This is a genomic window from Candidatus Melainabacteria bacterium (assembly GCA_003963305.1).
Classification (GTDB): Bacteria; Cyanobacteriota; Vampirovibrionia; order Obscuribacterales; family Obscuribacteraceae; genus PALSA-1081.
This window is the reverse complement of record RXJR01000004.1, coordinates 1-57671: the sequence shown is the minus strand read 5'-3', so window position 1 is coordinate 57671 and position 57671 is coordinate 1. Positions and strand designations below refer to the sequence as shown.

Genomic DNA, 57671 nt, shown 5'->3' with positions numbered 1-57671 from the left:
CAGTTCGACTCCAGATCAATGTCTTCAGTATATAAATAATTCTCGCGATGATGCGGACCGGATTCCATTAATCAGCTTGACGCATGGAACTCGGTGCAATATACTTAACCAAGCTGTTAATTAACCGATTGGTAAAATTGTGCAGGATTCGCTCAGTTTGACATTCTCAGCGCTGGCTGATCCGACGCGGCGGGCGATGTTGGCTCAGCTGAAGAACGGCGAAGCGAGCGTAACTGACCTGGCTAAGCCTTATGGGATGAGCTTGCCCGCAATTACCAAGCACATTAAAGTACTCGAGAAAGCCGGATTGATCACTAAGTCCAGGGAGGCTCAATGGCGTCCCTGCAGGCTCAAAGAAGATGGTCTGCGCGAGGCCGCTGACTGGATGGAAGAGTATCGAGCCTATTGGGAAGCTAGTTTAGATCGTCTAGAGGCTTATTTAAAAACTGTGACAACTGAGCAGAAGCCTGTGGTCCGAAAGAGTAAAAGAAACAGCTCAGCAGAGAAGAACACTATTACGGCTAAGGCGAAGGCGCCCGCTGGTAGAAGAAAGAAAGGAGAGAGAGATGCCCGCAAAGAAGAAATCTAACGAGTTGCGACTTACCCGAGTATACGATGCACCAGTGAAGGCTGTTTGGGATGCCTGGACTGATCCGTCCCAAGCTGCGCAATGGTGGGGACCTCGTGGATTCACAATCACAACTCACAGCAAAGATCTGTGTGTGGGCGGGCACTGGCACTACACGATGCATGGTCCTGATGGAGTTGATTATCCGAACAAAACAAAATATTTTGAGGTAGAGGAGTGTAAGAAGCTCGTTTACGATCACGGTGGTAACGACGAGCAGGAGCCGCTGTTTCGAGTGACAGTGCTGTTCTCAGAGAAGCACGGTAAGACCACAATGGATTTGACCATGTCTATGGCAACACCTGAGAAGGCAGCCGAGATTCGCGAGTTCATTAAGAAGGCTGGAGGTAACTCGACCTGGGATCGCCTGGCTGAATATGTCGCGAAACAGTCAGATAGTAAGGAGATTTTTGTTATCAATCGAACTTTCGACGCGCCTCTGGATGTGATGTTCGACTTGTGGACTGACCCGAACCATCTGTCGAAGTGGTCGCCGCCTACTGGTTTCGAAATGCAATTTATCAGATGTGATATCGCACCTGGTGGCAGAAGTTTCTATTGCATGGGTAATAATTCTGGTGTGAAGATGTATGGACGTGCTCACTATTTGGAAATTACAAGACCTCATCGCATCGTTTATACGCAGCAGTTTTGTGATGAGCAGGAGAATCTTGCTCGGCATCCTATGGCTCCGACATGGCCTGCAACGATGCTGACCACTGTCGAATTTGCAGCCGAAGACGAGAACCAGACCCGTGTCACTATAACCTGGGAATGCTATGGCGATACGACCGACGAAGAACTCGCGACATTCATTCAAGCTCGCGGCGGCATGACCATCGGCTGGACCGGCTCGTTCGACAAGCTCGATGATTATCTCGAAAAGGATTTACGCTCACTGTCTTCTAAATAATCCTATTCTATACAAGCCGGACTCTGAGACCTGATGTTAGTAATTAGTGCTCAGATGGTAAGAAATAAGGGGGAATCTGTACCAATCTACAGTTACAGGTCTTTATGCAGCAATTCGAAATCGAATTGAACCGTTGCGCCGCAATGATCAAGGCTGCTGACGAAGCATTTTCAAAGCACGATTATGTTGCGAGTGAGAGTCTGTATCACGCTTGTCTTGCCAGTCTTGACGAGATTTATGCCGGCGACAGTGTAACGATAGCCGATTGTTTAACGGGTCTGGGTGACAGTTATTACTTCCAGGATAAGTTCGGTTCCGCGTTGCCCATGTACCAACGCTTGTTGGTTATGCGTGAACGATTGACGGAAAGCACCCCGGCTTCGCTGATCAAGTCTCACTTTAAGCTCGCCAAAACGCACGAGAAGCTGAAAAATGATGCGGAAGCCGCCGATCACTACAAAAGAGCAAGGGAGATTTCCCAGCAGAAACTCGTGACCGGACATCCTCTTGGAACAACGCTACTTGAATCTTATGCGAAATATCTTCACAGGGTAGAACCTGACAGCCTTGCATACAAAGAGGTAGAGGAGAAAGCTCGAAAGAACCGCGAAGTCTATTTAGATCCCGTGCGCTTGAATATCAAGATTCTGGAGGGGCTTGCAGAGGTTCGCGACGGACAACTCGTCCTGGCAGAAGAAATCGCAAAGTTGGAAAAAGCCAGGCAAAAGGAAATGAGCGGAAAGATGGGGCTGGTTCTATCAGCACTTGGATGGCTCAAGTCTCGTCCGCGAATTGCATTAGCCCTACTAACATTACCATTAACGCTTTCTTTAATTACGTTGATTGGAGTCGCTAGCTACTACATCTTAGGCGGTGAAAAGGTTCAACCGCAGCTTGTGCAGCCAGGTCAAACTTTTCATACCGATGATGGTCATCTGGACGTATTTGTATTGCCAGAGCATCAACTTAAGGTGAGACGTGAGCAGAACTTCGCATCTAAATCATTCAACACAGTCAGTAATGCCTGGCGCGCACTGTATATGGTGTACATGCATCCGCAGTACGGCATGTTTTGGTTAGAAAAACACGGCAACACACTGGTAGATCAAAACGGAATGTCAGCAAGTCTCGGTGAAGCAGGGCCTGATCCTCTCTATGCGACGATGCTGGATGTTGCGGCTGAACTCCACTCGGAGCCGCTTAGAAAGCAAGCCGACTTGGAACTACCCCTCGATATTCAATTCAAGAATCCCTACACAGAGCAGATTGATCATGTTGAAATGCACAATGTGGCTTGCCGTAATGACTTGAAGAATGCTTCCAGCGTTTTTGGTGAGGAGCTGAATCAGTGCGAACGTAAGTCGGATCTTTCCACGCTTAGATCGATCACGGGAATTCGAGGACCATTTACAGATTCTCCTGTCGTTTGCTTGCGAATCAACGACGTCCGAAAGGCTTATTCTTACTGCCTGATTGGCTTTAATCGAAATGGCGCTCCTCTGCGTACGTGCGTTGGAAACACCGTGCTTAGATTGGAGAGCACAAACGGCGTTCCGTTCAAATCGAATTGCAAATTTTCCGAGGTGTCACCTTCGTCGGCAGCAACCTTTGCCAATCCAAATGGCACAGTAGTTGTTTCATCGACTACGCCCCAACGTGTCAGGGCACTTTGTTTTGCAGTTGTGGTCGATTTCGGCTTGATGCCATTCGTGATTTTGTTGGGTGTGCTGTTGCGGGAACAGATAAGTAAATGGTTCGACCAAAAGCATCTCAGTCGATCGGAACAAGGTGCTCATATGTTGGCGCTGGTTTATATCTGGTTCACACCGTTTTATTTGCTTTATACGTTTGCCGTATTTTGTTGGATGATCGTCGGATTCATTTAACCTCTATCCGACAAAAGTCACTTTTACCAGCCACCAGCGGTCATTGGATCTCCACCGGCTGCTTTGCCGCTGAATACTTGCCCTCTTATGCTGGCTGGATAGGACGACCATAACAGTCGGTGCGGATTTTTATTGACGGCGGTGAGCCAGTGCGTCAGAAACGCTTCCGAATGCGGAATAAGCTTACGTTTGAGCTCCGGCGAAGGCTCCGTTGTTAGGATTGGTTCATCGGTGACAAAAATATCCATATCTCCAGGCTTTGCCTTCGGATCGATTTTTGTTTGGAAGTTTCCGGTAGTGTCGATGATTCCCAGCGTACCAAGGTTAGTTGCGTATGCGCTCGCAACCCACATAAGTGGTATCAAAAGGAACACCACGCCGTATACGATTTGAAGTGATGTTCGGAGCTTATTCATTTTCCCTCCAGGCTTTTGGCTCGCCAGACTATCCGGTCGGCGAAATAGTGCAAGTAGAAGATAATCATTGAAAAAAAGACAGACAGTGTGTTGCTGCCAAGCCCGAACTGAAGCGGGGAAATTGGGGAAGATAAGCGCCTCATGATGATTGGCAGAAACAGTACGCACAATGTGACCGAGAGAATAGGTAAAGCGAATTTGTAAACCGACAACCATGTGCCTTGCGTTGTTGTTGTTGTTGTTGTTGTTGTTGTTGTTGGTTCCGCTTTTGTTTCTTTGACATGAATGTGCCATGCCAATGCCCAGTGCTGAGTGGCATGGAATAGCAAGGGTACAAGCAGGAATACGTAAGCCATGCCCGGTAGTATCAGTGGCAATAGTGTAAACAACGTTAGATTAGTCATAAGCAGCGTGGCAGTAATTGGTGGCCATTCTGCAGTTGTGACGCCCCTTCTCACAACGTTTCTTAGCAGTATGCATACACTGACTAGCGCTGCAGTCGCGAAAAAGTAAGGTATAAAGTGACGCATTAGATGCCCTGACGGAAAGAACATTTCAGGAATGCGTTCCCAGCCAAAAGGAATTGCAATGCTACAGGTTCCAGCTAGTGTCAAGCACCACGATACTATTGATAGTGCTTCTTTCTCTTGCGGAGAGATGGCATAGCCGGCATTTCGGCAGTAGATTTGTGAGATCGATATTGCCTGAGCGCACACGTGTTGGAGTAATACAGCAGGAAATGCTATCACGGCGGGTATGAACAGGAGCTCAATAAAAGGCACTGCCCAGCTCAAGAAACTTGATGACTGGTTGAAGGCTGTGAGGGTGAAGGCTATTGCAAGAGATGCGTAAATTGTCCAGATTGGAATTCGTTCTTTGACAAAGCGCCTGTCACGCTTGCTGAATGTTGTGTAATAGCGAATTATCGAAGTAAATTGATGCGATTCGCCGATCAAGAGAGATGCGACTATGAAGACAGTTGCAAGGCTTTGTTGCGGCAAAAATGGTGAACCGATTTGCCTGTCGGCTGCTGAGATGAAGAAGAAAATCGCGCCGATCAGCCATGGCGCGAAGCCACAAACGAAGAGCAAATCGAGCGCTGGCGACATTAAATATGGTGTAGCGAGCAGCTTCTTGGGTTCAAGTTTAAATGGATTTGTTGGGGATGAGACTTTGCGCGAGAACTTGAATGACAAACCATCGGACCGGTGTTCTATCTCATACTGCCTGGCGAGCAGTGATTTTTGTAGAAATGATGTTGTCATCTAGAGTCCCCTCAAGCCAAGCCCGGCAAATGGTTCCATTGTTAGGTGTCACCAGGCGTATTAACTGTTACCCGAGGGGTGCTGGCACTCGGTCACAGCAGGAATTAGTAAGTGGAGTGATTATGGGCGTCCTCAGATTGCTCCGCCATGGGGAAATGCCTAGAGTGCTACTCGTGAATATTCGTAGATATCATCGCTTGACGGGCTTGGCAACTTTCGTCAGGAAATTCAGATTGTGAACGCCATTTGTGGAGGTGGTTCGGCTATATTGTGTGTCGGCGAGAGAGCTCGTCAAGACCACGTCGCACTTACCACTCAATTGGGATCGTATGGGTTCAAACTTCGTTTATTTGGTTGCGGCAATCGCTGCGCTATCTGGTCTACTGTTTGGTTACGACACGGGCGTTATATCTGGCGCTCTACCATTTATCAAAAACCAGTTCACGCTCTCTGCAGAGGGCGAGGGAATGGTCGTCAGTGGTGTTCTATTTGGTGCCACGTTCAGCTCTATGGTCAGTGGCAGTTTGACCGACAAATTTGGTCGCAAAAAGGTTTTATTGACTACTGCATTGCTCTTCGCCGCTGGTTCCATTCTTGCTGCCTATGCTCCGGCGGTGAATATGCTCGTGCTCGGACGAGTAATCTTGGGATTGGCCATTGGCGTCGCCAGCTTCGCTGCGCCACTCTACATCGCTGAAATGTCACCGCCTAAAGTGCGGGGAACGCTCGTTGCGATGAATCAACTGGCGATCGTAACTGGAATCTTATTGTCTTATTTGATTGACTACGTTTTCTCGGCCAACGGTGACTGGCATTCGATGATCGTACTGGGCACGGTTCCTGCCGTTTTGCTTGCCCTGGGCATGTTGACCTTGCCCGAAAGTCCACGCTGGTTGCTTGTTAATCAACAGGAAGATAAAGCCAGCGAGGTTCTAAAAAAGGTTCGCGGTACCGATGATGTTTCAGAAGAGTTTGATGAAATACGCACTTCGCTTGAGCAAGAGAAAGGCGACTGGAGAGAATTTTTCGCACCGCATTTGCGCGCGGCCCTGATTGTTGGAGTTGGATTGGGCGCTTTTCAGCAGTTTACCGGCATCAATACAGTTATTTACTATGCTCCGAAAATTTATAAGGCGGCAGGTTTGACGTCTGACTCTGTAGGAATCATGGCTACAGCCGGAGTCGGACTGGTCAATTTGATCATGACTATTGTCAGTCTTGTCCTCATCGATAGGGTTGGACGTCGACCTCTCTTGATTGTCGGCAACATTGGCATGTTGCTCAGTCTTGGCGCCCTGTCTCTCACATTCTTGTTCAATGCGTCGGCAGAAACATTGAAGTTCGTTGGAATAGGTTCGACTTTCGTCTACGTTGGTTTTTTTGCAATCAGCCTTGGTCCAGTTTTCTGGGTCATGATTAGCGAGATTTATCCGCTGCGAATCCGTGGATTTGCCATGGCGATGGCTACAGCTCTTAGCTGGTTGAGCAACATGATAGTCAGTTATTCATTTCCAGTCGTGCTGGATAAATTCGGCATAGGTGCGACATTTGGCGGCTATGCGCTGATCACGCTTGCGTCTTTGATTTTCTGCATGAAGCTGGTTCCAGAGACTAAAGGACTATCGCTCGAATCAATTGAGAATCAAGAGAGAAAGGGCGCTTTCCACACGTGATCAGGGCGTTGATTGTTTGATTGAGGTGCGGATAGAGTGCGCCGTCTAAAAGAGATAAATTGCAGATTGGTCACGCTGACGTAACGATCCGAAATTACGCTTTTTGAGGTTGGATCCAATCAGTAACCAGTGTTCGAACAGTCTTTGAACTGTAGCGCTTAGTGCTTCACTGTAGTGCTTCAATGAATTCAATCTTCGCCGGATGGCACCAGATAATACGCGGGAGCAGACCGTGACTCGTGGACGCGAAATTGATGATAACTGGCGCACCACGACCAGTAGCACTGAGCGTCTCGCCGCCGATCGTTTTGTCAGTGAGTCATATCAAAGATTCGACTTTTCTGATAGGCGGTCAGGTGAGGTCATGCGGCAAAATTCCAGAGACATTGAGCAATCCAAGACTTTCGATACTTTTGCCATCAATCTTCAGGGTCCACCTGATCTCAACAAGCTGATTCGCGGCAAGCAACCAGACTGGTATGAAATTGACCTGGATGAAACGAGTCGGTCGAACCGTTCGGATGCTCGGACTGGCGGCGTTTATAACCCTGTGGTGGAAGCTTTGCGCCAGCGAGGCATAAAACCGATTGCCTACATGAATGGTGGTGCGTGGCAGCCCGGGCAGAGTGATTCAGGTGAGCTTCCGCACGCCATGAAAGGTCAAGCACTGCCTGGTTGGCCCGGCGAGCGCTGGGTCGACGTGAGGCACATAGATGCACCGGGAAACAAGTTGGCCGAAATATTGAAGAATCGAATGGATAAGGCTAAAGCGATGGGGTTCGCTGGAATAGATGTAGACAACACAGACGGGTGGGATAATGCCACCGGCAAAAGCATAACCTATTCCGATGGAATTAAGTTCAATAAGTGGCTGGCAGAACAAGCTCACAGTCGCGGCTTAGCTATATTCTTGAAAAACAATGGTAAGCAAGCGTCGGAGTTGGAGCCATTTTTCGATGGTGCCGTTGTCGAGCATGCACTGAAACCTGGGAGTGGTGACCCACCTTCTCACGCATATCAGGTTTTTACTCGGCGTGGCAAAGCAGTATTCGACATCGAGTACAGCGAGCCAGGAGCGCAATCAAGAAAAATTGCCGGAGAGTACGGTTACACAGTAGTGCGTGAGAACTTGAAGTTGGATGGTTCGTCCACAGCTTGAGCGTGCGTTATAGGTTTAAACAACCTTTACTCCAAACTTCTCTTCGACTTCTGCTATTTTTTCTTCTTCGCCTCGCTCTCGCAGCACTTGAACCAGCCAACGCACTGCTCTGACAATGCTCGGATGCTTACTACCTTTGCGGTATTCCATTTTTTGAATGCTGTCTTCGAGCGCTCCCAAAAATTCTTTCTCATTTTCCACGTGGCATAAGTTGTAGAGAAGACTGGCCCGCTCATACTCGGTCGTCTCAGATTGATGTGTGGTCGTCAACAATTCCATTGCCGACAGCACCAATTCGCCTGCGTCATGTGAGTCGCCTTGTTTCAAATACACGGTAGCGAGATCACTCATTGCGTAGGCGAGCTGAACTGCGCCTGCAACGCCGACTGTCTCGAGCAGACGGCATGCTTCTTGTAAGTATTGTTCGGCTGCGTCGTAATCTTGCTTCTGAGAAGCGATCTCTGCCAGAAATCGCAGTGCCACCGCATGTAGTTCCTTGAGCGCCGGTTCGCTTCTGGATGATAACGTGCGGACTACTTCATTCAACTTGTTACGGGCTTTTTCCATATCGCCCAGAGCAAGCGCATTTGCAGCCTGACCAACCAGGCACGTGTTAACAGCAAAGTCTTTTTCCGGTAAGTGTTTTCCCTGTTCGAGCGCTTGTGCCAGAAGGTCTTCACCTTGTTTGAAGTTCCCGGTTGCATATGCACCCCGGGCTGCTGTAAATCGAGACTTCCACATTCGCGTTTCTGCGTCAGTCGATTCCATTGCATCTGTCAGTCTTTGTTTTGACATGATTCCCTCGGCGTTCACATACCCGCCATTTGCCCAGACGCAGCAATTATACGGGTCTCTGCTAAATTTCATATCAGTCTTAAGGCCGACCTGCAATAATCAGTATCGACAAATGATTCTCAAGAGCCCGTTTCAATCAACGTGGAGTGCATGATGATTAAAACTTGTCCAGGGAAATTTTGAAATCTCGAAATCTTCACGATGATGTGCACATGGTCTTTTCGCATACCTGGCAGTCCAAGGTTCGCGCAGATGAAAGGGCCGCTTTTCTTGATGCTGCTTTGCGGAAAGAGCTTGGTGAAGAGGACTTCAATGAAGTTCGCAGAATCAAGGGATGGATGGATGCACATCCCAAATCGGCTCAGTTATTCGCTTTTCTGATGCGCAAGTGACGCGATTTCCGGCCATGCATCCTGGAAAATGGGGGAGCCGAGGTTGCGACCATCGAGGTCGATTTGCAGAGGTTCGGCACAACCTTTGATTTGTTTCGTGGAAATCAGCTTATAGCTCAGTTCCGGCAGTGGTTTGTGCTCGATCTGCGACAGGACATCAGTCAATGGGATGATTGATTCGTCGACCAGTATGGTGGCAACATAAGGAAATTTTGGCGAAATCGTAGTGAGAATCAACCCTCGAATGTGCTTAAACGAGTTGATAATCATTGGGCGTTTGCAATTGCATGTAAGACCGTTAACAGTAAGCGTGGCTTGGGTCAGGTGAACATCGGTCGGCGTCGGGTTACTAGTTAGCTCTGTACTCGCGGTTTGTATTGGCTTCAGTTTGGAAAGGAGGTAACCAGGCAATTGATCTTGAACGTCCAGCTTGTGCGCCTGCGAAAGTTCTTCAATCATTTGATCTGTGCTTCTCGCTCTTGCAGCAACTGCTGCCAGTGCAAGGTGGAAGACCGGTGGGTTTGGGTTTAGCTTGAGTGCTTGCCTGTAGGCGCTGTCGGAGTTCTTCAGCCAGGCACCATATTTGGTGGAATCGTAGGCGACAAGCCTGGCTTTTTCGTCGAATATTTGTCCGAGTTGGAAAAATGTGCCTGAGCTTTCACTTTTCTCTAGATTTGCTCCTGCTATTTCCAAGATCTCTGTTGCTTCGCTTGGATTGAGGACTGAAGAAATTTTTGCTGCGCTGATATAAACTTCCTCATCGCAGGAATGGCATTCTGTCAGTACTCGTTTTAGTATTTCATGCGCGGCGTGAAGATCGTTGTTTCTGATTTTGCCTATATAGAGTTGAAGCAGACCTTTTGATTTTTCTTCTGGTGTCTTCGCCAATTCGAGCGCCGCAGCGCTCATAGTCTCGGCCAGGTCTGGTCTTTTCAAAAATAGAAATGCCTGGCCGAGCTTATAATCGCGTTCGAATGAGTCAGAATTTTGTGCTGATATCTTTTGTAAGAGGGCGATGCTCTCCACCGAGCGATCCATTATCAGGAGTGACTGTGATTGTGCCAGGGCGGCTCTCCAGTCATTGGGTGCCGCCTGGCGCGCTTTTTCGAAGTACGAGATGGCTTTGACCTGCTCTCCTTTCGACTGTTCCTCGATGCCGAGAGCAATCAGTCGATCGACTTTCTGTGCTGCTGCCTGGCTGTGTTGAGGAGCCGATCTCGATGGAAGAGGCAGCAGACCGATCAGGAGAACTGCGGCTGCAGTTGCAGCAGCTTTGCGCCTGTTTGCTCCGAGCAGATTCGATAAGCTATTGCGAACCACTTTGAACTTGTCCAAATGGATACGCTTCAAGCGTTATGTCGATGTCACCGCCCGCTGGTGAAGAGCCTCGCTGCACTTCACAAATGCCGTATCCGACAAAGGGTATCGGCGGATTTGCAGCAATGTCGTACAGCTTTTTGTGATATTGAGGATCGTAATATTTGCTGGCTGGGAGAGATGGCACTCCAGGCGGCGGGTTTTGATACGCTGTCAGTGCCGGATTTGGCGTTCCGGCTGGTGGATTTTGATTGGTCGGATAATAGTTGATGGCGTTGTCGCATCCCACGTCCATGGTTGGATATGGTATCGGTGCGTTATTGTCTGCCTGGAGGCAACCGGACTTTTGCGTGCCCGGAGGAGTGGCTGGCACTGTCACGTTGTTGTAGCGTGAGGCACAGTTGGTGCAACCGTAGGGATAAACACCAGGGTTTCCGTAGTTGCCGTAAAAGTTAGGTCCCGGTCCGGGGCTGTTCTCTATTTGTCCGACCGGAATAAGAGCGCCGCCTGAAGAACGATAAGCACTGTTTGTCCAGGCGTTTGGCAGTTTCATCTTCCATTGTGCGTTTACGCCATTGACCTCGCTGATGTCTACAGTGTCGTAGACACTGTTTTTCACGTTCAATTCGACAAAAGTTGCTCCGGCCGGCGTCGCGGTCGAGGGTGAGCCGTAAGTGAATGGGTATGAGAAGCAGCTATTCGAGAACCAGCATGTAGTCGGATCTTGTCCCTGCAGGCTTGAATCAACAGGCACCCAGATTGCCAGATGCACTGGTGTCTGGGCGTAGTTGGTTATCTGCGCCGTCTGTTTAGGACCCAACTTGAAATACCAGATTGCCGTGTTCACCGCTCCATAACAATTGGGCGGATTCATCAATGTAATTGGCTGCTGCGTTGCTTTGTCGATTATCGAACTTGCGTTTATGCTGCCTGTGTAGTCTTGCAGCAGGAATATTTGTGTTTTGGGCGAATTTACGGATTGATGTACGTAGATGTTATTGGTTACAGCGGAGCTCTGGCGAACTTGTTGTTTTGCTGAAGCACTCTCAGGCGTGACCAGCGTGTTAAGGGCTGTTACCGCTGTCGCCAGTGCGGCTAAATATTTCAACCATCTCATTTGAGACATACCTCCGGTTTACGCCCCTAGTTTACTTCATATAGATACATAGTTGAGCGAGAATTGAGTAAGGTCTTCGTTTGCACCAGAAGTGTCTGGAACTCTTGCTTTCATTGAGCTTGCGCGCGTTTGAAATGCACCCGCGACCATGTGGTGACTGAGGTCTGACACTCTTTGTAATTGACAGGCAAAAATAGTAGAGCTATTTTCTAAATGCGTATTTGCGAAATTTCTTAATTTAGGTTGCAGTTTCAGTCTTATGCGACTTATTCAAATCTTCCCAGTGCGTTCTTGATCAGTGTTTTTTAAATGATTAGCCAGACTTCGGTTCCGGTCTTGTCTGGGCCGTCTCCTGGCGTGATCAATAGGGCGAGCAGGACTAAAACTACATGTTTCAGACTGGTTTTAAAACCAAGCGGCTATTAGTCACCATATATGATGGCAGCGCTATGATGCATGTTGGCATTTTTGGTTCGGTTATCGCCAGTATATGCGCCGCGTAACCTAGTGGGAATCAGTCATCATGAATAACACCTCTGCTGCCGTATCTGTAAACAAGCAAAAGGTTCACGAGAGAAGGCAAAAGAGGGTACCTCAGAATGGACTGAAAGGTTTGAGGTACTGGAAGTACGATTTGCTTGCGGGTCTGGTTGTTTCTCTGGTTTCGGTTCCGCTGTCTCTTGGTATTGCGCTTTCATCGGGCGCTCCCCCGATTTGTGGTTTGACGTCTGAAATCGTGGCAGGCTTGATCTTTCCGTTTTTAGGAGGAGCCTACGTAACTATCAGTGGACCAGCAGCGGGTCTGGCACCTGTTCTGTACTCTTCTATTTTGACTCTCGGTCACGGCAACATGGACACCGGCTATCGTATGGTCACTGGTGTGATCATGCTGGCTGGCGTGGTTCAGCTGATTTTGACCTGGCTTAAAGCTGCCAGATTCAGTTATGTGTTTCCGAGCGCTGCTATTCAGGGAATGCTTGCCTCTATTGGCTTCATGTTGATCGCCAAGCAAATTCCGCACTTTATCGGGCATCCGTATAAGGCTCACGAATTTTGGGGAATGGTAAATGAGACGCCGCAATCGGTAGTACATGTTCAGCCGCAGGTAATGGCTATTTCGTCGATTTGCCTGGCCCTACTGTTTCTGTTGCCGCGGCTGAGAATCTCCAAATTGAACACCATTCCACCGCAATTGATTGTGGTGATAGTCTCGATCGGGCTGGGCATGTTTTGGCACCTCGATTCGAGATTTTTAGTTTCCGTGCCCGATAATCTGCTGGCTCATGGAATTGTGACACCAGACTTTCATGCGCTATTTTCGGACCCTTCCCTGGTTGGTTCGATCATCGTCGCCGTTTTGACCCTGACGTTTGTCGATGGTACTGAGTCTTTAGCCACCATTCTGGCGGTGGATAAAATTGACCCATGGCGCCGTAAGTCGAGCCCCGACCGTACGTTGCTGGCAATGGGCATATCCAATATCTGCTCCAGTTTGATTGGCGGATTGACGATTATCCCGGGCATCATCAAGAGTACGACTTGTATCCACAGTGGCGGCAGAACCGCCTGGGTGAATTTCTACAATGCTCTCTTTTTGATCTTATTTCTTGTCGCCGCCAGCGGTATCATAAAAATGATTCCGATGGGAGCTCTCGCCGCTGTTCTTGTCCATATCGGCTGGAAATTAGCGGGACCTCACAAGTGGAGATATGTCTGGTCGACGGGACGCGAGCAATTGCTTGTGTTTCTCGTGACGATAATTGTCACTGTCAGCACCGACCTGCTTATCGGTATCCTGGCTGGAATCCTCACCAAGATAGTATTGCTCAATTATTTTGCTGCCAAAGCGGCAGGAAAGTTCGATCTTGCTTCGCTGCCGCGCATGTTCATGAACCCTATCGAGAGCACCGAGAGTGACGAAAATGCCATTCTGCTCAAATTATCGGGTCCTGTTGTTTGTTTCAATTCGCTCTATTTGAGAAGTGCTTGCGAAAATGCTGTCTCCGAGAGAAAGACAATTCGTCTTCAATTCTCACCCACGGTGAACATTGTTGACCACTCCAGTCTGACATTTTTGCAATCTTTCCAACAGACTTGCAGAAAAGCCGGAATAATAGTCACGCTCGAGGGATTAGCCGGTCTGAAGGGACGTTCACCTGTTCGAACTTCGCTTAAATATCGACCTCCCTTCCATGCCATTACTTCTCAAGGCTTCAAAGTCGTTCTTGCCGTTGATGGATCCGAACCATCGAGAATAGCGATTGAAGAAGTTGCGAACACCACGTGGCCGAAAGATACAGAGGTTATGGTCGCGACTGTCTTGAATATGCCGTTTGGTTTGACGATCACAAAGAAACACGAGGAGAGAGCTCAGGCACTCGTAGATGAAGCGGTTGCTCTGCTTCGTTCCAGCAATCCATCGATAGGAAAAGTACAGTCGGTCCTGTTGGAAGGTGATACCAAATCTGAGATCGGGGCACTTTTGAAGGAGAGTCGTCCTGACTTGTTGGTGACCGGCGCACGCCTGAAGCGCCGCATGGAAAGTATTTCGCACGCGCTCTTGCTGACGGCGCAATGTTCAGTGCGCATTTGCCGCCCGAAACACTCAGAGGAGGGACGTCGCGTTCTGCTGGGTCTGGATGGATCGAAATATTCTGCCAATGCGCTTGAGCAAGTGGCTTGTCGACCATGGGCTTCGAACACAGAGTTTATATGTGTCAGCGCTGTTCCTGAGATTTCTGATTATCTGGCTCACTATCCCGATTTCTACGAGATCGATGAGCTTGAAAGGAATCGAAATAAGCAGGTGCAGGCTGCTAGTTTGATTCTTGAAGAGGCCAAGCAAGCTTTGGCTTCGCATGTTCCGGACAGCAAAATTCAAACCAGGCTGGTTGACGGCGATCCAAAAGAAGCGCTTTTGGCTCTGGCGGAAGAAGAGTCAGTCGACTTGATCGTGCTTGGATCGGCTGGAAAGAATTTTGCTGAGCGCCTGGTTGTGGGAAGTGTTTCGGAAGCCGTTGCGGTCTGGGCTAATTGCTCGGTCGAGGTCGTTGAGGTAATGAGCACAGCCACCGGACCCGGTGTCGACGAAGAGTCGGCGGGGCACTAGGTAGAGCGCATGGAGCACAATCAATTTATGTGGACTGCCCTGGTAGTTGTGTCGGTTCTGCTGTGCTAAATTTGCAGGACCGTAAAGGTTCCTGCGCCAAGGCGACGATGGAGTTACCCGATGGAAAGCACAATGCAGACAGTCGATCACTTGCCTCTCTGGGCGTTTTTTCTAGTGGTTCTTGTCATCGCCTTTCTTTCGACTGAAGTCGGCCATCGCATCGGCGCGTGGCGCTTGAGGACGAGAGGAACCGAACCACAGGCTTCACTGGGTACGATTGTCGCGTCAGTGCTTGGGTTGCTCGCCTTCATGCTGGGGTTCACATTTAACGTCGCGCTGAGCCGGTTCGACGAGCGTCGTGCGGCGATTCTGGACGATGCGAACTCCATAGGAACGACGTATTTACGAGCTGACTTTTTAGAAGAGCCACAGCGTTCCCAGGTTAAGAGGTTGCTGCGGCAGTATGTTCAAGTTCGAATTAACGGCATCGTTCCTGGAGAACTTAATGAAATTTCTGCTAAGTCGCAAGGCTTGCAGAACCAACTCTGGTCTGTAGCAGCCGCTTTCGGCAAGGAAAAGCCAAACCCAATCACAGGGCTGTTCATAAGCTCGCTGAATGAAACGATTGATATGGATTCTAAGAGAATCAATATCGGCATTTACGCTCGCGTGCCCGACTCTGTTTGGCTGGTTCTCTTTGCTGTTTCAATGCTTTCGATGCTCGGTGTCGGGTATTACAGCGGGCAGACCGGCAGTCGTAGCTGGGCGGAGATACTTTTACTCGTATTGACATTTGCGCTCGTGACGTTGCTTGTTGCCGATCTGGATAGACCGCACGAGGGCTTTATAAAAGCCAGTCAGCAGCCGATGGAAAGTTTGCAGAAGCAGATTGGACTGCCTTAGCCTTTCGTGAGCGGCGCATCTTCAGACTATGCTGCGGGAGTTAGACCATGCCGCAGCTTCAGACCATGCTGCGGGGATAAGACCATGCAACAGCTTCAGACCATGCTGCCAGCGATGCTCATGATCCCGGAGATGCCCATGTTGCCTGGGATGCCTTGACGTGAAGACTTTTAGTGTCATCCGAAAGGATGATCAAAAGTATCCGCTGGGATGACAACTTTAAGCTGCCAAAAAGAAAAAATTCTATTAGGTATGTACCGAAAGTTTCAGAGTTACAAGGAAGGTCGCAAATGAAAACTTACGACGTCAATGATCGACTGCCTGAGGATTACAAAGCGGCTCTTATCGACCTGCTTTCTTTCCAGGCAGACTCGGAGTTTGCGGGTGGTCAGCGCGTCGCAGAAAATATGCGCTTTGCGACTCGACCAGAGGAAGCCTATCGCCTCGCCAAGAAAGTGATGGAAGAGATGGGTCACGGCTGGTACTGCTGGGAGATTCTTGCGCCGCTTGGCGTGGACGTGAATGCCAGGGTTGAGCATCTGGTGCAGCATCCTGAGAATCCCGACCCGAAAAAGGTCCGCATCATCAACGGCTTCCGCAAAGAGAATTGGTCTCGATTTTTTGAAGATTGGTCAGACGTGGCAATGTTTTCCACGGTCGTGACACCGGCTGCAGTGGCGTTCCTTGGACAGTATCGCGAGTCTTCATATGTGCCATGGAAGAAGATCAGCGAACGCATCTGGCAAGAGGAGAAGGGGCATCTGGCATTTGGAGTCTGGGCAGCCAAGCGTGTTATCGAGTTCGAAGGCGAAGCCGGTCGCGAAAGACTTCAAGCAGCGGTTCCGAAGTTTATGGCAATGGGTCTCGGTTTTTCCGGTCGCCCGTCTGACGACAGCGAGCAGTTCGCAAAATACTTTGAATTCGGATTGAAAATTAAAACGTCGCAGCAGCTCCAGGATGAATATATGGAGATAGTCACTAAGCGATTGCTTGAACTCGGTCTGGAGATTCCAAAAGATGTGAAAGCCGACTATGACATGCGATTTGGCTATTCGCGATCGGCTGAACGCGACCTGGTCGATGTCGGCGCGGAGATTTAAGTAATGGTACCAATTCAGCAAAACGAGCTTGTCGACGAAGATAAGGCGCTCATCAAGGAAATAGAACAGGGTCATTGTCTTGTTTCGTTTGAGAATGCAACACCCAGGTTTCGAGAACTTGCGACAGGAATACTTTTTCAGTTTGCCGATTCTCAGCTGGCGGGCGCCGTAGGTTATAACAATTGCCTGAATTGGGCGCCATCGCTTGATGACAGGATCGCGCTCGCCACAATCGTTGTTGAAAAAATGGACATGGCAAAGAAGACTTATGCCATTCTTGCCAGTCAAAATCTCAACGTGGAAAAGTACTTCCAGTCTCATTCCTGGGATGCGAAAGTGCTGCGTGATGCCGATCTTGGTTTTCGGCGAGCTTCCTGGGACAAGCGTTTGAACGCGTTGATGTACCCTCTCGAAAGCTGGGTCGATATGGCAATCTTCGCCCATTTGATGTCATCTATGACTTGCTACACTCTGGATAATTTTTCGAAGTGCAGTTTTGCGCCGCTCAAGACCCTGGCTGATGGCTGTCTTTCTGTGGAACAGAGGCACGAGGCTTTTGGCGAGGAACAGCTAAAAAAGGTGGCGAAGGCGCCCGCAAATACGATTGTTCTGCAGTCTGCGCTTAATTACTGGTTTCCGCGAGTGGCAACATCTTTTGGAACTTCCAAGTCGCTGCGCAACGATCTCCATCGCCAGTTTCATCTCAAAGCTGCTACCAATACTGAGCTGCAGCAGGAATGGGCACGGAAAATGCAGGACTTCTACACGCTAATCAACTTGAACATTCCGGTTTTAAATATCGACAATGCAGCAGCATGTAACTGATCCCGAGCTCTGCATACAATGTTCGGCTTGCGAATTAGCTTGCCCGATCAAAGCCATCAAGGCTATCTACGGTCGTTACTGCATAGACGCCGAGGTCTGCAATAATTGCCTCAAGTGCATCGAGGAGTGTCCGACCGGTGCTGCCGACTGCTTCATCGAGGTTTCTGAGGTATTCAGTCAGGACCAGCAGGCGGAATGGCAGAAGTTGCCCAGCGAAAAGCCGGAAAGCTAATTCTCGCGGCGTTCGAGTCGTTTTATTGGACCACCTTAACCGGGTGTGCAAGAATCAATGTAATTGGAATAAGTGGAATCCAGACATTTGATTATTGACATAGACTCGAATGAATCCGAACGGTGTGAGAAATTTTCGATGCGCAGGTCTGGCGAACGTAATTCCTTCGACAGCCATTAGTGCTGTTCGATTTGTTGTAGCCCTTACGTTCTGCTTTGCCTTCATGTTTGATCTCAGTGGAACTCTCGTTCTGCCCGCTCTCGCTGGTGGGAACAGCGCGGTCCGAGTGCTGCAGTTCCCCGCCAAACAGTCGATTGGCGTTCTTCGAATTAACAGGTCTAAGGGCAACACAATACAAGCTAAGGGGAGGATCGAGGTTCCCGCTAATGCGAACATCGAGTTGCGCCTCGCGTATGAGGCGGCTCATGACCTTTCGCCCCTGAAGGATCTTCCTCCAGACGGTATTCAGCGACTGGTACTGGCCAGTCTGGAAGTTGAAGACGACCAGTTGAAGTACATTGAGAACCTCACGGGTCTCGAGGACATCGATGTTGAGGAGACTGAAATTGGCGATGCAGGTCTGCGCTGGCTGCACAAACTGACGAAATTGAAGAATTTGCGGTTGAAGTCGACGTTAGTAACCGGCAAGGGGCTGGTCTATTTAAAGCCTCTGGTCTCGTTGCGAAATCTAAGTCTGTCCAGTAATTCGATTGGTGATGCAGGGCTGGAGAATATAGTCGGGCTCAAGAATTTGAAAGTTCTTAGTTTGACTCGCTGCCAAATCACAGATCGAGGATTGCAGCAGATTGCTTCGCTGACTCAGTTAGAAAAGCTGGAACTCGAGTTCAATAAGATCACCGATTCCGGAATTGCATCACTGGTGGGCTTAAAGAACCTGAGAGAGCTGTTTTTGTCGGATAATCTTATGACTGGCAATTGTATTAAGTATCTCAAGCAGTTGTCGAATTTGGAAAAGCTAATTTACAGCAGCAAGAATTTCAAACCGAATGATGTGGCGCGGCTTAAGGCAGCTTTGCCGCATTGCCATGTTGAGGAATATCTGAAAGATCGCAACGTGCAACTTGATTTGTTCGAGCCTTTGCACTAGATATCAGGCTGGTTCTCAGTTTCTGAAGCGAGCTTTGGTTTGCGGTTTCTGGAGCGTGTTTTTGCTTGTATTTTGGCTTGTATTTATCGCTTTGCTATTTCTGTCTACAAGGCATTTGGTGACACTGTATATGGTGACTATGAGGCTGCAATAGTCGGTCAATGCATTCGAGCCGGGCACATTCGCGCTGAGTGTTTGATCAACTTGGATTGTCGTTCTCTACGTTTTGCGGATTACACAGTGACGAAAGGTGCATGAGAGGCGGGTCATAATCGAAAGGTTCGGCGAGAAACTTGTAAAATGGGCAGGTGAGTTGGTAGGTCACATATGAAATTAAACACAGTATTGCTCGCTCTGTGCTCCCTTTTGGCGATGGGGACGGCGGTTCGCGCTGAAACGACTAAAGTCAAGAGGTCGTACGTAACTATTCCAGTTCTGTATGTCACGGACCGCGCCCCGACCAAGAAGGGCTATGGGCCCCAGCGGAAAAATGAAGATCTGACCACAATCGATGAATTGCGGTTCGGTTGGCTCGACTACGTACTTAAAACTGATAAATCCGTCAGTGAAGATGAGAAGCAACTCGGGTGGGTTGAATCGCCGCGATCACCGGACAAAGTTTTGAATATGAGAACTCAGCGACAAACAGCTAGTCTTGATGACTTTGGAAAATACATCATTGAAGCGGCAAAGAAATCGGGCACCAAAGAAGTTTTTGTTCTGGTGCACGGATTCAACACTCCATTTGCTAATGCTGCCCAATCCGCGGCTCTGCTGGAGCACGCGGTTCGACGCCCGGTAATTCTCTACAGCTGGCCCTCGAAGGGACGGCTCGGCCAGTATGGGGTAGACCTCGGCAACAATGAGTGGAGCCAGGAGCATTTTGACAGCATGCTGGATGAGCTGGCGCATGTGAGGGAGAAATCCGGAATCAGCTTCAACCTGATCGCACACAGTATGGGTAATCGAATTGCTGTCCATTCTGCGCCCGTGTTGAAGGGACGACATATTTTTCAGCAGATGTATCTAGTCGATCCTGATTTCGACGCAGAAACTTTTGTTCATTATCTGTACCGCTATGCACGAAAGAAAGACGAGCACAGCGAAGTTGCAACCAGGGCGGAGGTCGTTAAATCTTCCAGACCTGAGGTAGCTGCTCAGGCGAAGGTCGATGGTGTAGATTCTGAAGGCGGAGCGACCAAACTCGAGGACAGTGGATCGGCCGGTGCTACTACGAGGATCGAAGGCTCGGGCTCGGCCGGTGCTACTACGAAGATCGAAGGCTCGGGCTCGGCCGGTGCTGATGTTCCTGACTCGGTTGGTGCCGTAGATAAGACAAACTCTCTTCCGCAGCCTAAGGTTCGCATTTTGTTTTCGCACAAGGACAAGGCGCTGCCTCTTTCCGAGCTTATTTTTGGTGGTTACACTCGCCTCGGTCAGGCTGCTGACTCGCTGCTGTCTTCCGTTTCGGCACCTCTTTCATTGCCTGGCATACTTGGTGACGCTTTGAATTCTGTTGTGCCCAAAGACGAAACCAAAGCGGGAACTACAGATGGTGCTTCGAATAATGCAACGGAAGCTTCTAAGGGTAAGCAACCGCAGTGGATGTTGAAATTTGAATGGATCGATTTCACTGCCCTGGATCACGGTCTGATCGGGCACACGATCCCCTATAACCTGATTGCAAACCTGTGGTCTACGGATACGCCGGGAGACGGTCTTAAGCTTGTTGCGAGCCAGAATGGTTCACCCAACAAATTATCTTCGATTTTCTCTCACCTCTTCGGGGAGAAGGATCATATTTCCTCCAAGATAGTGACAGCTCAGAGAGTCGTTCCAGTATCGAAAGAAGATTCGCATGAATGAAGCGTTAGATCGACTGGAGGTGAGAGCATCATGAGACTGATTTTGCCGCCGGAAGAATTCGCTGAATCTGTGGCGACGCATCTTGTCGAGTTGCAGTTCGATGGCACGTTACATTTTGACCGTCAAAATTTTGCTCTCGTTTTGAAATCTGGCACTGGTAATCCTCTCCAGACAATCAATCTTGCTAATTTTTATGCGGATTATTCTAACGAGCCGAACAACTTACCCGAGCTTCTCAAGAAAGTTGCTTCATTGTCCAGGGGCACACCTGATGTCTCCAATTATGAGTCCATTGCACCGTATTTGATGCTGACCATTCTTGACCGATCACAAGTAATGCTGGACTACTACAAAGCCCGGCGAGATCACGGCGTTGCTGCTGGAACCCCTGTGTTAATCGCGATCGCTGGTGCGCTGGTCTTGAGTCCGATAATTGACACGGGCACTTCGCTGGTGCACGTTACATCGGCGCTACTAGATATCTGGAAAGTCACTGCTGACGAAGTATTCGATAGAGCCTCTCGTAACTTATCGGGTGCAACAAAGCACTACAATTTTGAATCGATTGTGGATACTAAAAATGACATGCCGGAGTACCACGAATCGATGTGGAACGACGGATATGATGCAGCAAGGATCGCTCACGAACACATTTTCCTGCAGGGACTGCCGGTGAAAGGTGAAAAAATTGTGTTTCTGCTGAGCCCGTCGAAGCTCATTGTGACTGGAACTGAAAGTGTTATCGGTGTCGCTTTCGGGGTCTCTCAACTGGACAAAAGCTCACTGCCACCATTCGTGGTTGTCTCCAGGAACGGAAAACTTCTTAACTATGTTCCGGACAAGAATAAGGAAGCCGGATTCTATATTGCGCTTCATCGCGCGCAGACGAACTACTTCGGTCGAGCATACTATCTTCAGAAGGAACTGCTCGTTTCCGCAGATGTATTGATAGGCGATGTTACTGTTGCAGACTTCACTGTCGCTCAGCATCAGGACAAACGTCTGGCGAGTATGTGCACATGGACGGAGGGGGTGGATTCGTTGCTGCCGAAAACTGATGCGATTACGTTTATTGGCACGGCAGGCGGTGCACCTAAAATTGTTGCGCGAACCAGCTGGGAAAATGCAGTGCCTTTAGTCGGCGATCGGATAGAACAGACGCACGACTATCCACCGCGATTTCGAACGAAGTCATTCCCCACCCTGCAACAACTTGATGCGATGGGGATTCACGATATTTTCTGATGCGCACAATGCAGTAGTATTGCAATTGCAATTGAATTCATAAGGATAATCTTCGTGTCAACCTCAACTTCGCGCGACACCTGGTACAGAGACTTTTTTACTGGAGCAGCTCTGGATCTCTGGCGGCAGGCAAAGACAGAAGATGAGACGGAAAATGAATGTGCCTTCTTGCAGGAAATATTTGAGCAAAGCGGCTCACATCTGCTCGATGTACCTTGTGGCAACGGCAGGCTAACGATACCAATGGCCGAAGCTGGTTACAAAGTTACCGGGCTGGATTTTTGTCAGGAATTTCTCGATGATGCTGCGAAACGGGCTGCTTCTATTAATTTTGAAGATGGCGCAGTTGAATTCATTCAGGGCGACATGCGCAAAATTTCTTCTAAGACAAAGTTTGACGGTGCCTTCTGTTTTGGCAACAGTTTTGGTTACTTCAATCGTGAAGGAACCGAGCAAATGCTTCAGTCAGTGGGTGAATGTCTGAAAGTGGGAGCGAAGTTTGTACTTGAAAGCAGCATGCTTGCGGAAACGTTTCTCGTTAACGGCGCAGAACGAGAGTGGGTGCGTGTGGGCGACATGCTCATGCTCATTGAAAATCACTACGATCCGCGCGAGAGTTGCGTGCAGACTGAATACACTTTTATTCGTGACGGCAAACAAGAATCTCGGCACGCAACGCACTGGATTTACACGTCAGGCGAAGTTTGCTCGATGCTATCGAGAGCCGGCTTGTTTGTCGATGACTTGTTTGGATCGCTTGAGGGCGATGAATATGCGCTCGGCTCGGAGCGAGTCGTTTTAGTAGCGGAAAAGCGTAAGGGCTGATCGAATTGTTTTGGTTGCGGAACACGCACGGACTGGGCAGATAGACATTTTGTCTGTTTTAGTCTCCATGGTCTAGTCTTCCTAACGTTGCGATGTGTAGCCGATTGTCGATCTTTTGCTGATTTGCGCCGACTGCTGAGGTATATTTTCTGCGGCACCAGCACATGTCAGGGGAACTTATGGCCAGGAATGCAGCAAGAAGCGTATTAGAGCGACTCGAACAGGCTCGCACAGGCAAAGAGAACTGGAAGAAGTGGGGACCATATCTGAGTGAGCGCCAGTGGGGCACAGTTCGCGAAGATTACAGCGATAATGGCGATGCCTGGGCCTATTTCTCTCACGACCAGTCACGTTCCCGTGCCTATCGATGGGGCGAGGATGGTCTGGCCGGAATCTCCGATGACCATCAAATTTTGTGCTTTTCTCTGGCTTTATGGAACGGGCAGGACCCGATTGTAAAAGAGCGGCTCTTCGGACTGACAAACAGCGAAGGTAACCATGGCGAGGATGTAAAGGAACAGTACTTTTACCTCGATAGCTCGCCCGCGCATGCCTACATGAAGTACTTGTACAAGTACCCGCAACGTCCATTTCCTTACGCTGAGTTGGTCAACACCAACCGGAAGCGTAGCCGTCATGAGCTGGAGTTTGAGCTTCTCGATACGGGAATATTCGACGACGATCGTTATTTCGACGTCTTTGTCGAATATGCGAAAGCTGCTCCGGAAGACATTCTGATCAAAATCACGGCTTTTAATCGGGGACCCGACGCTGCACCGCTCCATGTCTTGCCGACTCTGTTGTTCCGCAATACCTGGTCCTGGGCAGAGGGTGGTTCTAAACCCGTTATGCGAAGTGTTCCCGGTTCGCCACACAGTATTGTTCATGCTCACCATACAGATCCGTTGTTTCAGGAGTCTATGGTTGACTACTATCTGTATTGCCAGGGCGACGCTCCATTGCTCTTCTGTGACAATGAAACCAACAACGCGCGTCTTTTCGGCACGCCCAATACAAGTGCTTATGTGAAAGATGGGATCAATAATTACGTTGTTCACAAGCAGAGTGCCGCTGTCAATTCGGATATGGGCACCAAGGTGTCACCTCATTATCAACTAATGGTGGCAGCTGGAAGCTCCGAGTCTGTTTGTTTGCGACTGAGCCTGTCTGCTCCCCAGCAGCTTGCAGAGCCATTCAAGGGATTTGAAGACGTATTTCGGCAGAGAAAGAATGAAGCAGATGAATTCTACAATTCGATTATGCCACCAGATATCAAATCTGATTCCGATAAAGCCAATGTGTTTCGTCAAGCGCTCGCGGGTATGCTCTGGTCCAAGCAGTATTTCTACTACGATCTCGATCGCTGGTTGAAAGATCACAATGCCGACTTTTTGCAGGACCACGAAAATCTGGGTAAGGTGAGAAATAGCGGCTGGCATCATATGTATAACGAAGACGTTATTTCGATGCCGGATAAGTGGGAATACCCATGGTATGCGGCTTGGGACCTGGCTTTTCACACGGTGGCGCTGGGTATGGTCGACCTGGACTTCGCCAAGCAACAACTCGACTTGATGTTGCGCAACGACTATCAGCATCCCAACGGTCAACTGCCGGCTTATGAATGGAACTTTGGTGATGTCAATCCGCCAGTGCACGCCTTCGCAACCATGCAGATTTACTTGCACGACAAAGAACGTCAAGGTGGCAAGGGCGATATCGATTTCCTCAAGTATGCATTTACGAAATTGATGGTCAATTACTCCTGGTGGGTTAACCGCAAGGATCCAACCGGGCGCAACGTATTCGAAGGCGGATTCCTTGGTTTGGATAACATCGGCGTGTTTGACCGCAGTTCACCATTGCCGACTGGAGGGCGTCTCGAACAGGCTGACGGAACGGCGTGGATGGTTTTGTTCAGCCAACAGATGTTGCGAATCGCTATCGAATTGGCACTGCACGATCCGCTCTATGAAGACTTTGCCTTGAAGTTTTTCCAGCATACATTGTGGATTGGTGGGGCGATGGACCGGCTCGGCGAACACAGCGATGAGTTGTGGGATGAGGAAGACGGTTTCTTCTACGACGTTTTGCGCCTGCCGAATAGGCATTCACTTCGCCTGAAAGTGAGATCGATGGTTGGGTTGTTGCCACTATCGGCGATTGTCGTTATTGAAGAGAAAAATCTCGAAAAACTTCCCACTTTTGCTAAACAGAGTCAGGAGTTTCTGTCGCGACATCCTGAACTCTGGGGCAATATGCATGACCCAACTCAGCCAGGAGTGAAGAACCGGCGCATGCTGTCGCTATTCAGCGAGGCTAAACTGAGGCGCACGCTGTCTCGGATGCTCGACGAAAGCGAGTTTTTCAGCCCTTACGGAATTCGGTCGCTGTCGAGGCACCATCAAGATCATCCATTTGTATTTAAGCATGGCGGGCAGGAGTTTCGAGTCGGCTATCTGCCCGGTGAATCAGACACAGGTATGTTTGGTGGCAACTCCAACTGGCGTGGTCCGATCTGGATGCCGGTGAATGCACTGCTTCTGGTGTCGCTCTGGAATATCTATTCCTACTATGGTGATTCATTCAAAATCGAGTGCCCGACCGGATCTGGAAACGAGATGACTCTCTTCGAAGTGGCTACGGAGCTTTGCAATCGTCTCTCCTCGATATTTTTGAAAGGATCAGATGGTCGCCGCCCCGTCTATGGTGGCTCAGAGAAATTCCAGACCGATCCGCATTGGCGCGATTTGGTCTTGTTCTATGAGTATTTCCATGGCGACAACGGCGCCGGCATCGGAGCCAGCCATCAAACGGGATGGACTGGGCTGATTGCTCGTATCATGCAATTGAACAGCGCGCTGACTAAAGAACAGCTTCTAACCGAGGAGTCGCACCGGGCTCTGTTTGCTGGCGCCATGGGGTAGTGTTATCGTAGGCTGCTCTTCAAAGCCTGGTCACGTATGTGCGCGTGCGTGTGTCGACTCGAATTTTGTCGCCCCTTTTAACGTGAAAAGGAACCATGATGACTGCGCCAGTTTCTAGAAGTGCTTGTTTCCCACCTCCAGAATTTGTATTTCCTCTCTCGTTTGGTGGCGTTTCGCGCACTTCCAGGTCCACCATATTAGGCAGTTCTACTCGTATTACTTTTCCACGATGTGTGATTACGGCAATATCCTCGAGGCCCTCTTTGAGCAAGTCTAAGTCGCTACCAAAGTGCTTTGCTTCAAGTTCGAACGATTCAGTGCCGGCCCTGTCCATCAAGATGAGTTGTTCAAAGTCTCGATAGACAAATACTAGTTTTCTATTTTCAACATTTGCTGCTTCAATGCGTTCTCCTGCACGAAAGTTCACCGACAAAACATCGCTTGTCTGCAGGTTGCGTAAGCGTGTTTGAACAAACGCTGAGCCTTTTCCTGGCTTCACGTGCATCGCTTCCACTACTTGCCAGACAGATTGTCGAAATTCAATTGTAAGACCAGGACGAAAATCGTTGCTCGATATCATGCTATTCCTCCCAAGCTTGAGTACCGGCTCAGGGGATTGCATCAATAGCAAACTCACCTAAGCGCGGCTGTGTGACCCAGCATTCTTGGGTTGGGAGGTTGCAGCGGTTTTGAAAAATCGCTGTCCAGAGCAATTTGAGGTTTTTTTGTTTCCGACATCTGTTCAGTCCTTGCGTATTTCAATCATGACATAAGTGCCGCGGATGCAAGATGAGAATTGCCATGACCTAATGATGAGCCAAGTGATTTCCAGGTAGGCCCGAAACGCATGCTCCATGAGAGCACATTGTTGGGAACGACCTGATTGTTCGCTGGTAGAATAGTAGGAGCTCGTTGACATGGCAAATCATGAAGAATTCATCGTGCACAATTCAGGAAAACTTATCGCCAAGCGATGTTCTCGCTTTCTGGCGTGATTGGTATAGATTCTCTGCGGCCATTGATTCAGAATGCGAAGACATTGACCTCAGCTTTCAAACCAGAATCGAGGACTGGCAGTGGTCCTGCGATTTGGCCGAGGCGAAGCAGCTTGGAAAGGCTCTGAACGCATTGTTCAATCTTTCAGTTAGCACGGAAGTCTGGTCCGAAGTTCTTCAGCCTAACTCGACTCTTGAATCACTCTGTCAATTTGTGTCTGCTCAGGGGGCTAAACGAAGGGTTATCGCTCCCTTTAAAATTGCTGGAATAGAGTGTTTGCCGGCCGGCGCCTTTTTTGCTTTACGCACGGCATTATTGGATGCCGGAATTCCGGTCGCCGGCGCGAAACCTTCGACGCCCCTAGATCCGTTGCTGCATGAACATTTAGGAGCAGTCTTGCTGGCAGCGTCGAAGCTGGCACCAGGTTTAGTTCCAGTTCCAGTTTCGCGGTTCGAGAAATTGTTTGCGTCAGCCTTCATTACTGCATTGTTCAGTTGCGTTGGACTAACAGTCATGATGTACCTCGTGCTTCCCGTCAATTTTGTTTCTCAAATTGTCATCAGCGAGTTCATCTATTTCATGGTGGTCTTCGCACTCTGTAAGAACTGGATCGCTCGGAACTTTGACTCGGATTATCATATTGAGGGTGTGAGAACGCTTGGTGATTTTGCGCGACTATTGCTGTCGGGAGCGCCAGCTTCATAGAATTTTTGAAGACTGTGTCAGCTTTCGAAGTTTCTAGCTCGGTGTATAACCGAAAAGCTTGCAAAGGTGCGGATAGACCTGGCAAATGTTCGTTTCGTCAAATGTTTGGTCGCTTTCCATCGTGTCTTTCGGGAGGTCCTCAGGAACGTCATCCCAAATATCCCTGCCTATCAATTCTTCGTACGCCAGATCTGCACAGTAAAGAAAGTACTCTGCGCTGTCGAGGAGTGATAACGAGTCCTCTTCTTTCAAAAGATCAGCCAAAGTGCTCGGTTCCTTGACGCCTCGCACGTAAACCTCTTCTCCTTGAGCAATCAACCACGCTCGAAACGCGTTAAAAGAAGTATCAGTAAAAATTCCAAAAGCCAGAAATTGCACCGCGCACAACTCCCAACTGTTTGCATTGACAAACTTATTTTCGAAAACAACCTTGAATTCGATGATTGGTTGAGGTCCAAGCGAAATCAGTTTAGATTTTAGAACTTCAGATTGCTCCTGAATATCGACGTGAGCTTCTCTGAGTGCTGCTCTTGACTCGGCAATCAAGTGCCAAAATTCTGTTTCTAACATTGAGTAGCGCTCTTTCGATGATTCTTCACGTCATCATATCCGTTAATTCATTTACTAAAGTGCTTATAGATGGCTGGATAGAGTTCTTGTAAAACTTCTTCGGACTCTTCCCATTCCACCCCTGATGGTTCAGTCAACGAAGGTACAGACAGCTCCAAAACTTCTCCTGTCATCTCTGAGTAAAGTTCTTCCGGAACATAAAGCATACTCTCGAGTTTGCAAGGTCTTATGCCCAGCTGAAGTATGCTCTCGGGTTTGTCTATCAAACGTTCGAACACTTCCTGACCTTCTGAGATCAGCCATGTTCGAAAGTATTCAAATCCATCATCGCTGCAGCCACCAAAGGCTATGTAAGCTAATGCCCAGAGCTCCCATGTATAGGACTCATTCAATTTTTGGCGGAAGATGTCGGCAAATTGTTTGATTTCAGTTGCGGTAAGACGTGACAATGAATCCCTGAGATTCTCGGTTCGCAGCAAAACTTGAGCGTAACTGTTTTCTTCATGCCTCTTCGACTGTCCTATAAGATTCCAAAATCGTGTCTCTGATAATTCACTTGGGGCAACTCTGTTTTCGGGAGGAGCGGGACTTTGTCTTTTCTTTCGTCTCTGCCGCTTTATCTCAAGCTGAGATTGCAGTTCATCAACCTCTTCGGTCGATCCTTCAAGCTTTAAAAATGCATCCCGCATTAATTGAAGTGACTTGCCAACAGCCTCATAATGTCTATGACTAAACCGGGTTAGAACTATGGATTTCCAAAAATCTGTCAATCTGTTCTTATCACCATTGGCGATTAAGGCATCGCTGACGAGGGTAAAGAACTCAAATCCATAAATGCCATTGTCGAACTGCTCCAATAAGTAGTCAGAAATCTTGCCTACTTCGTTTGCTTCAATGTAACTTTTAGTCAACGGCAAGTAAGAATCGTATCTTAGCTTTGACCAGAGCTCTTGAGTAATTGAATGCTCGTCACCGCCATGCTCGTCCAATAAGGCACTGAATGCCGTAATATGGTCATCTTCTGTATTGTCATATTTAAAGACCAGATTCATTGCTTTGATAACTCCCTTGGTCCGCCAAAAGACAATGTTACTTCATTCGCTCGGGGCAAAGTCCGTGAAGGAGGTCAAATTCCAAAATCGTACTCCGTATAAACGTGGACGGAACGCATACCGCGCCGTTTGTTCTATTTATTTGAGTTGTTCAGTGTCTATTTCTTTTATGCGCTCAGGAAAGTATGGCATTTACTCTGTTTACCTTTTCCGGGTCTAAGTCATCGCGTAGACAAATGTGCTTTAGCCTGTCGGTTATAGACTGTACGAAGAAATTCTTCCTGTCGCTCGCCGCTGCTGAAACATACCAATTGGTTTCTATTTTTACCGGATAGATTTCGGTATCGTCTTTTGGCGCCCTAATGCAAATGTCGCTATTATCGACTTGAAGTTGCAAAACTAAATGCCTGAGCTGTTTTGTGCTAAATGCAAGCTTATCCAATTCTTGTACGTAAATGGCTCCTACCTCATCAGCGGTCAGAGCAAGGGACGCAAAGCTGTTTAGTTCGCGTAACGACTTGTTCAGCGCTTGTGAATCACGAAATGTTATTGTTCTTAGATTGCATATTTGCGGCCAACCATCTGGATTGCTGCCCGTTTCAAAATCGATTTTCGACTTGTAATCCCAATCATCTGGATCAGTACCTTGTGAGATCGCCCAAGCTTGTTGTGGAGCGTAAAGCAATAGCTCAAAGGATTCCGTAGCAGGAGGCATCTTGGATGGTGATGTGCGTACGGACTGATAGAATTGTTCTCCCATTCCGATAGCAAAGCATCGGGCGTACAGAAAGCTGTCTGGGGTGGCGTCTGCGCAGTGTGAAAAAAGTGCGGAAGTGTCAAGATCACGAAGAGCTTCCGCCAATTGATCGGCAAATGACTCTATTTCGGCTGATGACTCAGTCGACAATCGCTTGCAAATACCATTGAACGCTGATTGTTGGTCATCGTTCAAAAGATCACGCCGTTTCGCAGTCGAGATGATGCTCCAAAATTTTTGCCGATTCATCAAATTCGTTCCTTTGCGTTTCTCAGCAAGCTGTCATCATAGTCAGAGTAATTCGTTCCCGTGTTGGGCGATTTATTTATTCGCTGAGTTAGTGTGATTCTTTTCCTGTGGCGATGATTTTTCCGGTTTGTTTTCGAGTAACGGAAATCCGTCCTCGTCCGAGTCTGGATGCTCACCTATTCGTGCTGCTAGTAAACGACGATTTCCTTCGCCAAATCCAGTTTTAAGTATTACGTTCTTGCTTATAGGTGACGAATCATGTGATTCGTCGACGAAATTCCAGTGCGAGACTCTGTTATTAGTGAATACGATTCTTATGCCCGAGAAGTAAGGGACGCATCCTTCAAAGGGAAAACGATATATGTTCGAGTTGGAGTCGGCGATCATGTCTTCTAATCTGCTTCTGGACGTCGAATTGATTCCACATATCTTTCCGACTGCTGTCTCCGAAGATCCCAACCATTTTTCAACTGCAGATCTGGACATGCCAATTAGGTCATGATCTCTTAAAAATCGGTTCAGCATACAGAGTATTGGGATTGGATAAGTTCTTCGTTCCTTCCAATAAACTGGATCGAATGAACCATCATCATTGTTGCTAATCTTAATCAGTCGGTTCTTGGGAAATTCGTAGGTCGGCCGCGGCGGAGGGAAGCTCTCAGGCTCATACTGTTGCTTTGAAGGGGTGGCGATTCCATTTTTGAAGTCAACAATCGATGATTTTGATCCCTTATCCAGGAATGCTAGCGTTGGCCCGATGAACAGAATCTTTCCGCTGTTCGGGGCAATTAGAATCCTGCCGTATCTGTCACACAGTGATTGACTACCGTCGTTGTAGCCTGCTACTAAAACGGCGTCGGATGGAAGATTTTCAAGTTCGAGATCGCGATTTTTTTCGGACGCGGCACCGTACGAGAAGACCGTTAAAAGCACCGCGTTTGTTGGTAATTTATAACCTAACTCCACGCCGTTCATATTGAAAAAATGCCGCTTCTTTCCGAAATAGTATTTGTGTTTAGGCTCGGGATCGGTAGCCAGGAATATTCCGTGGCCAAAGTATTGAATGTTTGCAAATTTGACCGGCAGAATTTCATGCCCTTCAGAATCTGTTAGTCCACGTAGCTTGCCATCGGACGGGAGATAGGTGTGCTGGTTGAAATCGGTTAGGTAATTGATCATTCCATTGGAAAATGTCGCTATTGCTCGCGCAGGTGCAGCCAATAAAATCAGGAAAGCTGTAAATGCTAATAACTTTCCAGTAATCGAGTTGATTAAGGTTGTGTTTTGCATTAGTTTGATAGGTGATTTACGATGCAATCATCAAATTCCTGAGTAATTTCGAGCAGGTTTGGATAGCTCTTTGCTCCGCGTCTATTTGGACTTCAGCGGTTGAGTTCGTACTTGATGCCGGTCGACATATCTGCGACCATTTTATACGGATTCAATCCTCGAGTTGTAGTATCGTACAAAGGCTTGTGCTCCTGGGCCTTTTTGAATTTGCAGGCGCGATTCTCACTATTCTAATCTTGATCGCTTGAAGGTCAGCGAGATTCTGAATTAGTATCAACGGCCGGCATTGTAGAGATGGAGATTTGGCGATGGACGAAATTGCAGAAAGCTACTTGCGCGCAGGCGACCTCGAAGCAAGCGGGAATCTTGACGAAGCCATCGCTGAATACAAGGCTGGATTGGCTCTGTTTAGCCCTACCACCGCTGACGCCGCTACGCGTAAGACCTATTTCCTGGTCAAATTGAGAAACCTCTTGTGGCGGCTGCAGCGCTACGAAGAAGCTCGTCCTGTTTTTGAGATGTCTGGAGAGAAGATGCCTCGCATCCCATCTGACAATCAGCCTTTCAGAAAGGCTATAAAGACACTGCAGAAGGAAGGCTTGCTTGCTGATTTGTCGAAGAAAGAGATGACGCGGATTTTGCAAGAACTCGATCTGGAGCTGGAAGATGCTGACGATGAACTTGAACCGATCGACTTTTTACAAGTCTATTATGACAGCTCGGAACCTGGTCTTTCTGCGCGTGCCATCACAGATGGTTTCTTGCATCATGACTGGAGGTACGGTCAGGAAACTTCAGACGTTGTAGCAGAAATATGTCAGATTATTGGCAAGCCGGTGTTGAAGCAAATTGAGTACAGCTCCGTGCAGAGGCAGGATGTCGTTGGCGAGACTGTCATGCTTTCAGTGGAATTTGAAGACGGCAAGCGGGAAACATTCCCGGTCGACGGACTGGAAGATATCCTTGCCTTCGTCAATAAGACTCTGGAGAAATTAGGTGATGCGCGCCGTTTTGTTTCCCTGGAAACCAACGGAGATTGGTTCGCTTATTACCTTTTCGATCAGCCTAAATGGAAGAAAATTATTGGCTCCAAATCGCCGGCACTTTCCTCTGACGGAATACCAGGTATTGACGAGAAGCGTTGGCAGAAGCGCTAACTCGCTTTTGGGCAGCAGTATTGCGATAATGATTGGTGAATATTTCGTTTTTGGCATCGTCGATAAGATCTATGTAGTGAGGCTAAATTGTTTGAACCTGTGAAACAGCGCGTAGTTTTGTTTGGATTTTTATCTCTTCTCTTCTTGTCTTTAACACCTGCCTCCGCTGCGCCAGCCAATCAGTCGCCTGACAGCATGGTGATACCAAAGTTTGGTGCTAACGATGGCAAACCGCTATTGAATAGCCTTTTGGGAAAAGTCAAAGCGATGCACGATTACTGGTACGAATCCAGTTTGACAACGTTCCAAAAGCAGAAACCGGTAACGGAGAAAGGTCGTTTTTATTTCAAGACGCCTGATCTCATCCGATTCGAAGCTATAGACGCGGGGAGTCACAGTGGTTCTGTCGTCGTAAAGCAAGCTGATGGCAAAATTAAGGCAAAAGCTGGTGGTTTCTTGGGAGGTATCATTGTCAGCCTTTCTCCCAATTCAAAGTTGCTCAAGACTCCGAATGGATACAGCATAGTCGAGTCAGACCTGGCCACATTGTTAGAGGGGGTGCTGCATGCGGCGGGAGGACAGAATCTGGTTGCTAGTCCGTCACCCTGCTCCTATCCTGGTCTGGGGCGAGCTCTGGTTCTCGAACTTTTGGGTGCCGACAACATGGTCATTCAGAGACTCGCAATCGATCAGGAATCGAAGCTCCCCGTCGACTGGCTGATCTTTGACAAGGATAAATTGGCGTCCATCTGTCATATCGAAAAAATTGTTTCAAATGCAAACATCGCCGATAGCCTATTCCAGCTTGGGCGGGAATCAACCATCGCTAGCGGCGACCTGACGAAAAGTCTTGCAGGGACTGATGTCTTATGCTCTGGTCTTGAGCGAAGGCTGGCGAGATCTTCAGTGAATACGCCTTTAGATTCTCAAACTAAATTCGAGATCAAGTCACTAGTGGACCAGATCGCACTCGAAGCAACTCAGTTGAAAAATGAATCCTCGGCAAATCAGTCCACAAGCACAACCGATATCATCAATTATGATCAGTCGGAGTCAGGTGCTACTACAGCTGTAAAATCTCTCGGAGCGCCAGTGATCCTGATAAGAACCAGTGAGATTGAATCAATGGTCAACTCTCTTCGAGCTGTGTCGCCTTCAATCAAAAATTTTGATGCCATCACAGCCGGTGACGTCGGCAGTGTCGCGCTGGCGGCGGATTGGGATCTGAGCCTGGTAAGAATCTCTGAAGGTATAGCCAATTTGTATAATCTGCTTGATTCAGACAAGACCGACCTCAAGGTAATTAATCAAGAAAGTGAAAGAATTGTCGAACAGACTAAAACACTGGAAGGTGTCTTGCAGCGGATTCCCACGCCAAAAGTTGCTCGCTAGCAGAGGTCCTGACTGAGGGGGTGAAGCGGTTCGCGCTAGCGCTAGTCTGTTGTTCTGCTCGGTCAGCTCTGCCTTAAAGTTGCACGGGATTGTGCTCGCTCTTCCCATATTTGTTGTCAAGTTTGCGATACTACTAGCTGTGCTTGTCGGGAGGAAGAAACATGAAACTCATAGTCGCTATAGAAGGCGAGGAAAGTGCACGCGCTGCGCTCGATTACATCGTCAAAGAGAATTATCCAAGCGATACGCAGATGCATCTGGTGCACGTGATCGTGCCGGGTTTCGCGGATGTTTCAGTAGCTGGAATCCCGGATGTCGCTGCTGAAGAGAGGAAAGAAGAGCAAACTCTCTTGGCAGAGATGGCTCGCACCGTGAAGGAAAAACTCGGCATCGAGGCTTCCGTAGATATCCTGTCCGGTGAAACTGCCGCAGTTATTGCTGACGCCTGCAAGAAATTTGACGCTGACGCTGTCATTACTCCGAGTCACGTGCGCCACGGATTTAGCCGTATCTGGTTCGGCAGCGTGGCAGACGAGATAGTCGACGCCGCTCCATGCAATGTGATCGTGCTGAAAATGGACAAGCATACGGTCTAGCACATGTCAGTTGCTTGCCTGCCTGGAGGGCATGGACTGGTCGTGCACTTCGCGTTTCTTTCAGAGCTGCGCGATTTTCTCGACGATATGATTCGGGTGGACACCATGACTGAAACCGCTTCTGTTGCTTTTCAGTCTATCTTTTTGCAATCCATGTTTGTACAGGATTAGTGAGGCACCATGCCAAAAGCTGTGGTGATGACCGGCATATTCATATTCCTTTCGTTCTATTCGAATGGTTTTGCGGCTAGTGCTCATGCCCCTGAGACGGGAAAACCGGGCTGGGAATTTGTGCTCCAGCACGAAGACGGTGTCAGGCACCGAGTTGGTGTTTGGCACGATGGACTGCGGATAGACGATGGAACCGTTTCGACCATCTATCGTGCTGACGCGATACCGGAAATAGTGATATTGAGCGAAGAAAACCGAACATACGCCGCAATGTCCTTATCGAAACTGCTCGCCGTTTCACTGCTACCGCCAATGGTATCACCAGATCAGAAATATTTTATGAGACTAGAAAAACGCACAAAACAGAGTGGTGTAACAATCCAATACTATGCAGGTTGTGATCTCAATACTAAAAAGACGATTTTCAAGCTCGGTGTTGTCTCAGGAATTGCTTCCACGAAGGTTGACAATGCTGCTTGCGCTATCGGGCTTTTACCTCAACTGGCGGGAGTTCCAGTCTATGCTGAACGCCTCGTTAAGGGGAAAATGGTTCCTTTTCTTATTCTCGTATCTGCAGAACGTAAATCAATTGATTTAAGGGCGCTCAACCTCAGTAGGAATTACCAGAGGGTTTCGACTCCACTCGAGTTGATTTTTCGCAGGGGGTCTAAGCCCATGGATCAGGGCGACCTGGATGACATATTCATGAGCAAGCCTAAGAACCCCGCACAACCTGCATCGCGGTTCAGCAGTGATAAGTATCCATAAGTCGGTACTCGATTAGCTCTTACGCGTTCATTGATTTACTATTTACCCACTGAACTTGGCGTATTGAGAAGGGGAGTCTAGGCAGCGGACCAGGACTTGTGAGCACATTCATTTTGCAATCATTTGGTGCTCATTCGGCTCAAGCGGATACCAGCAGGCGTTACGGATAGAAAAGTTTTGGACACCGGGTGGAAGTGAATTGGTACTAGTGATGGCTCCGTATGCAGGCGCTCACCAGTTGAAACATCCCAGACACTGGTGCCATGATCATCGTGTACGGAGAACAGATAGTTGTCGTAAAACAGTGACGGCGCAAGTTTCTTTGGCGTCCACGCTCGCGGAGAACGTGTCTGCGGACCCGGAAACCAATTCAGCTCGTGACCTGTTTTTACATCAAACAATCTGATGGCTGGAATCAACCATTCATCATCATGACCCCAACCCCAAATTGCAATTGTCGAGTTATCGACCCAACAGAGGGGGCCATCCCAATAATAAGCGCGATCTGCGAGTTCTTTGAGAGACGGTCCGTCTTCTGATTCCCATGGGTTTTGTTCGAGCCAATCTACGAGATTCCAGGAACGAATAACTCCTCGGGGCGACCAAACCCACCCATTGTCCGCTATCCAGTTTCCACCTGGGGATACCACGAGTTCGGCGTGAAAGTAGTCTAGATGATGTTCATGGTGCCCACTGTCTTGTGTAGAGGAGGTGGTCTCGCGTTCGGTAAGTACTCTGCCAGTGGCTGGATCTATGATGTCTAGCCGATTCCAGGCTGTGCCTACAACCAGTAATGATTGAGATTTATATTCAAAGAAGGCAACGGGAAAACGGCTGTTTTCGGGACGATAGTTACCCCGGTCGATACGAGCAGAAACTGCTCCAGTCTGAAGATCGAACACGCAGCCTTGTTGTTTTGATGCCCCGAAAACTGCAGCAAAATCATGCTTTGGAGCAATACGCAGCTCCGTCTCATCGTCAAGGTCGAATCCCAGGTTAGTCAGTTGGAAGAGGGTTCGCATCTTGTTCTGGGTAGGATTGATTATCGCAAGTTCCCCAGAGTCGAAAAGTACGAACCAATCGTCAGGTGATTTTGAATGCGGTTGAATATCGATTGTTTTTCCATCAAAGCTCTGTGGATAATCGTAATATTCAAAGTGTATTGAAGAAGAACGTTGCTTGACCTCGGGGCTGCCAACTACCCCATTACAAGCGGTAGCCTCAGTTTGGCAATTTTCCAATATTTCATTGATGGATGTCAGTAGGCTTTCGGGTAAATCTGGGAATTGGTTTGAACAAGCAAGACAAACCCAATAGAATTCCTTTCCGCTACCGCTAAACCAAGTTATATAGCCATCTTCCGGTGCCGCTGCCACGTGTTGACAAATGCCTAGCGGATTTCCATGAGGATTTAATTCGGATCGTTTTGCGCTCATAAGTCATTTGCTGTAGTTGTTCGGGAACATTCTACTGGTATTGCTCATAGTGTCATAGTGAGAGAGCACCCGGTTAGTGTATTAGAAGTCGACGTCAGTCTGTTCATCCTTCTTTGACTCGAGAAAGCTCAACTCTTCCATACTTTCAACCGCCATTTTATTGAACTCGTTGATTATGCGCATCAGCCGCAACATCTGATGTTGATCTGGTTGCACTTGCCTGGCATATCTATTCAAGTCTCTGGTCAAGAGGCGCAACACGACATCACAACTGTGAAGCACGTTACGCGATCTCTCCTGCATCAATGTATCCACATTCTTACCGCTCTGAGCAGACCGATATTGGTTACGCAGAGCAATCCACTCGCCTTCATCTCGCCAGCGCTTGAGAATGTCTTTGGGTACTCCCGTTTTTCGAGCAAGAATACGCAGATCTGCAGTCGGCATCGACAAGAACTGGCTCAGAGCCTCCTGATGTCTTCGTAAATTGTCAGTGAATTCCGACATCTTCCTTTGCTTCGCTTGATTCCTTGCGCGTTTTCTCGAACCATTCACGGGCTTTGCTTTGAGATCTGAGTGAGGAGCCCTGATAGCTGGCTTCGCCTGATTTCGCGTTACTTTCGTGTTGCGCTTGTTCCAAGCGCTCCGTCCATATTTTCGAGGTGTTGGCATCCTTTTTCACGTAGATCCCATCTCTATACAATCGTGCCAGCTGGCGATAAGCCGCAATGTCGTTCATGTTGGCAGCGGTTGTGTATAATTCGAACGCTTTTTTGAGATCCTTTTTGGTGCCTAATCCCGATTCGTAGAGAAGCCCCAGGTTTACTGTTGCTGCTGCGTCGCCAAGTTCAGCGGCTCTTTCATAGTATTGGAATGCTTGATCAAAATCTGGAGGTTTACTATGACCGTAAAGGTCACCCAACCCATTCAAGGCGTTCACCTCGCCGTGCTGAAAGGCACGGGTATACCAGCTAATAGCCTTTTTCAAATCTTTAGTAACGCCCAATCCATAGTGATAGTGTAAACCCATCAAGTACTCTGCTTTGGGAATTCCACCTTCTGCACCACGTGATGTCCACTCAAATGCTTGGGTGTAATTTTGTGGTACTCCATATCCGTTAGCGTAGAGCGCACCGATATTTGTTTCCGAACTGTGGTTGTTCAACGCAGCAGCCTTCTGATACCAGAACATCGCCTGTTTATAGTCAATTGGAATACCTTCCCCGTTTTCGTACATCAATGCTAAGTTGTGCATTGCCAGTGGATTGCCAAGCTCGGCAGCTTTCTGATTTAGCTCAAATGCCTTTTTGAAATCTTGTTCAACGCCTTTGCCTGTTTCATAAAGTAGCGCTTCTGAAACGAGTCCGTCGGTGTCGCCCTTCTTGCTTGCCAGTCGATACAGCTTCAGTGCTTTGGCGTAATCTTTTTTAGTGCCGGCACCATTCTCTTGCATGTAGCCTTCGATTTCGATTTCCTGCGCCGTTTTATTAGCGTACGGGTCGTTGAAAAAGTAGAACATTCCTCCAGCAAGAACGAGGCTGATCGCGAATGTCATACCTATCCGTTTAACTAATCCCTTGCGCTGTGCCCGAGCGGCAATCCGTATTGATGGACGGCTTACTTGCACCGCTCGTTCTTCGAGAATCTTTTGCAGATCTGAAGCCAAATTACTTGCTGTCTGATATCGATCGCCTGGTTGTTTTTCCAGGCAGTGCAAAATCACTTTGTCGAGGTCCTCTGGAATCTTGCCAGTGGCTTTCTTGGATGGTGGCACTGGTTCATCCTGGATGTGTTTTAGTACAGTCTTCATGGCATTGTCTGCAATGAATGGCGGCTCACCCGTCAGTACTTCGTACATGACGCATCCCAGTGAATAGATATCGGTGCGCGCATCTTGTTCGTTGCCGATACATTGCTCCGGCGCCATATAAAGAGGACTGCCGAATATTTCGCCGGTCTGAGTAAGTTGCTGTGTCGGACGAGAATCAGCGTTCTTAATTTTGGCTATTCCGAAGTCGATTATTTTTGCAATTTCCGCCTGATCGTGATTTTCGATGATGATGTTGCTGGGTTTTAAGTCCCGATGCACAACTCCTTTTGCATGCGCGTGATCGATTGCCTCAGCAAGTTGTATAAAAATGAGCAGAGCACGTTGAGCGTTGAACGGACCCTGTTGGTTGAGCAATGTTGTCAGGTCTTTGCCATCCAAACAGTCCATTACAATGTACGGCGCACCGGAAGTGCCGATTCCGTGTCCATAGACCGCGCCAAGATTGGCGTGCGTAAGCGCTTGAGCTGCCAGGGCTTCTTGTCGAAATCTTCGCAGAGAGGTTTGATCTTGAACCAATTGCTCACTGAGAATTTTGACGGCTAATATTTTGTCCAGGGTCTTGTCTCGTACTTTGTACACGGATCCCATGCCGCCCACGCCGAGAACCGAAATTACCTCAAACTGTTCCCCGAGTATTGTTTGAACATCCGATAAAGTGACTGTCGGAGCTTGTATATTTGCCGTTGCAGCATCTGAAGCCTCGCTTGCAAGGGCATTTGCTTTTTCGAGATCAGATTCGAGACAAATGCAGCGCGAGCTCCGAAAAAGCAGGTCTGTTACCGGGTCTTCTCTGTCAAACTCGAGAGGTTTGTGGCAGCTGCCACAAACGAGCCTCTGTTGGAATTTGTCTTTTGTTTGAGTTTCGATAGCGTCCATTTTACATTTGTACCCATAAAGGGGACCGAGATACGATAAATGGGTTGCTAGTGACTGAGTATCTGCATTTCGCGTGCACTCGAAAAAGGTGTCATCATGTCTACTGCCGAAGGAAACAATCTTCTGTGCGAGCTGACCTGGTGATATCGTCAATTCGTACAAGTCAACTCTGAAAGTGCGTCGCTTTTAAACTCCAGGGTTTTCACGATTCTAAAGCCTTGTTGTACCAAATAGTATGTGAAAGTGGAAAAGCACGGAGGAGATATGGGAAAGCTTCCAAGGAGATCAATGGGATGGATCTGCTCCTTGACATTCGTGGTTGCATTGGTCCTGATCTCAGGAGTAGCGTCCATGGCAGCTGAAAGTTGGGGTACACCACACAACGGGCTGCAAATTTCACTTTCGGCATCCGGTGCTAATGTGTTGAATGTTTCGCTACGAAATAACAGCGAGCAAGACACTATGCTAAACCTCGGCTTCATGCTGGCGCCCGGAGTAGTCACAACCAGAGCGGGCAAGGACAACTTTGTGCCGAACAAGCAGTATCAATATCCTGAGGCGATTACTCTCGTCCTCGTTGATACGTCCGGTAAGTCAACCGAACTCGAGCTAGTCGGTCCTCCTGGCGTTGCCGGAACTCTGGAACCATTTGAAGTCCCACTGCCGAGCGGAGCTACATACTCCATTCAAACACCCTTGAGTAAATACTGGGACCCAAAAACATTTCGAAGAGTTGAAAAAGGAACAGTGCAACTCAGCGCAAAATTCACATCCAAAGTCACCGGGGCAGATAAAAACAAGCGCTATTGGACTGGCACCATATTGTCGAATACGGTCACAGTCAAACTATAGATTTGGGATTTGCAGGCAGATGTTATTCTGAACCTATTCACACAAATATTTCGGAATAGAGATTTGAGCGAAGCACTAGTGACTTTCATGATGAACCGGGCGCAATTAAAGCGCAGTGTTAGCGCGATCCGCGAGAATGTTGATTTCGTTTTGAATGAAGTCAAAGATCTCGAGCTTTCACAAGAGACCAAAAATCTGACCGAAGAGACATTCGCAAATTTTGGAAGATTTCTCGATGAATACATGCCGAACTTCAAACGGATCGAAACAACACTGGGCAAGTTTCTCGACGCTCCCGATACTCGTTTAGCCGACGCACTGAAAGTTGCGGTGACATCAATTGATCTGAGAGCGCAACTTCTCGAAGTCCACAAGCTGGTGAAATTGTTAGAAGACGACGGCGGAATACTATTCATTCTGGTCGCCGAATCAGCTGCGAATATTCTCAATGCACAAAATGATTTTCACAAACATGCAGACGAGCTCATAGAAGCAGTCGAGAAGACCACACAGGAGCTCAGCGGCACAACAGTAAAACTTGAGTCATTCACAATGCCCTGCGCTTTCTGCGGAGCAGAAGACTGTGCCAGTTTTTGCGTGGTTGATTCTGAAAGCCGCCATCCCTTCTACGGGCTGTCAGAAAAATCGGGCACGGGCTCTCTTGTTGTCAATCATGGCGAGACGCTGACAATTCTGGACAGGGCACAGCTGCAACTCGTTCGCGCTGCTATTGCAAAACAAGACCTCGAGCCACTTCTGGAATTACTCGATACTGTCGACACATGGTGCCATCGATGTTCACTAGCGTTCTGCTCCGAACATTGGACAGACATCCAACCTGTATTTGACGACGGCTTTTACGACTGCACTTACGCTACTTGTCCAAAAGGTCATCGCATTATGATTGACGATTAGGCTGAAACCGCAGGAATATACTCAAAATCTAGACTAAAAATCGGAAGTAAACAGGCGCTTTCTCCGCTTCACGATAAACGGCTTCAAAGATGCTACCCTGCCCTGCTCCCCAGAATTCGTTCCAGTAAGAAACCTAGACAGCTATCTGCTTAAGGATATTAAGCTACAATCCGAGCAGCTTTGCGAGCGAAAAGATGGCTTTGAGTGTTGCTATACTTCCCATGTGTTATCGATGTCTTTTAGAGGACGGCCTGTGAATAATGAAACGCTGACAATTACCGACAATCGTACGGGGCGAAAATATGAGTTGGCGATAACTGACAACACTATCCGGGCTAACGACCTCAGGCAAATCAAAGTCGATGCCGAGGATTTCGGGCTTATGACTTACGACCCATCCTTCATGAGTACTGCTGCCTGCCGCAGCTCAATTACTTTCATCGACGGCGAGCGCGGCATTTTGCGCTATAGAGGTTATCCGATTGAGCAACTGGCTGAGAAGGCTAGCTTTCTTGAAGTTGCCTACTTGCTCAATCAAGGCGCACTCCCGGACCAGAAGCAGTTCGATCGCTGGACTGATGAGATCAAAACTCACACTTACGTACACACGAACATTACCAAGTTCCTGGAGGGCTTCCGCTATGACGCGCATCCCATGGGGATGATGCTCAGTACTGTTAGTGCTCTATCTACGTTCTATCCAGACGCCAAGAACATTCGTGATCCAGAAAACCGCTATTTGCAACGGGTGCGCCTCCTGGCAAAGGCACCTACGATTGCAGCATTTTCATTTCGCCACTCACGCGGGCTTCCATTTGTTTTTCCTGACAACGATCTTGATTATGTTGGTAACTTCGTCAACATGACTTTTAGCATTGGCGGGCGCCACAAACCAAACCCAGTGTTGCAGCGGGCTCTGGAAGTTTTGTTCGTGCTGCATGCCGATCACGAGCAGAATTGTTCCACCAGTGCAGTGCGCGCCGTCGGCTCCTCGCATGTGGATCTGTTTTCCGCTGTTTCTGCCGGTATTGCGGCGCTTTACGGTCCTCTGCATGGGGGCGCCAATGAAGCGGTGATCAAAATGCTCGATGAAATCGGTTCGGTTCAGAATGTTCCAAACTTCATTAAGGAAGTCAAGGAAGGGAAAAGACTCCTCATGGGCTTTGGGCATCGCGTCTACAAGTCATACGACCCGCGCGCAAAGTTGATTAAACAAATCGCTGATGAGGTGTTCGATCAAACCGGTCTCAATCCAAAGCTCAAAATCGCTCTTGAATTGGAGCGCATTGCTCTGGAGGAGGATTATTTTGTCTCGCGCAAGTTGTACCCCAATGTCGATTTCTACTCAGGTTTGATTTATCAAGCAATGGGTTATCCTACTGATTACTTCACAGTGCTCTTTGCCCTGGGTCGGATGCCAGGTTGGTTGGCGCAGTGGGAAGAAATGCTGCTTGACGACGATCAAAAGATCGCACGCCCGAGACAGATTTACACCGGTTCTGAAGAGCGTCCGTACGTGCCGATGGAAAAACGGAAAACGTCTGTTACGGCGTAAGTTTTGCTCGCTGTGGCCGGCTGCTGAGTGGTCTTAACCTCAAGGTGCGTATTAGCCGTTTTGCTAAGTAAGATTTTGGCTGCTTCCGCAGATACTGCATCAAAATCTGTCGTGCCTGCATGTTTTTGTGAAGTGCCACCAAGCATAATGCCTGAGTCACCGCACTCTCTTTCGAGTTTTTTGCCAATGCTGCCCGCAGTGTAAGTGTTTCAGTTTTGTCAGTTCTCGCCTCGCCTCGGATTAGGTGCTTCAGCGTTATCGCCAGTGCGTTGCGCCTGTCCAAGTCCAGTGCCATCAGACACGCCTGCAACGCACTGCTTTTTTCATTTTTCAAAAACCAGCACTCGCCAAGCATCGCAAACGTCGCAGCCGTAGGCTTCGCTCTCAGCGCTGCGATGAGAATTTTTTCTGCTTCCGCGAGATTACCGGCATCCAATTGCTCAAAACTTTTTTCGTCTAAAGTTCGCCCATCAACGAGAATTTCGATTGTACGGCCTAAAGTTATTTCGCCCGGTCCTCTCCCAATTATTTTTCGCGATCCAATCTCTATATAATTTACAACTTCCTTATTGGCGTCAGTTTCCAGGTATATTATTTCGCCCTGGGGCAGGTCTAATTTCTGCAATGCCGGGTATTTCATGGCAATCATTCGCCTCACTGCCATCTTCGTCTTTGAATATGATTCTGGCAGCGTATCTTTATCAAACTGATTTGATTCACATTCGTCAAAAAGCTTTGCGGCTCGCTCTCGATATTCGCGAGCTTTTTCTTGATCTGACAAAGCTCTTGCATGATTCATAAGAAGCTCTGCAAGACTGAGTTTCAATTCCAACATTGTGGTTGGCTTGATCGTCTCAGCGGCGGCGAGCTTATCCAGTGCTTGCTCGTAGGCTAATTCAGCAAGCACAAAATCATGATTCAGTTCTGCGGCTGAGCGTAAACCCGCCAGGCTGTTTGTAAGGCAATCAAGATCTGTATCAAGTAGATTGTTCACACCTTCATGAATGCTGTCAGCGGCTAGTTTTGGCGCTGATTTCTGCAGATAGCCGTTCGCAATCGCAAGGCAACCGGCAAATCGCAGCATTTGCTTTAGTTCTGGTCCGCAGTTTAGTCTAAGAACAAAAGTCTTCCAATCTGCTATCAGGCTCGTATTGCGTTCTGAATTGCTGTCCATCTGATGTATCAGGCGCTCCATTTCGGAAATTGCATTGAGCGATGCATCAAAGTTTTCAGAGATTCCGGGAATGACGCGGTTAGTGTATCTATGTTCTCTTGCGCTCCACGAGTTCGGTCTTAAGACGTTGGTTGGATGTTTGGCGCATTCTGTTTCAACGTACTTAAGCCTGTCCTGCCAAATCTTTGAAGAGTTTTTCGGACCTTTTGATTGCCGTTCTCGGATATCAATCATTATTCGCAGTAAAGCGATTTGGTGATCTTCGCGATACTGCATGATGAGATCTTTAAAAGCACTGTCATGATTTTCTCGAAAGTTTCCGTCGTCGCAGAATGGTTCAGAACGCGTCGCAACTTTGCGCAAACGTTCTCCTATTTCTGCATCTGGAAATATGACCAATTGTTTTATCAGAGAGACCGTGCAGTCGTCATATTCTGAAATTGGGCCGTAGCTGCAATATGCTTGTATCGCTCTATCGAGTGACGCTCTGGCCGCCGACAGCTGCTTCATCTCGGTAGCGGTTCTTGCGAAGTCGACCAATGCCTCAGTCAACTTTAGCGGTTTGTTCGCACCCTTCGACATGGCGATCAGTACATCCTTGCATCTTTCGTTTATCAAGTATTGTTGGCGGTGCAGCGTCTCTTCATTTTTCAGCCGACTCGCAGCGTTTACCTGTTCCCTAAATTCTTTTGCTTTATTGCGCTCACTTTCAATAATTTCTGATTGTGTCGTGACTACTGCCTCTGCAGCAGCGTGATCTTTTACGAGTGCGCTTATGTCAGCGAGTAGTTTGCGTGCCTCGTCTCTGCGACTAATGCGTCCCCAGAAAAAATATCTGTCAACGGCCTCGGATAAATCTTTTCTGGCAGATTCATACTGCCCAACTCCGATCTCTGCTTTCGCCCTCTGATAGAGTTGATCTGCTTCTGGCTCTTTCGGAAAGGCTTGTTCAAAAATAGTCAAAGCTTCCGCAAATTTTTTCTGCTCCAGAAGATAATTACCCTTGTCCATTAGAAGTTGATTACCAGTGTCTGCGCTGATCTGAGTAGCATTTTTCGATTGTGCGGATTGTAATTTTATTGCTTGATTTATTGCAGTTACAGCCTGCTCGAGGTCGTGTTGTTTCGCTGCGATTTCGGCTTTGTAAGTCAGTGCTTGCACATTGGTTGGATCTTTCTTAAGAGTATCCTCAATGAGGCCCGCATAGACCTTTAAACTATTTTGGCCAGCGCGAGCAAGAGATGTCCTAAAGAACGGGTCGTTTAGATACTCGGCTGAAAAAAATGGTATTGGTTGCCTGGGTTGCGGATAGACCGTGTCGGCAGAATAAACTTGCGCCAACCATATTGCGTTGAAGCCGCCCACTCTCGAGACCAGCACCAGCAAGCCTGCGGGTACTTTGTAAACTTTGGAGCCTCGATATTCCGTGTGTTTCTCATCGTACTCAGGAAGTGGTTTACCCAACAGATGTTCCAGTTCAGCGCTGGTCAGAACACAAACTTCTGGTTTGAGCCACATCGAAATTCGCTGTCCATTAGCCAGTTTTTCGATTTCAGGCTTTGGCACTTCATTAGAATCGCGAGCTGCTTGATGTTTCGACAAAGTTTGTTTTCTGCTGGTACCTTCCTTACCGACGGCCGACCACAGCTCTTCCAATACACCTGTTTCAAAAATGTCGTTGCGTGAAGCTAAGGCTTCAAGAAGATGGAGAGTTCTCTTGTGATTTGACATCGGTGGCGCCAAGTCGTGGATTGTAATTTTGGTATGTCTGCTACCTGTATCGAGACCGGATGCCGCATCAATACACGCCTGTGCACAGGCGGTCGAACCGTCGATAGCAAACAGCTTGGCTGCGTCCATGAACGAATTTACTGCCGTGGCTACTTCTCCATTTTTTTCCTGCGCCACTGCTAAAACATATTTATGAATGGGCTTATGGTGTGAGTTGGAGAGGTCTCCCACTTTCGACATTAACACTTCAGCTAAGCGATTTTCTCCTAACTCTATCGAGAGCAATGCTAGCCTCAGTCGACATGCTTCGTCCAAATTCGTTAGCTGAGACGCCTCCTGGACGTCAGCTAACGCTTCAGATTTTAGCCCGATATGCTGATAAAGCCTGGCTCTTTCTATTAAGGCAAAGGCCTCATCTCTATCGAGAAAGGAGCTCACTGTTCGCAGTTTTTCGATTTCTGTTGACCATTCTTGGATCGCTTCTGCAAAGTGTCTGCTATTGGCCAAGTTTGCCGCTCTAAATCGGTTCACGTCGAATCCAGTGGCGCACCCTCGCTGGTGGAGTTGCTCGGAATCTGTAGGCAATGGTGTGGTCGGGTCCCAGTGCTCAGGCGCAACCAGTTGCGTGAAATAGGGTGAGTCGACAATCCGCCTGTCGAGTGCTGGTTCGGCGGCTGCGCAGCGTGTTATTGATGAGGCGATCAGGCTCAACACCAGCGTGCATTTTAGTCGTCTGCTGGCTGAACTGAGATACACGACGGAATCCTTTGAGCATTTTTCCAGGCAAGCGGTGTGATTATTTTCAGCAATTTGCATACACCGTTCATAGCTAGTAGCTGCGGTGCCAACTGCTGTTCTACATTGTTTATACCCTATGCGCTTTCGCTAGAGTTATACCGTCCGCGCCCTTCATCAACGTGTGCTCTGGTTTTAGTCTTGTCAGACGAACTTATAGAACAAAGTGTGTCGAATATAAGTAACTTCGGGGCAAGAAATAATCAAGCTCATCAGTGTCGAAATGCCTAGCTTAGCATTGTAGTTCGCTGTTATTCCGAAACATGTTTTGTCAAAAGGTCTTTTCTCACGTCCAGTTCAAAAAGCGTTTCCACAGATTCACAAGCTGCACGCATGGCTAGCTGGGCTTCGGTGGTTTCTCCTGCGTCCTTGCTGGCTGCCACCCAGCGCTCACGGCTCGGCCATTGCGCGTAAGCAATCCATCTGCCATCCGAAGCCCGGTGCAACCGTGACCCGAGTCCTCCGTATGTATTTTTTATTTCTTCCGTGCGTTTGCACCAAGCCAGTTCAAACTCTTGCTCTTGTCCCTGCCGCACTTTAAAGTTGTATATGACCGCAAACATTCAATCCTACCCACTGCATGGGGGTGTTCCCCCTGTTCGGGATCATACCTCAGTTGTAGATTAAGGTGACATGTCATTTGGTGGCAGCCATTTCCGCCTCGTTCACTCTTACTGAATTGAAAATTGATCTTGTATGAAACCACGATGCAATTTTAAAAGAGTTACTCAATCGCGATCGCGTCGATCTGTCCAGTAACAGTTTTTCTTTGTGTCCGTTGTCCTGAGCGGTTTTCTGGCTCTAACTGCATTCGTCGTCAGACGAATTAATTACGAAAACATCGACTTATTTTCACTACGTGTCATAAGTAATGCTGTCTTAAGTTTTGGCGGATAACAATTGCTGTCTTCGCACTAGGTTCTATTGTGAGTTTAGGCTGCAAGTTGTTGAATTGCACATCGTACTGATGCTCGCCTCTTCATAGGTGACTTTGCATCGTATGGATGGCATGACACGTGGAATTCGGTAATACAGACGATTTATGTTGAAGGTGAAGATCTGGTTGGATTGATTCCAAAGATCTATAATAATTCGCCGCTCCCGTAAGCTTCATATTAGCGAATGGAGAATGAAATGATGTTTTCGATAATAGCTACCATTACTCTCGTAGCGAAAGGCGGAAGAAGAGGACCAATCAAAAGTGGATATCAGTGTCCAATGTTGATTGAAAACGAACATTGGGACTGTTATGTGACATTCAGCGGCGGTTTGATTTATCCCGGAGATACGCGCTCTGGTGTAAAAATAGAATTTCTTAGCCCTGATCAAGTTGCAAAAAAGTTGAGAGTACACTCTACTTTTCATTTTACGGAAGGCCCTAGGATTGTCGTTACTGGCTCAGTTGATCAGTGTAATAGTTAGATTTTCAATTAGGAGTTCAAATACGGCACTCTTGTTAATGAAGGAGAGAATTCGAATTTCCATTGAACCTACGAACACCTAAGAGGCGTTCGTGGGTACTTTCTTTTGGCGGTATCAGTTCGAAATCATTTTTTGTAGTACGACAAAGCCGTTGATGTATGTATTTGAGACACTTTCAGATCTTTCAGACAATCTCTCAGTGGAAAGGAAGACTGTGGTAGTTTGGGTGTAATATGATTTAATCATAATCCGGTTCCACACCTATTTCAGCCCCACACCTATTTCGGCTCGCAAGTAGCATATTTCATGCACAAGTACAGTTCAATTTTCATTGACGACCGTGACGTGCGGATGTTGCGTATTCCACACGTTACGGATTCAGATTTCAAACAGTCCGTACATTTTTTTCAAGATCGAGCGGATTCAATTACGCTGCAATTGGGATCCGGAGCCCTCAAAGACTTACCAACGGAGATAACGGAAGCCTGGGTGAGTAATTTGGTCGGATCCGGTGCGGTGATTATTTGTGAAATCGCTGGACTAGAATTTCGTATGTATTTCCACTTGTCGAATGAGATAAGAATTTTTATCGAGCCGTGTGATTACCAGACCTCAGAATCAATAGAAAATCTTTTAGCCTTACTGAAGCGGTTGGCGCTCTTTCTACAGAAAAGGATTCTGTTGACAGGCAACTTCGAGCCGTCCCCTGCCGGCGATGAGCCAGTTCTTGAATTCCTGCCAACAGAAGAGGTTATTTATAATCCGCAGTTTGATAATTTCGTTGAGGCAGAGATTGAGCATCAAAAGACATTGCGTTATCTGGCGGACGCTTTTAAAAACAGGTCAAAGGACAAAGACAAACATTCATTGGACACACCAACCTCTTCGAGTTGAATTTACATCTTGGGACAGGCAATAAAAGCTGCTACGAGAATAGTCATTTATGCCGGTGAGGATGATATAGCGCTTGTTTAACTGCGAAGTGCAAACTGTGCTTCGCCGCGCTTTCCTTGTTTCGCATCGCTAAGTCGAACTTTCAGATCGACAGTTGAACTCAATTTTCTTTTGCTTAAGCTTTTAGGTACGTATTTGGCATACCTGATGTTTAGTATTAATGCTTTGTGTTCTACATAGCCTAAAATGTTCTTTTCTTGCACATGTGATCTGCCTGTCCAAATCCGAATTTGGACTTTCCCCCAAGAAGTAGACACATGGACAAACACCGAAGATTCAGTTCTACTCCTAATGGTCGAATCTGTCGCTGTTTCAGGAATTTGATAAAATTGTATAAGGATTTTTGGATCACTATAAAAGCGTACGAGCGAATCATAAATGCCAATCAGTATTGCTATTGTTCCCAAAATTCGTGCGGAAGCATAATGTCTGGGATCAGCATGAGGCGCTGGCAGTGATAGATTTGATGCGTGAGCGCAGGAATGATGCTGATTACATTGCCCTGTTCTTAGGTTCACTATAGGATTTGGAATCGTGGCAGAAAAAACACAATATAATATCGTCACTTGCGCTGAACCAACTTGGAAAGCATTTGAATTTGCAGCGAAACCAAGCCTTAATCGCATTCTAGACGCCTTTGAATTAAGTGACTTTGCTCAAAGGACTAAATACAATTTTGTCAATTTCTTTATTCAAATTGACGGCTTCTCGCCAGGAAAAGAAGACACTGTCTTTCATGATCTTCCAGACATTCACTATAAAGAGAGTCGAACTGAAAATGGTAATGCTTTGTGGGTGAGCCTCAAAATCAAGAGAGAAGATTGGATAGACATTGCCGCTCCGAGTCAACTGGAGCACTTGTTTTTTTGTAAGTTGTTTCTTGCCGGTGTACATGCGTGCCGATATTTGCGACTCAATTACCGTGGATTACTCAAGTTATTAGAAACGCAGGTTGATGAAGTAGACAGGCGTAAAATTCAACTGGAATTGCGCAATCTAGATACTCTTACTTACAATAGACGTGTTGCCAAACAGAAAAATGAATTAGAAGTAGAATTTGAGATGACTGAGACGACGAATTATTACACGGATCCTCGACCGTCCTGGAGATTGGAAGACGCCATTGATGAACATTTGCAGGCAACAGGACTCGGTTATGTGGAAGGGCACGAGGTGGGCAATAATGTGTTCACCGTATTTTGCAATTGTTATGACGCGCCGAACAAGGCGTTAACTGCCTTAAAAGACCTACCGATGACCGGATGGCAGAATGTACAGGCCACCCTTATAACCGCCAAGGAATATACTAAAGTTCAAATCAAGTAGATATCCCGTGTTGCACAGGTTTTTTGCGCCGAATCGTCTCGGTTTGATTAGACTCCGGTGGATCCACAGTTGCATGATTCTATTTCACTCTTCAATTTACATGTTTCTTTTGTGTGTCCGTTCGACAATCCTCAGGCTAGCTGGCAGGTTTCCATTTGTCTGGTGTCATCAAAGAAATCTCCAGACTTTGCGTGGAAGAGAGCATATGCTTTTCAGGTTTCGAACACACCTGTTAATGGCAATAACTTGAGGAGTCCCATTCCTTCGTACACCTACATCAGCACGGCTCCGCCGGGTACTCGCTCTCCTTCGCTCAGAGGTCCTGTATGAAGTTTGACAACCTGTATACAATAATTGCAACGCCAGAATTCTCAGACGAAAATATGACAACGGCCCTAAGCTGCGGACCCCTGTTTGAACCAGTTCTTGAAGCATTTGAAGCAACCGATTTTTCGAATAAAACTAAATATGAAAACATTTGCTTTCACTTCATGATAGACGGTTACGTTCCTGGAAAAGATGATTCCACTGTGTTTGCCCATTTACCTTCAATACATTATCGAGAGGCACGTGACGCTCAAGGACTTGGATTGCGCATTACCTTTCCGGTAAGCAGAAATTCTTGGTTGGGTTTAAATCAATCAGACCTTCAACTGCTGCTCACCAGAACTCTATTTATAATGGCTCTGCACGTTTGTCGAACATTAAAGTTGAATTCACGCCCATTGTTAGAACTATTGCCAAATATGGCTCTTAAGCAAAGAGAGTTGCTGACTCAGGCTATTTTAAGGATGGACGAGTTAACTTTTAATCGCAAACCGCAAAAGCAATTACCAGAAATTGAACTACACTGTAAATTATCTGACGAGTTAAATACGGATGTTGGACGGTTGTATCTTGTCCGGTTGCAGGACCAGTTAGATGAATTGCTACAGAGTTCAGAGTATGGGTTTGTGGCGGATCACTTTTTTGAAAATGGTCATTTCGTAATTAACATAAGATGCTATGTAAAACCGCAGGTAGTCCTAACTGAAATAAGAGGATTGGAAAAGATAAGTGAGCTCGAAGACTCTTACGCATTGCTAAAAAGCGACAAAGGAATAAAGACCCTTAAATTATAGTTTTTGCTTCCTGTCTTTGATTTTATGGAATTTTGAGAAGTCCATTAGTGGCATTGGTTTTCTCTGTACAGCTGCCACTGTTCTACTGACTTTTTAGTGAAGATCAGCTGAAAAACTATTTTTGAGTTATTGATGGCACGAGACTCGAGCCCTAAGCGGAAGCGCAACGATGACCGGAAAACAAACGTGTTATGCTGATGTCATAGCGCCATTGGATGTGTATTGATCCATGTCAACCGAATCAGATCCGTTGATCGCGCACGCGAAATCAAATATTCGCTATCAGGACGTTGACTGGTTGTTGTATCAAAAAATTGAATCTAAGTGTTTTGACAAGATTTTGCGGGAAATTCAATTGCTCTGCAAATCTCACGGACTGTTCCTTATAGAGAACGAATCGCTGTTAGAGAAGAGTCGAGACTACTTCAGCAGACACAGCTTTTATTTTTACGTGCTGTCAGTTGATATTGATCCTGCAAACCTATCAATGATAAATCTGGAAACGCTGAGGAAGTTGCGATATTTGAATGATGATTCACAGAAGAATTCGCAGGCGCAGGCAAGAGCTGTAACCGCGGAACAACGAGCGAATCTTTTGAGAGTTGATAAAAATGACCCATGTTTTCTTCTTGTCGTCTTAATACCATTCGGTGGGAAAGACGCTCCGAATGCAGTTCTTTGTACTGACGCGTGTATAACAAACGTTTTTGATATTTGGAATACGATTTATTTCCCTTTCAACACCTGAAAGTTTTGGTCTGGGTGAAATTTAGATAGGATGTCGCTTTCCTAAGTTTGAAAAGATAATGATTCATGGTTTTTGGTAGTGTTAGAGTTTGTTTTATGTGGGTGGACGATAATTGCACTTAGAATTGGAAAGCATGGTCCCAGTTGTGCGGGAATTCTTGGAGTTACAAGAAGCCCTTCTCAAGCAACTGTTTTCAGAATATCCTGCGGCGGCCGACCCAGATAAGCTTATATCAAAGGCTATACCTCCACAAGGGTGCATCCGCCTCCGCGGAGGAGACTGGTTGTTTAATCGACACGGAACAGGAGTTAGATTCGTATCCAAGAACGATGGTACTGAAGTTGACGTCGAGGAATTTATTACCGGTGTAAAAGTTTTGACTCCCTGGAGGCTCAAGTGGTTCATGGAGTCTCGCTCTATGGGCTCGCATACAGAAAGAAGCGTGAAGACTGTACTTGATGATCTCGTCGTAAAAGGATATCTCAAATTGCGGAAGAGTAAATACTCATCATCGGACAGGCAATATGAGTTGTTAGGAGAATAGCCGCAAAGATTTCATCCACTCAATCGATGGTTGACCAGGCTCGGGAGCGTTTTCTTCGCCCAGACGATATGTCGCGCTTCTTCAAAAAAGCTGGTACCGTATAAATGTCAGCAAGTGGAACTATAGAGTGCTATTGAATCGTGCGATTTTAACTAGTCTTTTTCTTTTGGCCTTCGGTACCACATTTATGCGAGTTGAAGCCATGTTGTCACCACGTTCGCTGGAAATTCAAAAGCATTACGAGACAGCCTTTGGTAGCACAGCTACTGCAATAAAATTCGACAAAGGTCCCGTACATCAGTTACCCAACGATTTCTGCGTCTTCGAAGTCCCCCCTGGAAGCAAGAGTAAAGTATGGATATACGCTACTTGCGGCATGTCATTTGGCGACTCGAAACCGATCGAAGTGTTCTTGATCTCGCCAAAGAAGGCGCCGGAATTAGTCGAACTCTTTTATGCTATTGCGCACTTCCATTTGACCGGTGAACATCTCGACAGTGGGCATACAGTCAATTTCGGAAGGCCATGGTTACCAGGATCTCGATGCGATTATGGCATTTTGTCGACGATGGAGGGTGCCAAGGTTCAATGGGCAAATATAGAAAAAAAGAAAGTCCATTTTTTGTGGCTGATACCAATAACGAAAGCTGAACGCGAATACAAAATCAAATTTGGAGTTGATGCACTCGACAAGAAGTTCGTAGAGAAAGACGTGGATTGCGAAGATCCGTTGCGGCAAAGCGCCATCTGAAAAGGCACCCTACTTATGTGCCATGATTTTGAGATGGGTTCTTGGCTATTAGTCTATTTTGAGTCAGGATGGAAAATATTGAGTTAGGGCACATAATGCGATTATTTAAGTTGCCTGTCTATGAAATACAAGTTCCTTATTTTGAGTTTCTCCGCACTCCTGCTAGTTAATGGTCTAGCAAGTATTGAATGAGCAACGTGGACTTAAATGAAAGTTCGACGGGAGCGATTCTAAGATTTCGGCGGTTCAGAATTTAGTGCATTTTTCAGTGCTCTCAAGGACCAGGCGGAAACATTCCAGAATTGCTTTCTGGCCAACTTCTATGCAGTGACGTCATTTTTGGTCAATCCCCACCAATCCCCATCGCTTTCAATTCAGCTTTTCTGTCTTTCAGAATTTTGCTGTTTCTTGCGACATAATGTGCGACGACTTCGAGCCAATTGGTGAATGAGGGAAACGTTGTGTTGGGCTCATCCTCAGATTCTTCAATCAATTGGACCGGCGGGTTGTCACCTTTTGTGGTATCGAAGTACAAGAAGTTATAGCTGCCGCACAAAAAGACAAAATCCGTTGGTTTAAGAGGAACGAGCGGCTTTAGGGTTTTGGGAGACGCATCTGTACTGTCAGCGTTTTCGTCGTTATCTTGTTCCTCTTCTTCTTCTCCTCTTATTCTCTCTATGTCGGCAAGAAGGTGTTCCGCTTCCTCCCTGGCATGTTTCAGTGCATGATATTTCCAGGAAGCATCTCGCTCAAAACGTCCAGCACCTTTTCCCATTACTGTAAGAAACTCTTTGTACGTGACCGGAAGCGACACTGCAAATTGTTCTTCCAATGCTGCTATCTCTTCATTAGTGCATCCAAGTAATTGCTCTTCTGTAACCCACTCCCACTGCTGGAGTGTCGAAACTAGATTCGATAAAGCATCATTCATCACTGATTTCCCCAAACCTTGAATTTGCTTTTAACACCTGGCACATGGCCATCTTCGTCCCAGTAGATGGCAGTACTCTTGAAAGTAATTCCACGCTTTGCGTAAAACTTTTCAGCTCCCAATATTACCCCTCACATGATTCGGATGTTGTTCCGAAAAGCTTTCGGGTACATATTCGCATCGTTTTTGGCCGGCTAACAGCCAATTTTAAATGCGATTCACCGGCCAACTAGTGTGGTCCCTATCACATTCCGAGAGTTTTGCTGCTTGTGCGAGGTTTACTGGTGTTTATAGGGAAAGGAGCAATATTTACAGTCACTTTTTATCTAATCTGAGCAACAGTGAACGTTCGAAAACTGCATCGCAAGTCCGTTTTTGAGGGAAAAAGAAGGCAATTTGTGATCTTCGTGCCTACACGAACATTGCACACATAATTTGAGCTTTTGCGTTAGGCTAGTCGGAGAGTTTTGCCAGAGTTTTGGTTCTAAACTTTGTTCACATTTATTGTGCGCAAACGACATTGGCACTCATCAAGATCCCACACGCTCACAAGTGGCTAAGACGCAAAAGGCTCGCATTGGTGCACTTTTGCAAGCATGTGCTGAATTGTAGTTTTCAATTTTTCTGCAAAAACATGTGAATGCCACCAAAAAATGACTACACTAGAGACGATTATCGAGAATGACAATGACAAACAAATACAACTACCAGGCGATTGTGTGCGCTCTGTTTTTACTTGGCTCTTCAACTTATGCCATTGCTGATCAAATTGATGAACAACAATTAGAGTTTTTGAGTGAAGTGAATGTCGCAAAAAACCAAGGCGAAATCACCGCAAAACAGGCGGCACAGCTTGATAAAGAGATGAAAGAGTTTAGTAAATTAAAGCGAAAACTGAAAGAGCAGCACGCGGATGTGCTGACTGCACAAGACAAGATGCAGTTAAATCAAGCATTGAACAGACCACGTCAACTTTTAGAAACTATGCGGAATAGCAGGGTGCCGGTTGCGAAAAGCAAAAGTGTTGGGAATTAAAGGACTAGCCGAACAGGCGTCCATCACTTACAGTTTTCAGGTTTTGGCAACGTCCACGAGCTGCGATCTCTGGGATTGAGCATTTTACCAGCGTCGATAAATGGCTTCGACCTGCTTGGGGGATCATGTCCTCATTGTTTGATGCTTGCAAGGTTCTCGAGGATACACAGTTTGGTTCACACTGCGACATCCTTGTCGCCATAGTGAGTTCGCCTGTGGGCATTAGCCGGCTCTGATTGTTAAAAACCTAGCCGATGAGGGGATTCGAACCCCTGACCTACGGTTTACGAAAAATACTAGTATCGTATATGGTGACATCTGGAGACGTTGCTTATTTGCGACTCTTCGGTGTAGACTGGCTTTAGGGCTGGATTCTAATGTTTATCAAATTCACTCTTGATTGATGAAATTTTCTGTACAAAGTGTCCTCTTAGTGTCCTGAACAACTTTCGCATACTTCAGTCAAACATTCCAGCTCCATCATTATTCTTTCGGCACCATTGAACATCTCGTGGTGTAGCAATGCGGGGCAAGCATCATGGCTAAGCGATTCAATTTCACACAGAAGAGGCTGGATGAAATAACAAAGTCACCAGACCAGGCTGAATTTTACGACGAACAAATTAGGAATTTAACAGTCAGACGCAGCACCAAGAATCTGTCGTTTTACGTGCGGCGCAAAGTTAAGGGGCAAGGACTTCGCGTGTACATTGGCCGTTATCCTGAGATGAGCATTGAGCAAGCTCGAAAGAAGGCTAGCGAAGTTCTCTTCAACATCGCGAACGAAAGCTTGATCTTGCCAACGGAAAAACGACTGCAAGAGTCGCTGATGTGCACCGACCCCGTTGAAGCGCCTAAAATTCCAACTGTCTACGAGTTGTTTGAGCTGTATATAAGTAATCATGCTGCAATTCATTGCATAAGACATGAAGAGATGCGCAAGGACTTTAAGCGATACGTGTGGGATTGGCGAAACCGACCACATACCTCAATTACGAAACTTGATGTTCTTTCGCGCTTCAATGCAGTGAGACAGAAAAACGGACCGATGGCGGCAAATCATTTACTGATTTTGATGAGAGCGGCTCTGAACTGGAACATACGGAATGGAGTCATTGAGACTAACCCATGGTCGGGCGTAAAACAGAACAAGATCCAACCGCGCGAACGTTTCCTTATGCCCAACGAAATGAACGCGTTCTTCGCGGCGCTGAAGCAAGAAGATGAGACATTCCAGGACTACGTTTTAATCAGTCTGTACACGGGCGCACGACGAACTAACGTGCTTGAGATGCGCTGGGAGGATATCAACTTTCAGCTCGCGGTTTGGAGAATTCCGAAAACCAAAAACAAGGAATCTCATTATGTGCCGTTGACCTCTTCTGCTATGGATCTACTTCGACGACGTTGGGAAGCACGCACAAACATTTGGGTATTTCCAGGGAAGAAACCGGGCTCCCATCTTGTTGAACCGATGAAAGCCTGGCGGCGGATGCTAAAGAAAGCTGGAATAACAGATTTGAGATTGCATGATTTGCGTCGGACATTAGGAAGCTATATGGCAATGAGCAATCAAAACATAAAGATCATTAGCCAAGCGTTAGGACACAAGTCTATGGCGTCGACTGAAATCTACACCAAGCTTATGCATGACCCGGTGAGACTTGGCATGGAGAGCGCAGAAACTCAAATACGGAAGTACACCGAACTTGACGTCGATGACGCACGTTTGTTTTGAGTAAGGATCAGAACTTTTGTCAGGCGTGGCCGAGGGGTTATTCGTGGTAATCGGCCCAATCGCCGTGCTTTTACACCAAACCGCCTTCCTGGGCTTTGTAATTTTTTGAAGGAAGATAGAAAAATTCGTTCCAATTTAAAATACTGGAACTGCAGTCGATTCGAAGTTCCCAAGGGTCTTTGGCATTATCATCGCAGACAGCGCTATCACCTTTCCCGTGCACATTATCCCGGATGGAGTCAACAACAAAAGAGCGCAGTAGGTCACTGATTTGAGACGTTTTACAGAGTCAGGCGTCACGTCATCACCCTGGTTGTGCATCTAAAGCTCGCTATGATGATCCACTCACATCGTATAGGATTACAATCGTATGCGCTAGGAACCCCTTTCGCAGCGCGCGATCAGAGTCCACGCAGAAAAATCCGAAACTCTGTCTGTGAATTTCGCGCCAGGGCGACCACCCGCAACGAGAACAGGCGGCCATCGAGAACACACTTGACGGCCACTCACATCGGTAATCGCGGCCACTGAA

48 protein-coding genes are annotated in these 57671 nt (G+C 47.4%); 32 read left to right on the top strand and 16 right to left on the bottom strand.

Translation table 11 applies throughout. The annotated features are described in order from the left end of the window. The first annotated feature begins 139 nt into the window (after positions 1 to 139). The 3 genes from EKK48_04485 (at position 140) to EKK48_04475 (ending at position 3427) form a co-directional block, all read left to right on the top strand. A complete protein-coding gene (locus EKK48_04485) occupies positions 140 to 589 on the top strand; it encodes an ArsR family transcriptional regulator (protein RTL44516.1) in 450 nt (149 codons plus the stop codon). Then, complete coding sequence (locus EKK48_04480) at positions 567 to 1541, top strand: hypothetical protein (GenBank protein RTL44515.1); 975 nt, start codon at positions 567 to 569, stop codon at positions 1539 to 1541. Before EKK48_04485 ends, EKK48_04480 begins: the two co-directional genes overlap by 23 nt. A gap of 104 nt (positions 1542 to 1645) precedes the next feature. After that, positions 1646 to 3427 carry a tetratricopeptide repeat protein gene (locus tag EKK48_04475; protein ID RTL44514.1) on the top strand — a complete coding sequence of 594 codons (1782 nt, stop codon included), beginning with the start codon at positions 1646 to 1648 and terminating at the stop codon, positions 3425 to 3427. Between the two features lie 23 nt (positions 3428 to 3450). Here the strand turns inward: EKK48_04475 and EKK48_04470 are convergent, their stop codons facing one another. Then, positions 3451 to 3843: a hypothetical protein gene (locus EKK48_04470; GenBank protein ID RTL44513.1), complete on the bottom strand. Its 393-nt coding sequence runs from the start codon at positions 3841 to 3843 to the stop codon at positions 3451 to 3453. Beyond that, the gene (locus EKK48_04465; protein ID RTL44512.1) at positions 3840 to 5108 is read right to left on the bottom strand and encodes a hypothetical protein; all 1269 of its coding nucleotides are present in this window, start codon (positions 5106 to 5108) and stop codon (positions 3840 to 3842) included. Before EKK48_04465 ends, EKK48_04470 begins: the two co-directional genes overlap by 4 nt. Before the next feature lie 329 nt (positions 5109 to 5437). Here EKK48_04465 and EKK48_04460 point away from each other — a divergent pair, with 329 nt between their 5' ends. Then, entirely contained in the window at positions 5438 to 6781 is a 1344-nt protein-coding gene (locus EKK48_04460) for a sugar porter family MFS transporter (GenBank protein RTL44511.1), read from the top strand. A gap of 202 nt (positions 6782 to 6983) precedes the next feature. Continuing rightward, complete coding sequence (locus EKK48_04455) at positions 6984 to 7940, top strand: hypothetical protein (protein ID RTL44510.1); 957 nt, start codon at positions 6984 to 6986, stop codon at positions 7938 to 7940. Between the two features lie 15 nt (positions 7941 to 7955). On the opposite strand, the gene EKK48_04450 is transcribed toward EKK48_04455, so the two are convergent. After that, positions 7956 to 8735, bottom strand: coding sequence for a tetratricopeptide repeat protein (locus tag EKK48_04450; protein RTL44509.1), 780 nt, complete (start codon positions 8733 to 8735; stop codon positions 7956 to 7958). 179 nt (positions 8736 to 8914) lie between these two features. On the opposite strand from EKK48_04450, the gene EKK48_04445 reads away from it, so the two are divergent. Continuing rightward, the gene (locus EKK48_04445) at positions 8915 to 9127 is read left to right on the top strand and encodes a hypothetical protein (protein RTL44508.1); all 213 of its coding nucleotides are present in this window, start codon (positions 8915 to 8917) and stop codon (positions 9125 to 9127) included. On the opposite strand, the gene EKK48_04440 is transcribed toward EKK48_04445, so the two are convergent. Together EKK48_04440 and EKK48_04435 are read right to left on the bottom strand one after the other, a co-directional pair. After that, positions 9101 to 10462 carry a hypothetical protein gene (locus EKK48_04440; protein RTL44507.1) on the bottom strand — a complete coding sequence of 454 codons (1362 nt, stop codon included), beginning with the start codon at positions 10460 to 10462 and terminating at the stop codon, positions 9101 to 9103. The genes EKK48_04445 and EKK48_04440 overlap by 27 nt on opposite strands. After that, the gene (locus EKK48_04435) at positions 10434 to 11561 is read right to left on the bottom strand and encodes a hypothetical protein (protein RTL44506.1); all 1128 of its coding nucleotides are present in this window, start codon (positions 11559 to 11561) and stop codon (positions 10434 to 10436) included. Before EKK48_04435 ends, EKK48_04440 begins: the two co-directional genes overlap by 29 nt. Before the next feature lie 523 nt (positions 11562 to 12084). On the opposite strand from EKK48_04435, the gene EKK48_04430 reads away from it, so the two are divergent. The 10 genes from EKK48_04430 (at position 12085) to EKK48_04385 (ending at position 25701) form a co-directional block, all read left to right on the top strand. Beyond that, positions 12085 to 14670, top strand: coding sequence for a hypothetical protein (locus EKK48_04430; protein RTL44505.1), 2586 nt, complete (start codon positions 12085 to 12087; stop codon positions 14668 to 14670). Between the two features lie 120 nt (positions 14671 to 14790). Beyond that, complete coding sequence (locus EKK48_04425; GenBank protein ID RTL44504.1) at positions 14791 to 15573, top strand: DUF4239 domain-containing protein; 783 nt, start codon at positions 14791 to 14793, stop codon at positions 15571 to 15573. A 290-nt stretch (positions 15574 to 15863) separates the two neighbouring features. After that, positions 15864 to 16673, top strand: a complete 810-nt coding sequence (locus tag EKK48_04420; GenBank protein ID RTL44503.1) for a phenylacetate-CoA oxygenase — start codon at positions 15864 to 15866, stop codon at positions 16671 to 16673. A gap of 3 nt (positions 16674 to 16676) precedes the next feature. Further along, on the top strand, positions 16677 to 17498 hold the full coding sequence (locus EKK48_04415; protein RTL44502.1) for a hypothetical protein: 822 nt from the start codon (positions 16677 to 16679) through the stop codon (positions 17496 to 17498). Next, complete coding sequence (locus EKK48_04410) at positions 17479 to 17730, top strand: 4Fe-4S dicluster domain-containing protein (protein RTL44501.1); 252 nt, start codon at positions 17479 to 17481, stop codon at positions 17728 to 17730. Before EKK48_04415 ends, EKK48_04410 begins: the two co-directional genes overlap by 20 nt. Before the next feature lie 109 nt (positions 17731 to 17839). After that, positions 17840 to 18838, top strand: a complete 999-nt coding sequence (locus EKK48_04405) for a hypothetical protein (protein ID RTL44500.1) — start codon at positions 17840 to 17842, stop codon at positions 18836 to 18838. A 327-nt stretch (positions 18839 to 19165) separates the two neighbouring features. Then, positions 19166 to 20704, top strand: a complete 1539-nt coding sequence (locus EKK48_04400) for an alpha/beta hydrolase (GenBank protein RTL44499.1) — start codon at positions 19166 to 19168, stop codon at positions 20702 to 20704. Positions 20705 to 20734: 30 nt separating this feature from the next. Beyond that, positions 20735 to 21949, top strand: coding sequence for a hypothetical protein (locus EKK48_04395; protein ID RTL44498.1), 1215 nt, complete (start codon positions 20735 to 20737; stop codon positions 21947 to 21949). An 18-nt stretch (positions 21950 to 21967) separates the two neighbouring features. Next, positions 21968 to 22774 (top strand): class I SAM-dependent methyltransferase, encoded by an 807-nt coding sequence (locus EKK48_04390; GenBank protein ID RTL44497.1) that lies wholly within the window; start codon positions 21968 to 21970, stop codon positions 22772 to 22774. Between the two features lie 179 nt (positions 22775 to 22953). Further along, positions 22954 to 25701: a glucosidase gene (locus tag EKK48_04385; GenBank protein RTL44988.1), complete on the top strand. Its 2748-nt coding sequence runs from the start codon at positions 22954 to 22956 to the stop codon at positions 25699 to 25701. A 19-nt stretch (positions 25702 to 25720) separates the two neighbouring features. Here the strand turns inward: EKK48_04385 and efp are convergent, their stop codons facing one another. After that, entirely contained in the window at positions 25721 to 26326 is a 606-nt protein-coding gene (efp, locus tag EKK48_04380; GenBank protein RTL44496.1) for an elongation factor P, read from the bottom strand. 302 nt (positions 26327 to 26628) lie between these two features. On the opposite strand from efp, the gene EKK48_04375 reads away from it, so the two are divergent. Further along, positions 26629 to 27402: a hypothetical protein gene (locus tag EKK48_04375; GenBank protein RTL44495.1), complete on the top strand. Its 774-nt coding sequence runs from the start codon at positions 26629 to 26631 to the stop codon at positions 27400 to 27402. A gap of 33 nt (positions 27403 to 27435) precedes the next feature. Here EKK48_04375 and EKK48_04370 read toward each other — a convergent pair whose 3' ends face one another. The 4 genes from EKK48_04370 to EKK48_04355 all read right to left on the bottom strand — a co-directional run bounded on the left by EKK48_04370 (position 27436) and on the right by EKK48_04355 (position 31347). Beyond that, a complete protein-coding gene (locus EKK48_04370; GenBank protein ID RTL44494.1) occupies positions 27436 to 27972 on the bottom strand; it encodes a DUF4240 domain-containing protein in 537 nt (178 codons plus the stop codon). Between the two features lie 47 nt (positions 27973 to 28019). Further along, entirely contained in the window at positions 28020 to 29024 is a 1005-nt protein-coding gene (locus tag EKK48_04365; GenBank protein ID RTL44493.1) for a DUF4240 domain-containing protein, read from the bottom strand. Positions 29025 to 29199: 175 nt separating this feature from the next. Then, positions 29200 to 30030, bottom strand: coding sequence for a DUF4240 domain-containing protein (locus EKK48_04360; protein ID RTL44492.1), 831 nt, complete (start codon positions 30028 to 30030; stop codon positions 29200 to 29202). 72 nt (positions 30031 to 30102) lie between these two features. Then, a complete protein-coding gene (locus EKK48_04355) occupies positions 30103 to 31347 on the bottom strand; it encodes a hypothetical protein (GenBank protein ID RTL44491.1) in 1245 nt (414 codons plus the stop codon). Between the two features lie 281 nt (positions 31348 to 31628). On the opposite strand from EKK48_04355, the gene EKK48_04350 reads away from it, so the two are divergent. The 4 genes from EKK48_04350 to EKK48_04335 all read left to right on the top strand — a co-directional run bounded on the left by EKK48_04350 (position 31629) and on the right by EKK48_04335 (position 35404). Continuing rightward, positions 31629 to 32477 (top strand): hypothetical protein, encoded by an 849-nt coding sequence (locus EKK48_04350; protein ID RTL44490.1) that lies wholly within the window; start codon positions 31629 to 31631, stop codon positions 32475 to 32477. A gap of 87 nt (positions 32478 to 32564) precedes the next feature. Then, positions 32565 to 33869 (top strand): hypothetical protein, encoded by a 1305-nt coding sequence (locus tag EKK48_04345; protein ID RTL44489.1) that lies wholly within the window; start codon positions 32565 to 32567, stop codon positions 33867 to 33869. 161 nt (positions 33870 to 34030) lie between these two features. Further along, on the top strand, positions 34031 to 34465 hold the full coding sequence (locus tag EKK48_04340) for a universal stress protein (protein RTL44488.1): 435 nt from the start codon (positions 34031 to 34033) through the stop codon (positions 34463 to 34465). Between the two features lie 180 nt (positions 34466 to 34645). Further along, positions 34646 to 35404 carry a hypothetical protein gene (locus EKK48_04335; protein RTL44487.1) on the top strand — a complete coding sequence of 253 codons (759 nt, stop codon included), beginning with the start codon at positions 34646 to 34648 and terminating at the stop codon, positions 35402 to 35404. Between the two features lie 119 nt (positions 35405 to 35523). Here EKK48_04335 and EKK48_04330 read toward each other — a convergent pair whose 3' ends face one another. From EKK48_04330 to EKK48_04320, 3 genes are all read right to left on the bottom strand, one after another. Continuing rightward, positions 35524 to 36840 carry a hypothetical protein gene (locus tag EKK48_04330; GenBank protein RTL44486.1) on the bottom strand — a complete coding sequence of 439 codons (1317 nt, stop codon included), beginning with the start codon at positions 36838 to 36840 and terminating at the stop codon, positions 35524 to 35526. A gap of 81 nt (positions 36841 to 36921) precedes the next feature. Then, entirely contained in the window at positions 36922 to 37347 is a 426-nt protein-coding gene (locus EKK48_04325; GenBank protein ID RTL44485.1) for a hypothetical protein, read from the bottom strand. After that, on the bottom strand, positions 37331 to 39547 hold the full coding sequence (locus EKK48_04320) for a hypothetical protein (protein ID RTL44484.1): 2217 nt from the start codon (positions 39545 to 39547) through the stop codon (positions 37331 to 37333). Before EKK48_04320 ends, EKK48_04325 begins: the two co-directional genes overlap by 17 nt. 351 nt (positions 39548 to 39898) lie before the next feature. Between EKK48_04320 and EKK48_04315 the strand changes: the two genes are divergently transcribed. From EKK48_04315 to EKK48_04305, 3 genes are all read left to right on the top strand, one after another. Beyond that, complete coding sequence (locus tag EKK48_04315) at positions 39899 to 40399, top strand: hypothetical protein (GenBank protein RTL44483.1); 501 nt, start codon at positions 39899 to 39901, stop codon at positions 40397 to 40399. A 63-nt stretch (positions 40400 to 40462) separates the two neighbouring features. Beyond that, positions 40463 to 41314 (top strand): hypothetical protein, encoded by an 852-nt coding sequence (locus EKK48_04310; GenBank protein RTL44482.1) that lies wholly within the window; start codon positions 40463 to 40465, stop codon positions 41312 to 41314. A 232-nt stretch (positions 41315 to 41546) separates the two neighbouring features. Next, complete coding sequence (locus tag EKK48_04305; GenBank protein RTL44481.1) at positions 41547 to 42869, top strand: citrate synthase; 1323 nt, start codon at positions 41547 to 41549, stop codon at positions 42867 to 42869. On the opposite strand, the gene EKK48_04300 is transcribed toward EKK48_04305, so the two are convergent. Together EKK48_04300 and EKK48_04295 are read right to left on the bottom strand one after the other, a co-directional pair. Next, a complete protein-coding gene (locus EKK48_04300) occupies positions 42859 to 46530 on the bottom strand; it encodes a hypothetical protein (GenBank protein ID RTL44480.1) in 3672 nt (1223 codons plus the stop codon). The two genes, EKK48_04305 and EKK48_04300, sit on opposite strands and share 11 nt — an antisense overlap. Positions 46531 to 46820: 290 nt before the next feature. Beyond that, positions 46821 to 47132: an antibiotic biosynthesis monooxygenase gene (locus tag EKK48_04295; protein RTL44479.1), complete on the bottom strand. Its 312-nt coding sequence runs from the start codon at positions 47130 to 47132 to the stop codon at positions 46821 to 46823. A gap of 1165 nt (positions 47133 to 48297) precedes the next feature. Between EKK48_04295 and EKK48_04290 the strand changes: the two genes are divergently transcribed. The 6 genes from EKK48_04290 (at position 48298) to EKK48_04265 (ending at position 53435) form a co-directional block, all read left to right on the top strand. Then, positions 48298 to 48885, top strand: a complete 588-nt coding sequence (locus EKK48_04290; GenBank protein ID RTL44478.1) for a hypothetical protein — start codon at positions 48298 to 48300, stop codon at positions 48883 to 48885. Positions 48886 to 49479: 594 nt separating this feature from the next. Further along, a complete protein-coding gene (locus EKK48_04285) occupies positions 49480 to 50271 on the top strand; it encodes a hypothetical protein (protein ID RTL44477.1) in 792 nt (263 codons plus the stop codon). Between the two features lie 326 nt (positions 50272 to 50597). Beyond that, a complete protein-coding gene (locus tag EKK48_04280; protein RTL44476.1) occupies positions 50598 to 51392 on the top strand; it encodes a hypothetical protein in 795 nt (264 codons plus the stop codon). Between the two features lie 229 nt (positions 51393 to 51621). Continuing rightward, complete coding sequence (locus EKK48_04275) at positions 51622 to 52140, top strand: hypothetical protein (protein RTL44475.1); 519 nt, start codon at positions 51622 to 51624, stop codon at positions 52138 to 52140. Between the two features lie 283 nt (positions 52141 to 52423). After that, the gene (locus tag EKK48_04270) at positions 52424 to 52684 is read left to right on the top strand and encodes a hypothetical protein (GenBank protein RTL44474.1); all 261 of its coding nucleotides are present in this window, start codon (positions 52424 to 52426) and stop codon (positions 52682 to 52684) included. Positions 52685 to 52871: 187 nt separating this feature from the next. Further along, on the top strand, positions 52872 to 53435 hold the full coding sequence (locus EKK48_04265) for a suppressor of fused domain protein (protein ID RTL44473.1): 564 nt from the start codon (positions 52872 to 52874) through the stop codon (positions 53433 to 53435). 343 nt (positions 53436 to 53778) lie between these two features. On the opposite strand, the gene EKK48_04260 is transcribed toward EKK48_04265, so the two are convergent. Continuing rightward, a complete protein-coding gene (locus EKK48_04260) occupies positions 53779 to 54366 on the bottom strand; it encodes an SMI1/KNR4 family protein (GenBank protein RTL44472.1) in 588 nt (195 codons plus the stop codon). 687 nt (positions 54367 to 55053) lie between these two features. Between EKK48_04260 and EKK48_04255 the strand changes: the two genes are divergently transcribed. Both EKK48_04255 and EKK48_04250 read left to right on the top strand, forming a co-directional pair. Beyond that, complete coding sequence (locus EKK48_04255) at positions 55054 to 55401, top strand: hypothetical protein (GenBank protein RTL44471.1); 348 nt, start codon at positions 55054 to 55056, stop codon at positions 55399 to 55401. A 538-nt stretch (positions 55402 to 55939) separates the two neighbouring features. After that, complete coding sequence (locus EKK48_04250; GenBank protein ID RTL44470.1) at positions 55940 to 57139, top strand: DUF4102 domain-containing protein; 1200 nt, start codon at positions 55940 to 55942, stop codon at positions 57137 to 57139. Positions 57140 to 57671: the final 532 nt, after the last annotated feature.

Bases quoted from the DNA above. Each gene is read 5' to 3' on its own strand.
- EKK48_04480 (RTL44515.1), top strand. From the start codon at position 567: ATGCCCGCAAAGAAGAAATCTAACGAGTTGCGACTTACCCGAGTATAC.
- EKK48_04475 (RTL44514.1), top strand. From the start codon at position 1,646: ATGCAGCAATTCGAAATCGAATTGAACCGTTGCGCCGCAATGATCAAG.
- EKK48_04470 (RTL44513.1), bottom strand. From the start codon at position 3,843: ATGAATAAGCTCCGAACATCACTTCAAATCGTATACGGCGTGGTGTTC.
- EKK48_04465 (RTL44512.1), bottom strand. From the start codon at position 5,108: ATGACAACATCATTTCTACAAAAATCACTGCTCGCCAGGCAGTATGAG.
- EKK48_04460 (RTL44511.1), top strand. From the start codon at position 5,438: ATGGGTTCAAACTTCGTTTATTTGGTTGCGGCAATCGCTGCGCTATCT.
- EKK48_04455 (RTL44510.1), top strand. From the start codon at position 6,984: ATGGCACCAGATAATACGCGGGAGCAGACCGTGACTCGTGGACGCGAA.
- EKK48_04450 (RTL44509.1), bottom strand. From the start codon at position 8,735: ATGTCAAAACAAAGACTGACAGATGCAATGGAATCGACTGACGCAGAA.
- EKK48_04435 (RTL44506.1), bottom strand. From the start codon at position 11,561: ATGAGATGGTTGAAATATTTAGCCGCACTGGCGACAGCGGTAACAGCC.
- EKK48_04430 (RTL44505.1), top strand. From the start codon at position 12,085: ATGAATAACACCTCTGCTGCCGTATCTGTAAACAAGCAAAAGGTTCAC.
- EKK48_04425 (RTL44504.1), top strand. From the start codon at position 14,791: ATGGAAAGCACAATGCAGACAGTCGATCACTTGCCTCTCTGGGCGTTT.
- EKK48_04420 (RTL44503.1), top strand. From the start codon at position 15,864: ATGAAAACTTACGACGTCAATGATCGACTGCCTGAGGATTACAAAGCG.
- EKK48_04415 (RTL44502.1), top strand. From the start codon at position 16,677: ATGGTACCAATTCAGCAAAACGAGCTTGTCGACGAAGATAAGGCGCTC.
- EKK48_04410 (RTL44501.1), top strand. From the start codon at position 17,479: ATGCAGCAGCATGTAACTGATCCCGAGCTCTGCATACAATGTTCGGCT.
- EKK48_04405 (RTL44500.1), top strand. From the start codon at position 17,840: ATGAATCCGAACGGTGTGAGAAATTTTCGATGCGCAGGTCTGGCGAAC.
- EKK48_04400 (RTL44499.1), top strand. From the start codon at position 19,166: ATGAAATTAAACACAGTATTGCTCGCTCTGTGCTCCCTTTTGGCGATG.
- EKK48_04395 (RTL44498.1), top strand. From the start codon at position 20,735: ATGAGACTGATTTTGCCGCCGGAAGAATTCGCTGAATCTGTGGCGACG.
- EKK48_04385 (RTL44988.1), top strand. From the start codon at position 22,954: ATGGCCAGGAATGCAGCAAGAAGCGTATTAGAGCGACTCGAACAGGCT.
- EKK48_04375 (RTL44495.1), top strand. From the start codon at position 26,629: ATGAAGAATTCATCGTGCACAATTCAGGAAAACTTATCGCCAAGCGAT.
- EKK48_04370 (RTL44494.1), bottom strand. From the start codon at position 27,972: ATGTTAGAAACAGAATTTTGGCACTTGATTGCCGAGTCAAGAGCAGCA.
- EKK48_04365 (RTL44493.1), bottom strand. From the start codon at position 29,024: ATGAATCTGGTCTTTAAATATGACAATACAGAAGATGACCATATTACG.
- EKK48_04360 (RTL44492.1), bottom strand. From the start codon at position 30,030: ATGAATCGGCAAAAATTTTGGAGCATCATCTCGACTGCGAAACGGCGT.
- EKK48_04350 (RTL44490.1), top strand. From the start codon at position 31,629: ATGGACGAAATTGCAGAAAGCTACTTGCGCGCAGGCGACCTCGAAGCA.
- EKK48_04340 (RTL44488.1), top strand. From the start codon at position 34,031: ATGAAACTCATAGTCGCTATAGAAGGCGAGGAAAGTGCACGCGCTGCG.
- EKK48_04335 (RTL44487.1), top strand. From the start codon at position 34,646: ATGCCAAAAGCTGTGGTGATGACCGGCATATTCATATTCCTTTCGTTC.
- EKK48_04330 (RTL44486.1), bottom strand. From the start codon at position 36,840: ATGAGCGCAAAACGATCCGAATTAAATCCTCATGGAAATCCGCTAGGC.
- EKK48_04325 (RTL44485.1), bottom strand. From the start codon at position 37,347: ATGTCGGAATTCACTGACAATTTACGAAGACATCAGGAGGCTCTGAGC.
- EKK48_04320 (RTL44484.1), bottom strand. From the start codon at position 39,547: ATGGACGCTATCGAAACTCAAACAAAAGACAAATTCCAACAGAGGCTC.
- EKK48_04315 (RTL44483.1), top strand. From the start codon at position 39,899: ATGGCAGCTGAAAGTTGGGGTACACCACACAACGGGCTGCAAATTTCA.
- EKK48_04305 (RTL44481.1), top strand. From the start codon at position 41,547: ATGTCTTTTAGAGGACGGCCTGTGAATAATGAAACGCTGACAATTACC.
- EKK48_04295 (RTL44479.1), bottom strand. From the start codon at position 47,132: ATGTTTGCGGTCATATACAACTTTAAAGTGCGGCAGGGACAAGAGCAA.
- EKK48_04290 (RTL44478.1), top strand. From the start codon at position 48,298: ATGCACAAGTACAGTTCAATTTTCATTGACGACCGTGACGTGCGGATG.
- EKK48_04280 (RTL44476.1), top strand. From the start codon at position 50,598: ATGAAGTTTGACAACCTGTATACAATAATTGCAACGCCAGAATTCTCA.
- EKK48_04275 (RTL44475.1), top strand. From the start codon at position 51,622: ATGTCAACCGAATCAGATCCGTTGATCGCGCACGCGAAATCAAATATT.
- EKK48_04265 (RTL44473.1), top strand. From the start codon at position 52,872: ATGCGAGTTGAAGCCATGTTGTCACCACGTTCGCTGGAAATTCAAAAG.
- EKK48_04260 (RTL44472.1), bottom strand. From the start codon at position 54,366: ATGAATGATGCTTTATCGAATCTAGTTTCGACACTCCAGCAGTGGGAG.
- EKK48_04255 (RTL44471.1), top strand. From the start codon at position 55,054: ATGACAAACAAATACAACTACCAGGCGATTGTGTGCGCTCTGTTTTTA.
- EKK48_04250 (RTL44470.1), top strand. From the start codon at position 55,940: ATGGCTAAGCGATTCAATTTCACACAGAAGAGGCTGGATGAAATAACA.